At 38.9% G+C, this 57,671-nt stretch carries 52 protein-coding genes, 1 pseudogene and 2 riboswitches; of the genes and pseudogenes, 37 read left to right on the forward strand and 16 right to left on the reverse strand.

Annotation, left to right across the window (positions count from 1 at the left end):
• The first annotated feature begins 497 nt into the window (after nucleotides 1-497).
• The 3 genes from kynU to HC179_RS05440 all read left to right on the forward strand — a co-directional run bounded on the left by kynU (nucleotide 498) and on the right by HC179_RS05440 (nucleotide 3,198).
• Complete coding sequence (gene kynU, locus HC179_RS05430) at nucleotides 498-1,769, forward strand: kynureninase (RefSeq protein ID WP_168863413.1); 1,272 nt, start codon at nucleotides 498-500, stop codon at nucleotides 1,767-1,769.
• A 12-nt stretch (nucleotides 1,770-1,781) separates the two neighbouring features.
• Complete coding sequence (kynB, locus tag HC179_RS05435) at nucleotides 1,782-2,411, forward strand: arylformamidase (RefSeq protein ID WP_168863414.1); 630 nt, start codon at nucleotides 1,782-1,784, stop codon at nucleotides 2,409-2,411.
• A 64-nt stretch (nucleotides 2,412-2,475) separates the two neighbouring features.
• Nucleotides 2,476-3,198: an alpha/beta fold hydrolase gene (locus HC179_RS05440; protein ID WP_168863415.1), complete on the forward strand. Its 723-nt coding sequence runs from the start codon at nucleotides 2,476-2,478 to the stop codon at nucleotides 3,196-3,198.
• A 19-nt stretch (nucleotides 3,199-3,217) separates the two neighbouring features.
• Here the strand turns inward: HC179_RS05440 and HC179_RS05445 are convergent, their stop codons facing one another.
• From HC179_RS05445 to HC179_RS05455, 3 genes are read right to left on the reverse strand one after another with little or no spacing between them, the layout of a single operon-like run.
• A complete protein-coding gene (locus HC179_RS05445; RefSeq protein WP_168863416.1) occupies nucleotides 3,218-4,354 on the reverse strand; it encodes a Ger(x)C family spore germination protein in 1,137 nt (378 codons plus the stop codon).
• The gene (locus tag HC179_RS05450; protein WP_168863417.1) at nucleotides 4,341-5,447 is read right to left on the reverse strand and encodes a GerAB/ArcD/ProY family transporter; all 1,107 of its coding nucleotides are present in this window, start codon (nucleotides 5,445-5,447) and stop codon (nucleotides 4,341-4,343) included. The genes HC179_RS05445 and HC179_RS05450 overlap by 14 nt, the downstream gene beginning before the upstream one ends.
• Nucleotides 5,448-5,461: 14 nt before the next feature.
• Nucleotides 5,462-6,901, reverse strand: a complete 1,440-nt coding sequence (locus tag HC179_RS05455; RefSeq protein WP_168863418.1) for a spore germination protein — start codon at nucleotides 6,899-6,901, stop codon at nucleotides 5,462-5,464.
• 131 nt (nucleotides 6,902-7,032) lie between these two features.
• Here HC179_RS05455 and HC179_RS05460 point away from each other — a divergent pair, with 131 nt between their 5' ends.
• Both HC179_RS05460 and HC179_RS05465 read left to right on the forward strand, forming a co-directional pair.
• On the forward strand, nucleotides 7,033-9,321 hold the full coding sequence (locus HC179_RS05460; protein ID WP_168863419.1) for an ATP-dependent DNA helicase: 2,289 nt from the start codon (nucleotides 7,033-7,035) through the stop codon (nucleotides 9,319-9,321).
• A 127-nt stretch (nucleotides 9,322-9,448) separates the two neighbouring features.
• A complete protein-coding gene (locus HC179_RS05465) occupies nucleotides 9,449-9,634 on the forward strand; it encodes a stress protein (RefSeq protein ID WP_148986905.1) in 186 nt (61 codons plus the stop codon).
• 459 nt (nucleotides 9,635-10,093) lie between these two features.
• On the opposite strand, the gene HC179_RS05470 is transcribed toward HC179_RS05465, so the two are convergent.
• Nucleotides 10,094-11,233 (reverse strand): mechanosensitive ion channel family protein, encoded by a 1,140-nt coding sequence (locus HC179_RS05470; RefSeq protein WP_346775122.1) that lies wholly within the window; start codon nucleotides 11,231-11,233, stop codon nucleotides 10,094-10,096.
• Between the two features lie 233 nt (nucleotides 11,234-11,466).
• Here HC179_RS05470 and HC179_RS05475 point away from each other — a divergent pair, with 233 nt between their 5' ends.
• The 3 genes from HC179_RS05475 to HC179_RS05485 all read left to right on the forward strand — a co-directional run bounded on the left by HC179_RS05475 (nucleotide 11,467) and on the right by HC179_RS05485 (nucleotide 14,757).
• Complete coding sequence (locus HC179_RS05475; protein WP_168863420.1) at nucleotides 11,467-12,384, forward strand: ABC transporter permease subunit; 918 nt, start codon at nucleotides 11,467-11,469, stop codon at nucleotides 12,382-12,384.
• A 13-nt stretch (nucleotides 12,385-12,397) separates the two neighbouring features.
• Nucleotides 12,398-13,288, forward strand: a complete 891-nt coding sequence (locus HC179_RS05480) for an ABC transporter permease (protein WP_168863421.1) — start codon at nucleotides 12,398-12,400, stop codon at nucleotides 13,286-13,288.
• Nucleotides 13,289-13,773: 485 nt separating this feature from the next.
• Nucleotides 13,774-14,757, forward strand: a complete 984-nt coding sequence (locus HC179_RS05485; protein WP_168863422.1) for a YeiH family protein — start codon at nucleotides 13,774-13,776, stop codon at nucleotides 14,755-14,757.
• Nucleotides 14,758-14,763: 6 nt separating this feature from the next.
• On the opposite strand, the gene HC179_RS05490 is transcribed toward HC179_RS05485, so the two are convergent.
• From HC179_RS05490 to ku, 3 genes are all read right to left on the reverse strand, one after another.
• Nucleotides 14,764-15,048, reverse strand: coding sequence for a hypothetical protein (locus HC179_RS05490; RefSeq protein WP_168863423.1), 285 nt, complete (start codon nucleotides 15,046-15,048; stop codon nucleotides 14,764-14,766).
• Nucleotides 15,049-15,124: 76 nt separating this feature from the next.
• Nucleotides 15,125-16,963 carry a DNA ligase D gene (locus HC179_RS05495; RefSeq protein ID WP_205825239.1) on the reverse strand — a complete coding sequence of 613 codons (1,839 nt, stop codon included), beginning with the start codon at nucleotides 16,961-16,963 and terminating at the stop codon, nucleotides 15,125-15,127.
• Nucleotides 16,964-17,021: 58 nt separating this feature from the next.
• Nucleotides 17,022-17,912: a non-homologous end joining protein Ku gene (gene ku, locus HC179_RS05500; RefSeq protein WP_168863424.1), complete on the reverse strand. Its 891-nt coding sequence runs from the start codon at nucleotides 17,910-17,912 to the stop codon at nucleotides 17,022-17,024.
• A gap of 116 nt (nucleotides 17,913-18,028) precedes the next feature.
• On the opposite strand from ku, the gene HC179_RS05505 reads away from it, so the two are divergent.
• The 3 genes from HC179_RS05505 (at nucleotide 18,029) to HC179_RS05515 (ending at nucleotide 21,606) form a co-directional block, all read left to right on the forward strand.
• Nucleotides 18,029-19,117: an SDR family oxidoreductase gene (locus tag HC179_RS05505; protein ID WP_168863425.1), complete on the forward strand. Its 1,089-nt coding sequence runs from the start codon at nucleotides 18,029-18,031 to the stop codon at nucleotides 19,115-19,117.
• Between the two features lie 601 nt (nucleotides 19,118-19,718).
• Nucleotides 19,719-20,501: an RNA polymerase sigma factor SigI gene (gene sigI / locus HC179_RS05510; protein WP_168863426.1), complete on the forward strand. Its 783-nt coding sequence runs from the start codon at nucleotides 19,719-19,721 to the stop codon at nucleotides 20,499-20,501.
• On the forward strand, nucleotides 20,470-21,606 hold the full coding sequence (locus HC179_RS05515; RefSeq protein ID WP_168863427.1) for an anti-sigma-I factor RsgI family protein: 1,137 nt from the start codon (nucleotides 20,470-20,472) through the stop codon (nucleotides 21,604-21,606). The genes sigI and HC179_RS05515 overlap by 32 nt, the downstream gene beginning before the upstream one ends.
• Before the next feature lie 88 nt (nucleotides 21,607-21,694).
• Here the strand turns inward: HC179_RS05515 and HC179_RS05520 are convergent, their stop codons facing one another.
• The gene (locus tag HC179_RS05520) at nucleotides 21,695-21,883 is read right to left on the reverse strand and encodes an alpha/beta-type small acid-soluble spore protein (protein ID WP_148986895.1); all 189 of its coding nucleotides are present in this window, start codon (nucleotides 21,881-21,883) and stop codon (nucleotides 21,695-21,697) included.
• Between the two features lie 160 nt (nucleotides 21,884-22,043).
• Between HC179_RS05520 and HC179_RS05525 the strand changes: the two genes are divergently transcribed.
• Nucleotides 22,044-23,402 carry a TrkH family potassium uptake protein gene (locus tag HC179_RS05525; protein WP_168863428.1) on the forward strand — a complete coding sequence of 453 codons (1,359 nt, stop codon included), beginning with the start codon at nucleotides 22,044-22,046 and terminating at the stop codon, nucleotides 23,400-23,402.
• Nucleotides 23,403-23,454: 52 nt separating this feature from the next.
• Here the strand turns inward: HC179_RS05525 and HC179_RS05530 are convergent, their stop codons facing one another.
• Nucleotides 23,455-23,808 (reverse strand): DUF3905 domain-containing protein, encoded by a 354-nt coding sequence (locus HC179_RS05530; protein ID WP_168863429.1) that lies wholly within the window; start codon nucleotides 23,806-23,808, stop codon nucleotides 23,455-23,457.
• Nucleotides 23,809-23,889: 81 nt separating this feature from the next.
• On the opposite strand from HC179_RS05530, the gene HC179_RS21150 reads away from it, so the two are divergent.
• Genes HC179_RS21150 through HC179_RS05540 form a run of 3 tightly spaced genes read left to right on the forward strand, consistent with a single transcriptional unit; the run spans nucleotide 23,890 to nucleotide 24,397 of the window.
• Entirely contained in the window at nucleotides 23,890-24,021 is a 132-nt protein-coding gene (locus tag HC179_RS21150) for a hypothetical protein (RefSeq protein ID WP_277351303.1), read from the forward strand.
• A 35-nt stretch (nucleotides 24,022-24,056) separates the two neighbouring features.
• On the forward strand, nucleotides 24,057-24,212 hold the full coding sequence (locus HC179_RS05535) for a hypothetical protein (RefSeq protein ID WP_168863430.1): 156 nt from the start codon (nucleotides 24,057-24,059) through the stop codon (nucleotides 24,210-24,212).
• A 14-nt stretch (nucleotides 24,213-24,226) separates the two neighbouring features.
• On the forward strand, nucleotides 24,227-24,397 hold the full coding sequence (locus HC179_RS05540; RefSeq protein WP_168863431.1) for a hypothetical protein: 171 nt from the start codon (nucleotides 24,227-24,229) through the stop codon (nucleotides 24,395-24,397).
• Between the two features lie 6 nt (nucleotides 24,398-24,403).
• Here HC179_RS05540 and HC179_RS05545 read toward each other — a convergent pair whose 3' ends face one another.
• Nucleotides 24,404-26,167 (reverse strand): B12-binding domain-containing radical SAM protein, encoded by a 1,764-nt coding sequence (locus HC179_RS05545; protein ID WP_168863432.1) that lies wholly within the window; start codon nucleotides 26,165-26,167, stop codon nucleotides 24,404-24,406.
• Between the two features lie 333 nt (nucleotides 26,168-26,500).
• Between HC179_RS05545 and HC179_RS05550 the strand changes: the two genes are divergently transcribed.
• The 3 genes from HC179_RS05550 to HC179_RS05560 all read left to right on the forward strand — a co-directional run bounded on the left by HC179_RS05550 (nucleotide 26,501) and on the right by HC179_RS05560 (nucleotide 30,146).
• Nucleotides 26,501-28,711: a PAS domain S-box protein gene (locus tag HC179_RS05550; protein ID WP_240948476.1), complete on the forward strand. Its 2,211-nt coding sequence runs from the start codon at nucleotides 26,501-26,503 to the stop codon at nucleotides 28,709-28,711.
• Nucleotides 28,712-28,744: 33 nt separating this feature from the next.
• Nucleotides 28,745-29,230 (forward strand): methylated-DNA--[protein]-cysteine S-methyltransferase, encoded by a 486-nt coding sequence (locus tag HC179_RS05555; protein ID WP_168863433.1) that lies wholly within the window; start codon nucleotides 28,745-28,747, stop codon nucleotides 29,228-29,230.
• A gap of 337 nt (nucleotides 29,231-29,567) precedes the next feature.
• A complete protein-coding gene (locus tag HC179_RS05560; RefSeq protein ID WP_168863465.1) occupies nucleotides 29,568-30,146 on the forward strand; it encodes a DUF2087 domain-containing protein in 579 nt (192 codons plus the stop codon).
• A gap of 42 nt (nucleotides 30,147-30,188) precedes the next feature.
• Here HC179_RS05560 and mtnA read toward each other — a convergent pair whose 3' ends face one another.
• Nucleotides 30,189-31,238 carry an S-methyl-5-thioribose-1-phosphate isomerase gene (gene mtnA / locus HC179_RS05565; RefSeq protein ID WP_168863434.1) on the reverse strand — a complete coding sequence of 350 codons (1,050 nt, stop codon included), beginning with the start codon at nucleotides 31,236-31,238 and terminating at the stop codon, nucleotides 30,189-30,191.
• A 3-nt stretch (nucleotides 31,239-31,241) separates the two neighbouring features.
• A complete protein-coding gene (mtnK, locus tag HC179_RS05570) occupies nucleotides 31,242-32,438 on the reverse strand; it encodes an S-methyl-5-thioribose kinase (protein ID WP_168863435.1) in 1,197 nt (398 codons plus the stop codon).
• Between the two features lie 105 nt (nucleotides 32,439-32,543).
• Nucleotides 32,544-32,703: riboswitch (SAM riboswitch) on the reverse strand.
• 319 nt (nucleotides 32,704-33,022) lie between these two features.
• Between mtnK and cspD the strand changes: the two genes are divergently transcribed.
• Complete coding sequence (cspD, locus tag HC179_RS05575) at nucleotides 33,023-33,220, forward strand: cold-shock protein CspD (RefSeq protein WP_010192350.1); 198 nt, start codon at nucleotides 33,023-33,025, stop codon at nucleotides 33,218-33,220.
• 227 nt (nucleotides 33,221-33,447) lie between these two features.
• Here the strand turns inward: cspD and HC179_RS05580 are convergent, their stop codons facing one another.
• Nucleotides 33,448-34,230: a carbon-nitrogen family hydrolase gene (locus HC179_RS05580; RefSeq protein WP_168863436.1), complete on the reverse strand. Its 783-nt coding sequence runs from the start codon at nucleotides 34,228-34,230 to the stop codon at nucleotides 33,448-33,450.
• A gap of 98 nt (nucleotides 34,231-34,328) precedes the next feature.
• On the opposite strand from HC179_RS05580, the gene HC179_RS05585 reads away from it, so the two are divergent.
• From HC179_RS05585 to cbpA, 7 genes are all read left to right on the forward strand, one after another.
• The gene (locus HC179_RS05585; protein WP_168863437.1) at nucleotides 34,329-35,501 is read left to right on the forward strand and encodes an aminotransferase class I/II-fold pyridoxal phosphate-dependent enzyme; all 1,173 of its coding nucleotides are present in this window, start codon (nucleotides 34,329-34,331) and stop codon (nucleotides 35,499-35,501) included.
• Nucleotides 35,502-35,791: 290 nt separating this feature from the next.
• A riboswitch (SAM riboswitch) is annotated at nucleotides 35,792-35,897 on the forward strand.
• Nucleotides 35,898-35,971: 74 nt separating this feature from the next.
• Nucleotides 35,972-37,216, forward strand: coding sequence for a 2,3-diketo-5-methylthiopentyl-1-phosphate enolase (gene mtnW / locus HC179_RS05590; RefSeq protein WP_168863438.1), 1,245 nt, complete (start codon nucleotides 35,972-35,974; stop codon nucleotides 37,214-37,216).
• Entirely contained in the window at nucleotides 37,213-37,878 is a 666-nt protein-coding gene (locus HC179_RS05595) for a 2-hydroxy-3-keto-5-methylthiopentenyl-1-phosphate phosphatase (protein ID WP_168863439.1), read from the forward strand. Before mtnW ends, HC179_RS05595 begins: the two co-directional genes overlap by 4 nt.
• A complete protein-coding gene (locus tag HC179_RS05600) occupies nucleotides 37,875-38,513 on the forward strand; it encodes a methylthioribulose 1-phosphate dehydratase (RefSeq protein ID WP_168863440.1) in 639 nt (212 codons plus the stop codon). The genes HC179_RS05595 and HC179_RS05600 overlap by 4 nt, the downstream gene beginning before the upstream one ends.
• A gap of 18 nt (nucleotides 38,514-38,531) precedes the next feature.
• The gene (locus tag HC179_RS05605) at nucleotides 38,532-39,065 is read left to right on the forward strand and encodes a cupin domain-containing protein (RefSeq protein WP_168863441.1); all 534 of its coding nucleotides are present in this window, start codon (nucleotides 38,532-38,534) and stop codon (nucleotides 39,063-39,065) included.
• A 579-nt stretch (nucleotides 39,066-39,644) separates the two neighbouring features.
• The gene (locus tag HC179_RS05610) at nucleotides 39,645-40,982 is read left to right on the forward strand and encodes a CoA-disulfide reductase (RefSeq protein WP_168863442.1); all 1,338 of its coding nucleotides are present in this window, start codon (nucleotides 39,645-39,647) and stop codon (nucleotides 40,980-40,982) included.
• 129 nt (nucleotides 40,983-41,111) lie between these two features.
• Nucleotides 41,112-41,750: a cyclic di-AMP binding protein CbpA gene (gene cbpA, locus HC179_RS05615; RefSeq protein WP_168863443.1), complete on the forward strand. Its 639-nt coding sequence runs from the start codon at nucleotides 41,112-41,114 to the stop codon at nucleotides 41,748-41,750.
• Nucleotides 41,751-41,802: 52 nt separating this feature from the next.
• Here cbpA and HC179_RS05620 read toward each other — a convergent pair whose 3' ends face one another.
• The gene (locus HC179_RS05620; protein WP_168863444.1) at nucleotides 41,803-42,576 is read right to left on the reverse strand and encodes a divergent polysaccharide deacetylase family protein; all 774 of its coding nucleotides are present in this window, start codon (nucleotides 42,574-42,576) and stop codon (nucleotides 41,803-41,805) included.
• A gap of 136 nt (nucleotides 42,577-42,712) precedes the next feature.
• On the opposite strand from HC179_RS05620, the gene HC179_RS05625 reads away from it, so the two are divergent.
• The gene (locus HC179_RS05625) at nucleotides 42,713-42,982 is read left to right on the forward strand and encodes an aspartyl-phosphate phosphatase Spo0E family protein (protein WP_168863445.1); all 270 of its coding nucleotides are present in this window, start codon (nucleotides 42,713-42,715) and stop codon (nucleotides 42,980-42,982) included.
• Between the two features lie 35 nt (nucleotides 42,983-43,017).
• On the opposite strand, the gene HC179_RS05630 is transcribed toward HC179_RS05625, so the two are convergent.
• Nucleotides 43,018-43,749, reverse strand: coding sequence for a ZIP family metal transporter (locus HC179_RS05630; protein WP_168863466.1), 732 nt, complete (start codon nucleotides 43,747-43,749; stop codon nucleotides 43,018-43,020).
• A gap of 394 nt (nucleotides 43,750-44,143) precedes the next feature.
• On the opposite strand from HC179_RS05630, the gene HC179_RS05635 reads away from it, so the two are divergent.
• The 10 genes and pseudogenes from HC179_RS05635 to HC179_RS05680 all read left to right on the forward strand — a co-directional run bounded on the left by HC179_RS05635 (nucleotide 44,144) and on the right by HC179_RS05680 (nucleotide 54,724).
• On the forward strand, nucleotides 44,144-45,088 hold the full coding sequence (locus HC179_RS05635; RefSeq protein WP_168863446.1) for a phosphate/phosphite/phosphonate ABC transporter substrate-binding protein: 945 nt from the start codon (nucleotides 44,144-44,146) through the stop codon (nucleotides 45,086-45,088).
• Nucleotides 45,089-45,166: 78 nt separating this feature from the next.
• Entirely contained in the window at nucleotides 45,167-45,940 is a 774-nt protein-coding gene (phnC, locus tag HC179_RS05640; protein WP_168863447.1) for a phosphonate ABC transporter ATP-binding protein, read from the forward strand.
• The gene (gene phnE / locus HC179_RS05645; RefSeq protein WP_346775123.1) at nucleotides 45,937-46,755 is read left to right on the forward strand and encodes a phosphonate ABC transporter, permease protein PhnE; all 819 of its coding nucleotides are present in this window, start codon (nucleotides 45,937-45,939) and stop codon (nucleotides 46,753-46,755) included. The genes phnC and phnE (HC179_RS05645) overlap by 4 nt, the downstream gene beginning before the upstream one ends.
• Entirely contained in the window at nucleotides 46,755-47,552 is a 798-nt protein-coding gene (gene phnE / locus HC179_RS05650; protein WP_168863448.1) for a phosphonate ABC transporter, permease protein PhnE, read from the forward strand. Before phnE (HC179_RS05645) ends, phnE (HC179_RS05650) begins: the two co-directional genes overlap by 1 nt.
• Nucleotides 47,553-47,682: 130 nt before the next feature.
• Nucleotides 47,683-49,222: pseudogene (locus HC179_RS05655) on the forward strand (bifunctional metallophosphatase/5'-nucleotidase).
• Between the two features lie 111 nt (nucleotides 49,223-49,333).
• On the forward strand, nucleotides 49,334-49,780 hold the full coding sequence (locus HC179_RS05660; RefSeq protein WP_168863449.1) for a MarR family winged helix-turn-helix transcriptional regulator: 447 nt from the start codon (nucleotides 49,334-49,336) through the stop codon (nucleotides 49,778-49,780).
• 125 nt (nucleotides 49,781-49,905) lie between these two features.
• Nucleotides 49,906-51,600, forward strand: a complete 1,695-nt coding sequence (locus tag HC179_RS05665) for a M3 family oligoendopeptidase (protein ID WP_168863450.1) — start codon at nucleotides 49,906-49,908, stop codon at nucleotides 51,598-51,600.
• A 188-nt stretch (nucleotides 51,601-51,788) separates the two neighbouring features.
• Nucleotides 51,789-53,279, forward strand: a complete 1,491-nt coding sequence (locus tag HC179_RS05670) for a UDP-N-acetylmuramoyl-L-alanyl-D-glutamate--2,6-diaminopimelate ligase (protein WP_168863451.1) — start codon at nucleotides 51,789-51,791, stop codon at nucleotides 53,277-53,279.
• A 127-nt stretch (nucleotides 53,280-53,406) separates the two neighbouring features.
• Complete coding sequence (locus HC179_RS05675; protein WP_168863452.1) at nucleotides 53,407-54,312, forward strand: polysaccharide deacetylase family protein; 906 nt, start codon at nucleotides 53,407-53,409, stop codon at nucleotides 54,310-54,312.
• Nucleotides 54,313-54,391: 79 nt separating this feature from the next.
• Nucleotides 54,392-54,724, forward strand: coding sequence for a hypothetical protein (locus HC179_RS05680; protein ID WP_168863453.1), 333 nt, complete (start codon nucleotides 54,392-54,394; stop codon nucleotides 54,722-54,724).
• A gap of 536 nt (nucleotides 54,725-55,260) precedes the next feature.
• Here the strand turns inward: HC179_RS05680 and HC179_RS05685 are convergent.
• A complete protein-coding gene (locus HC179_RS05685) occupies nucleotides 55,261-57,393 on the reverse strand; it encodes an ATP-dependent Clp protease ATP-binding subunit (protein WP_168863454.1) in 2,133 nt (710 codons plus the stop codon).
• Between the last annotated feature and the right edge of the window lie 278 nt (nucleotides 57,394-57,671).

Genomic DNA, 57,671 nt, shown 5'->3' on the forward strand with positions numbered 1-57,671 from the left:
ATCTCCACAAATGGCTTCGCTTTCCTAGGGGCGGTGCTTGAGCCTCCTCGCTCCGCTGCGGGGTCTCAAGCTACCGCTATCTCCCTCAGGAGTCTTCGCCTTTTGCTCCAATCAACAGCTGGTGCAATCCAAAAAATAAATGTATCTTTTAAACGAAAAAAGACCCGAACTAATTTAAGATTTTAAATTAGTTCGGGTTTTATTTAGACTAAAACACTTTTGTCCCAGCCTCTCTTTTTTTGTTATGATTCTTGTCAAACACCGCTGTTGATTTCCGCAAACGGCTTCGCTATCCTAGGGGCACTGGTGGAGCCTCCTCGTCTTCGCCTGCGGGGTCTCCACCTAGCGCGAACTCCCTCAGGAGTCTTTGCCTTTTGCTCCATTCAACAGCTGTGAATCCATAGGAACTTCATTTTCTTTATAACCTAATTATTTTTCATTGTTCCACTTAACAGAATAATGAGATAATGTAGTTGAGATGCAAAGGGGGATGACAGATGAGTATTACAATGGAAATGATTCATAGATGGGATGAAGAGGATTGTTTAAAGAAGTATCGTGAAGAATTTTACATAAAAGAAGGTTCTATTTATATGGATGGGAATTCGCTTGGGCTTCTTTCAAAAAGGGCAGAATCAGCACTTCTGAGCCTCTTGGATTCATGGAAACATCACGGGATAGATGGTTGGACGAGCGGGGAGGAGCCTTGGTTCTATTTTGCTGAAAAGCTAGGTGAATTGAGCGCGCCGCTTGTAGGTGCAAAAAAAGAAGAAGTGATGGTTACAGGTTCTACCACAAGTAATTTACATCAATTGCTTGCAACTTTCTATCAGCCAAAAGGGAAGCGGACAAAAATTGTTGCAGATGAGTTAAACTTTCCTTCCGATATTTATGCGATTCAAAGTATTTTAAAACTGAAAGGATTAAATCCAGAAGAGCACTTAATTAAAGTGAAGAGCAGGGATGGACATACCATATGTGAAGAGGATATCATCCGACAGCTTAATGAAGAAGTGGCCATTCTTATTTTGCCAACAGTTTTATATCGTAGTGGGCAGCTGTTTGATATACAGAAAATCACAAAAGCTGCTCATGAAAAGGGTGTTATTGTCGGTTGGGATGGATGCCATTCAGTTGGTGCCATTCCGCATGAATTTCACCTTTGGGATGTTGATTTTGCATATTGGTGCAATTATAAGTATTTAAACTCCGGTCCAGGAGGAGTTGGGGCATTGTTTGTCCATGAACAACACTTTGATAAAACACCTGGGTTAACAGGCTGGTTTGGATCGGATAAGCAAAAGCAATTTGATATGGAGCATTCGTTTACACCTGCTGCTACAAGTGGTGCCTATCAAATCGGGACACCTCATATCTTCAGCATGGCTCCGTTGCTTGGATCTTTAAAGATGTTTGAAGAAATTGGGATAATGAATATCAGGGACAAATCACTCCATCAAACTAGAGTGATGATGGAACTAATTGATCAAGAGCTTTCGGAATATGGATTCCATGTGACCAATCCAGTGGATGATGTTTGTCGTGGAGGACATGTTAGTCTAGAACATCCAGAAGCTGCACGCATATGTAAAGCATTGAAGGAGCTAGGAGTGGTGCCAGATTTCCGTAAGCCCAATATCATTCGACTTGCCCCAATCGCACTATACTCCACTTATAAAGATGTTTATCAGACAGTGCAGATTCTGCGAACTATTATGGAAGAAAAACATTATGAAAAATACTCCAACGAAAGAGAAGTAGTTGCTTAAGGAGGCAAGATTATGAGAATGTATGACATATCAAGGCCACTTAGTGAGGACACTCCAACATGGCCAGGTGATACTCCGTTTCACTATCATGTAAACTGGTCCAAGCAGCATACAGGATCGGTTAATGTGGGCAGTATAAAAATGAGTGTGCATACTGCAACCCATGTGGATGCACCATTTCATTTCGATGACAAGGGAAAGCGGATGGATGAATTGGACCCTTCTATCTTCAAAGGACCTGCCGTGGTTGTGGATGTGAGAGGGCATCATATAATAGAACGAAAGTATGTAGAAGAAGCTATTAACCAGCACCATGCAAAACGAATTCTTTTTAGAACGGATGCATGGAAGAGCGAAGGAGAGTTTCCGGAACAAATCCCAACACTTTCTTTAGAAGTGGTGGAAATGTTAAAGGAAATGGAAGTGCCTTTAATTGGTGTAGACCTTCCAAGTGTAGATGTGTTGGATAGTAAAGATCTACCCATCCATCATAGCTTGCATCAAGCCAACATTTGTATACTTGAAGGAATTGATTTACGTGAAATAAATGAAGGAGAGTACGAGTTGATTGCCCTGCCATTGAAAATAAAGGGTGCTGATGGAAGCCCGGTGAGAGCGGTACTCATAGAAAATATGTGGTAGAAATTTGCTTTCCCTTCTTTGTTTTCATAAAATAGACAGTAATCTATTATGGTGAGGTACAAGGATGAAAAAATGGCTAAAAATCAGTTTAGTTACCTTAGGAATTATTTTCGGTGTAGTAGCTGTAGCATGTCTATTTCTAGTTGCAACACCTTATAAATTAGTAAATGAAGAGAGCTTGGATTCGACAAAAGAGGTCACAGTAAAAGAAAACAGGAGTTGGATATCTTTCTTTCCAACCGAAGAAAATGATGAAGCTGGCATCATCTTCTATCCTGGAGGAAGAGTAGAAGCTGCTGCTTATGCTCCATTGGCTAGGATGGTGGCGGAGCAAGGGGTTCCTTTTATTATAGCAAAAATGCCTTTGCACCTTGCTGTATTCAATTCAGATAAAGCGGATAAGATCATTGACGAGTATGATGATCGGGAGTGGGTGATGGCTGGTCATTCCCTCGGCGGTGCAATGGCCGCAAGATATGTGGCCAACAATCCAGATAAGGTTACAGGTTTGATCTTAATGGCGGCATATCCTCCAGAAGATGACGATTTATCGTCATTTAAGGGGGAAGTACTCACATTCGAAGCCCAACTTGATGGTGTTATTGATGAGAAAAGGTTAACAGCGGCCGATTCCCTTCTACCATCACAGACTTATACGCTTATTATCCAAGGTGGCAATCATTCTCAGTTTGGAGATTATGGCCTACAAAAAGGGGATAATGAGGCAAGCATCTCAAAAGAAGAACAATGGAAACGAATCGTACAAGGAATCGTGAGGAGCTTTTAAGGCTCCTCTTTTTTATGCTCTAATTAATAATTCCCGTTCCTGTAATTTCCACTGTCACATTCGGTACGATCTCAATGGTGGGATACACTTCCCTCCATTTAATATCGTTCCAGATTTTATTATGATGAACCTTAATATGTTCTCCGATTCTTAATACATCACTTTTGGCATCTTGAATGATGTTAATCACTTCTTCGGACTGTGCCGTTAAATGCTGCGTTGCTTTTTCTTCGAGCTCCTTTACCTTTTCTTTATCCACCAAATGATTTTTTGGATACTCGGCAATAGCACCAGTTACTTTTAAATCTATTGTTACTTTAATAGCAGATGGAGAATGGACGCTTGTTTTTATATGACTTTTGGCTTTCGAGATACTTAATGTCATGTAACGATTTTGTAGATTTTCCTCTTCTGGATGAACAAGCATATTCACTTGTGCCACTTTGGCTTTTTCATTAGCAAGCAGTAGTAAGATTGTAGATTGTTTGTCGTCAAGAGTTATGCCGGTATAGGATCTATCGCTTATCAACCCCATACCAATTACTTCAATATCATTCATCTCAATTTTTTTTATTACAGGAAGGGAAAAGTCTGCGCTAGGATTAAACATCGTGGGACAGACAGTCTGAACGGTTTCATTATGAATAATGGTATTTTTCTCTGAATTCACCAAAAGATCCGAAATAGCTTCCGTTAAAAGGGTTTCTTTAATAGATTTCATATGGAGGATATCTTCTGCTTTTCCTTCCACTATGGCGAGCTTTGCACCGAGAGGAGCCTTTGGGTCACGATATAAAATATCAAGTATGGAATAGATATCCTTTTTTGCGAGTTCTTCCCCCATTAAATACACCCTCATTTTACTTGGTGAAAATTCTCCAGGTATTCGCTTATCCAGGCTTAATCGCGTATCTCTTAAAGTAATTCCCTGCCCCTCCACCACTGCAACCGTAGCTTGTCCAGGTTGTCCACCGACGCTTAATTTTTCTGTTTCTCGAATAGCAATATGAGAAACGATTTCATCACTTTCTCCCAGATCGAATGCAACGGTAAACACTAATTTCAAATCTTTTAAAAGCCGCTGATCCCAGCAGCCTGTCATAAGAAACATCGCCAATATCAAGCAAACCATAATGTGAAGCTTACGACGACTCATAGGTTTTCCTCCTGTTCGTTTTCTTTTTCAATAAGGCGATCAGCAAGAAAAGAAAGGGTAATATAAAGGCAAAAACGAAAATAATATATTGAAAAACTTTATTTATATCCTCAATAATAAATTTGTTTTGTAGAAAGAAGCCTGATATGAATATTGGTAAGACAATAATAGGTACAAAAGGTGCATGGGATTGTGTATGAAATAATTCCTTTAAGCCTTTGCTTGCTTGATATAAGTAAATAATGAAAGAGTTTGTCATGGGAATTACCCATATGGACAAGAATATAAGGTCAAGCCTTTCAATTACTTCAAAGGATATAGCCTTTAACATATACAAGACAGGCTCTGGAACTAGTGTGATTTCTTCTGGGCTGAAGATAATTAAACTTGTAAACACAAGAAAACCATAAATGAGCACAGTTGTTATATTGGCAAAAGTGAGCGTTTTTGCTGTCTTTTGTTTGTTTTTTATCATAGGGTAAATCAATAGGATGAGTTCAAAGCCTGTCAAAGCAATTAATACATCCTTGATTGCCAGAATAATATTTTTTATTCCACTCTGACCCACAGGTAAAATGTATGCTATATTTGCATCCCGATAAACTGTTGCAATAAGGAGGATGAAAAACACAATGACGCCTGTAGTTAATCCGAAAAATCTTGCGATGATTAAAATATTGTCCGTCGCTAAATAAACAGCAATGATAATAATCAGTAAATAAAGTACCCAAAATGGCGTCAGGGGAAGTATCCATTTGTTGATTAGTCCGGTTTGTAAAACAGCTACAAGGCCAGCGACGGCTGTAAAATAAAAGATATAGGAAACGATGAGAAAACTTCCGAATATCCTGCCAAAGAGATGACGTAAAATCTGAAAGAAATTTTTTTCGGGAAAACATCTGGAAAGGGTTAAAGAAATCATCATCCAAAGTTGAATCACAAAACCCGCCAAAAGTGTGGATATCCATCCATCCCCTTTAGCGGTACTATGTACAGCGAATGGTAAGGAAAGGATACCAACGCCTATTTGGGCCTGAATAATAAGGAAAAACAACTGCCCTTGACTGATGTTTACTTTACTGCCCTTTTGCATAGAAAAACTCCTTATTATACCTTCTTATTTTTCTTTTGTGGCATCGTATCACTAGGTCTCTTTTTAAAAAGGGGCAATGGGACTCTGACTAAAGTGTCTTTCATCTCTGTCCATCTTAATGTGGAAAATGGTGCGAAATAAGGTGTCCCAAAGGACTCGAGTTTACATAAGTGGATAAGTAGAAACATAAAAAAGAAGCTCATTCCAATTAAGCCGAACATAGCTGCCATGAGCATAAACGGGAAGCCTAACAATCTTATGGAGGAGCCCATCTCTGTAATCGGTACAATAAAAGAAGAAATTGCTGTAATGGCAACCACGATAATCATTGTATTAGATACAAGGTTGGCCTCTACCACTGCAGTCCCGATAACCAATCCCCCTACAACCCCGATCGTTTGCGCGATTCTGCTCGGCAGCCTAATAGAAGCTTCTCTCAAAATCTCTAAAGTAATCTGCATGCCTAAAGCCTCAATCAGAGGAGGATACGGTACGTTCTCTAAGGAGGATTTAATAGAGAACACAATTTCTGTCGGTAAAACTTCAAAATGAAACGACACGATGGCTATATATAATGCAGGAAGAGCAATAGAAATCAGGAATCCCATTATCCTTAAAAAACGAATAAAAGAACCAAAATACCACCTGCTGTTGTAATCATCAGGTGATTGATAAAAAGTGAAGAAGGTGGTTGGAGCTATTAAGGCACCAGGGCTGCTTTCGGACATGATGGCAATTCTTCCATCCATTAAATTGGCAACAGTACGGTCTGGCCTTTCGGTGCTGAGCATGGTAGGGAAAATGGAAGAGTTTTCGCTTACAAATTCTTCGATATATCCTGGTGCCAACACAAAATCAATATTTATTTCTGATAATTTTTGCTCAATAAGGGATACCGTTTTTTTATTTGCTATATGATCAAGGTAGATTAATCCAACCTTTGTATGAGAATCATTGCCAATGGAAAAGTACTTTACCTTAAGGTTTGGATTTTGTATACGTTTCCTAATTAAAGAAATATTGGTAGAAAGAGATTCAACAAACCCATCATGTGCACCGCGTATAATTCCTTCTGTCTCAGGTTCTTTTATATCTCGATTGTTGGAAAAGGGCACTTCAAAAATATAAGCAAGGTCTGAATTTTTGCTAAGAACTATACAGCCTCCTTCAAGTAAGTACTGTGTAATTTCTTTCATACTATTTGTTTCTTTAACTAATGAGAGAGGTTGTTTTAAGTCGTTATAACTGATTTTATTACTCTTAAGTGGTTCTATAATTCTTTCTTGAACAAGCTTTTTGTCAATTATGGTTTCTATATAAACTAAATAGGCTTCCTCATCTTGTAGGTGGAGATATTCCATGATGAAATCCTCTGAATGAACAAACCTTTCTCTTAAGTGAAGAAGGTTTTCTTCGAGTTTTGTCGTCAATATGAGCGGATCATTATTCGTCATGGTCTTCTTCACCACCTTCAAAGCAAAATCTTTCCACTTACTTTATTTTCCTATGACAAGGTGGTAATTATGCATAGTAGAAGAAGTTCTTTTGTTATACTTAAAGAAAATGAGATCTCAGGGGTTATTTGATGAAGAAATTGTCCGTATCAGTTAGAAAACTTGTTGAATTCGTTATGATGGGTGGAAGCATTGACACAAGATTTGCAGGCTCCAATGTTATGCAAGAGGGCACGCGGACCCACCAAAGACTGCAAGCTGAGAGAGGAGATAATTATGAAAAGGAAGTTTATCTTTCCATTGAAATGCAAATAGAAGAATATGAACTGCATGTAGAAGGAAGATGTGATGGTATCTATCGCAATGAAAACCAAGTCATAATAGAGGAAATTAAAACAACTGCAAGGGATTTGAACACTGTAACAGAAGAAGATTTTAAAGCATATTGGGCTCAGCTGAAAATGTATGCGTATATATATTGCTTAAAAAATGAACTAGATAAAATAACAGTCCACATGGTATATGCCAAAAGGGAAAACAAGGACGAAAAGACTTTTGAAAAACAGTTTGAGATGAAGGAACTACAAGTATTTGTCGAGGAACTAACAAAAGAGTACCTTAGCTTTCATAAACAATTATGGAAATTTAGACAAGCTAGAACGGAGAGTATTTCAACACTTACGTTTCCGTATGAATCCTATCGAAGGGGACAAAGAAATCTGGCAAAAGCAGTTTATAAAACCATTCGGGAAGAAAAAAGGTTGTTTGCAAAAGCTGCTACTGGAATCGGGAAAACTATTGCCACCATTTTTCCGGCGGTTATCTCCTTGCAGGAGGGGAAGCAAGAAAAAATAATGTATCTTACTGCCAAAACAGTCACAAAAATGGTGGCAGAAGAGGCATTTAGGCTACTTATTGAAAATGGATTGGACATGAAAATTGTCACAATCACTGCGAAAGAAAAAATTTGCTTTCAAGAAGAAACCATTTGCCAAAAAGAATTTTGTCCTTTTGCAGATGGTTATTATGACCGTCTGAAGGAGGGTATTAAAGATATTCTAGAGAATGAGCGTTTGATGGATAGGAGAACAATTGAGATATATGCAAGAAAGCATCAGCTCTGTCCATTTGAGTTTTCGCTTGACCTTGCGATGTTTGCTGATGTGGTAATTTGTGATTATAATTACTTTTTTGATCCTAAGGTGCGGCTGCAACGGTGGGGAGATTTCCATAAGGAGACGATCCTGTTAATTGACGAGGCACATAATCTAGTGGACAGATCACGTGAGATGCTCTCCGCTTCTTTGTCAAAATCAGTTTTTTTACAAGCCGCAAGGCAAGTAAAGGGGACAGATGAAGAATTGTATATGAAGATCAAAGCAGTCAATGACTCTTTGCTGAAGTGGAAAAAGCAAATCCTCGTCACCAACGAGTTTGTATTTGATGATAAGCCTTCATTATTAATTGAAATATTGGTTGCAGCATTGGAAGCTTGTGAACAATGGTTGATTCGAAATCCTTCTGGGATGGCTCATCAAGAAATATTGGAAGCCTACTTTGAAGGTCTGGATTTCCTAAGAATAACAAAAGTCTATAACGAGCGATATAAAACCATTGTGACGATTTATAAGAGTGAAGTGTTGGTCAAGCTTGCTTGTATGGACTCTTCGGCCGCTATCAAAGAGTCTACAAGTAAGGCAGTTGCAACGGTATTCTTCTCAGCTACCCTTCATCCGCTTGGTTACTTTCAAACCGTTTTGGGCGGGGAGGATCAGGATTATCATCTAATTGTTGATTCACCTTTTCTCCCTGAACAAATGAAGATTTATGCCAAAAACATTTCAACCAAATACCAAGATAGAGAAAAATCCATCTTACCTATTGCGGAGACGATCAGGGAAGTGTTCCATCCAGAAAAAGGAAACTATCTCATCTTCTTTCCTTCGTATGAATATTTATCTTTGGTATTTGAAGCATATGAGAAGCTCGCGTTGGAAGATTCCATTGAAACACTGGTGCAACAGCCTGTCATGACAGAAAAGGAAAGAGAAATGTTTCTAGAGTGCTTCAACCCTGCAAGGGAAGGAACCTTTATAGCGTTTGCGGTGCTGGGAGGGATTTTTTCTGAAGGAATCGACCTAAAAGGGGACCGGTTAAAGGGTGTTGGAATTGTGGGTGTGGGTTTACCCAGAATTTCTCTTGAAAGGAATGTCATGAAGGAGCATTTTCAAAAACAAGGTCAGAACGGTTTTGATTTTGCCTATGTTTATCCTGGTATGAATAAGGTGCAGCAAGCAGGGGGAAGGTTGATTCGAAGTGAAGAAGACACTGGATTCATTCTGCTTATAGATGATCGTTACTTCCACTCAAAATATAGGAGTCTTCTTCCGCCAGAGTGGCAAAATTTCATTCGGAAATAAAATTTAAGAATAATTTACAATAGCTTTATCCTGTATCAATATTTTTTGGGTATATTCTAAGTAATTAGGATCGTAGACCGAAACCTTACCTTTTTAAATGTAGCCTATGAAAGGGAAGTGAATGATAATGAGCAGGAAACTCCAACAGGCGTTAGAGCAGCAACGTGAGTATTATATAAATAAACTTCTGTTAATCGGGGTGTATGACTCGCTGGTGTTGGATGGGATGACAACGTCTGAGTTGAAGACGGAGTACAATTATTTCTTTTATGATGTACCTAGTAAGAAAGTCAGTCCAATAAAGAAGGCATAACCCTAATTGCTAGGGTTATGCCTTCTTGTACATTTATAGTACCTCATTAACTGTTTCACTCCGTTGCGGGCGCTTCGCTTTCCGCGGGCGGTCCGGGAGCCTGCTCGGCAAGCCTGCTGGTCATTGAAAAAAGTCATTGATTTTAGATGTTGTTCAGACACCGCTGTTGATTTCCGCAAACGGCTTCGCTTTCCTAGGGGCGGTGCTTGAGCCTCCTCGCCTCGCTGCGGGGTCTCAAGCTACCGCTATCTCCCTCAGGAGTCTTCGCCTTTTGCTCCAATCACCAGCTAGAAATCATAAAAAACTTTACAGTGGCCATAGCATGCCTTCGTTGTCTCCCTTGTCCCTTCCTCCCGCAGGACAAGGAAGGCTACGGCAGCGATTCATCGCACGAAGAAAATGCGCTAGCATTTTCAAGGAGTCTACGCGCCTTCCACTTCGTTCAACTATGTTACATGATTATGCCTTTTCGCCTCTTAGGCTGTATTGTTTTGGTTTTTCTTTTTCTTCTTGTGGGCTTTCGATATGGAGTGTTCTGGTTGGGAAGGCAACGACTACGTCTTCTTCCTCAAGAATCTCCATGATTCTAAAGTTGATATCCTCTTTTACTTCTAGATATTCGCCCCACATGACAGATTTGGTAAAGAAATAGAGGAAGATATCTAAGCTGCTAGCTCCAAAACTATCAAAGCGGACAAGAATCGTTTCTTGATCGATCGCCTCATGGTTACGAAGCATATTCTCAATTCTTCTCACTACTCTTTCTAAACTAGTGCGGGTTGTATCATACTGCACGCCAAGCTTAAAGGTTATTTGTCGTTTGCCCATTTTTGACCAGTTTGTAATCGGTTCATTTGATAATGTTGCATTGGGAACGGTAACCACAGCTTGAGCAAAAGTCCTTACTTGTGTACTGCGGAAAGAGATATCCTCTACTACACCTTCTACACTTGGAGTCTTAATCCAATCCCCCATCGTAAAAGGCTTTTCCGTTACGATGATAAAGCCACCTAATAAGTTTTTCAGGGATTCCTGTGCGGCTAGGGCAAAGGCAAGTCCACCTAGTCCTAATCCTGCTACGATTGCACCGACATCATATTCCCACACTTCCAATACAATGCTAAACGCAAGAGCTATTAGGATAAATCGCAATACTTTTGTTACAAACGGCATGACTATTTTGTCTACTTCAAATTCTAATCTAGTGGAAAGGTTGGTAAATAGATTAGAAGAATAAGGGATGAAATTGAATATACCCCAAGCAAACAGTGCAATGATGGAAGATCGCATCAGTTTAGATAATGTTTGTGCCTCCATTAAAGAAAAAGGCGCTGTTTTTAATGCGAAAAATATCCCGAGTATCACAAAGAACATTCTTACGGGCTTATTAAAGGCAAGCACGATATAAGTAAATAGATCAGTGGGTGTCTTTTGGGAAATGGCTAAAAGTCCTTTAAAGAAGTACTTTGTAAACAATTTTCTCCATAAAAGGAATAGCAGGAGTATGAGTAAGGAAACCCCCATATCAATCCAGAAATTCATATCCGTCCAATAGTCGGCAGTCCAGATACTGGTGAACCAATCAATTGTTTTATTCACAGGCACAAGCCTCCTTAGGGTGAGTGCATTTATTAAAGTTTTTTGGCAAGAAATTTTTTTGCGAATCTATCATAAATCACTATATTACTACGAAGTGTTAAAGAATTCAACGGTAAGCAAAGGGGTAAAATGGTCAGAATAATTAATAATTTCATAGAATTATATAGCCATTAGTGGTAGAATTTTACTATATTGAAAGTGTTTCGGATTTCGTGGGATTATGGGGGGAAGTCATGGGGGTTCTATGGAAAATAACAAAGTCCTTTCTGTTCTTTTTGTTTATCGCTGTGTTACTTATATTGGCAGTCTTGTTTCCAAGGCAGCCTGACATAGCTGTTCATGGAAGGGCTCAAACGCTGGAATATGGGTATGAATTTTCGTGGGCAGCATACCAACACAATATTTCTATCTTTATTAATGATGTAAAAGAAAATAATACACTGGGTATGACGAGGTATAATAAACCGGCTGAAGAGGAACTCTGGCCTCATTTAGGAAGAAGTCTGAAAGTAATAGGGGCAGCATGTGCTATCACCATTATCTTTGGAATACTAAAAGGGATTTTCGACTTTTATGACCGTAATAATGGATGGAATTTGTTTGGAAAAGGGTTGACATGGCTCATCCAATCAATACCGGATTTCTTTTTAATTCTCTGCCTGCAATGGGTGATAATTTTTCATTTCCCATTTATTAAATTGTTTGGCCATACCCATTGGTTTAGTTTCTTGATAGCAGGATTGTTGGTGTCATTGTATCCAATGCTTTATGTTGCTAGGATCACCTCTGCAACGCTTGGAAACGAAAAAGGGAAACCGTATATTCAAGTTGCCCGTTCCAAAGGGTTGTCAAAAGAAAAAGTGTTGTGGAAGCATATGCTAAAAAACAGCCTTTATCCAATCATGTCCAATCTTCCAGCTGTCATGCTCTATTTATTATCCAATCTTCTCATAGTGGAATGGTTTTTGGATTACAGGGGAGCAGCCTATAGAATGTTTCAAGCACTCGATGTAAAAAGCTCTTTATCAGGGAGTATGCGTTATGTGAATGAGTCGGGGCTTATTATCGGGTTCGGTTTAAGTTTTATGGTAATTGTATTTATCGCGCAAGTCCTTTCCATCCTATTTATGAAGAAACTTGAACCAAGGTAGGTGAGCGGATACGATGAAACGTAATTGGACGTTAATGTTAGGAAGTGGCTTTTTTCTTTTTTTAGTACTAATAACCTTAATAGGACCCTACCTGCCTTTTATAGACAATGTATTAGAGTCCAAACGCATTATTTTCACGGACTCTGGAGTGGAAACGGCACCTTTTAAGCCTTCAGCTGATTTTCTATTAGGGTCTGATAAAGAGGGAAGGGATCTATTAAGCATCATAGTGGTCGGGGCAAGAGAAACTCTTGGTTTAATTTTGACCGTTGCCGCCTTACGCTATGGAATAGCCATTATACTGGCAGTCCTATCAGTAAATAAAAAGGGTCCATTTCATTGGATTCTTCAAGGATGGAATCAAGTGTTTTCTGCTTTGCCGGTCATTTTTTCAGCAATCATTCTTTTGAGCTTACCTATAATCTTTTTCCATGAACACCGCTTCTTCTGGGCAATCGTAATATTGGCAGCGATCGAAGTGGGAAGGGTCGGTACAGTCTTGCAAAGTCAGTTCCATATGATAAAAAAGACACCTTATGTAGAAGCGGGTATCACTGTCGGAGTATCTCCGCTCACTCTTTTTACAACATATTATTTGCCAAATGCCTTGCCGGATTTGGTGGTTCAGTTTTTCCTTGATATGGGCAGGATTGCATTGCTGATTGGACAGCTTGGTATTTTTAGTATTTTTATTACTCAGCAGTTTGTTCAGTTAAGCTATGGATCAGGTATTATTGAGAATACAAGTTTAAATTGGGCGACGATGCTTGGTCAAGCGAGAGGGGATTTGTTACGAGCGTTTTGGATCCCATTTTTTCCAGCGCTAGCACTAGCTTTTACAGTTCTAACCTTTAATGTCTTGGGAGAAGGCCTACGTAAACACTTCCACCGGTTAGAAGCGTAGTAATTAGATTTCAAGCTGTTGATTGGAGCAAAAATGCGAAGACTCCTGAGGGAGATAGCGCGAGGTGGAGACCCCGCAGGCGTAGCAAGGCCACTGAAAAACTGATAACGAAAATTTTTTATAATTCATAGCTGTTGATTGGAGCAAAAGGCGGAGACTCCTGAGGGAGATAGTGCTAGGTGGAGACCCCGCAGGCGTAGCCGAGGAGGCTCCAGCAGCGCCCCTAGGAAAGCGAAGCCATTTGCGGAAATCAACAGCGGAGTCTAAAAAACTTAAAAAAATAAAAGAATTTTTCAGTGGCCTCGGCGTAGCCGGGGAGGCTCTCGTTAGCCTAGGAAAGCGAAGCCATTTGCGAAAATCAACTGCGGGTGTTTTTCAAACAATAATTTTATAATAATGTTTTGCTTGTCGAAAGTTCTCGACAGGCTTTTTTATATTCTTTAAAATAGGAGAAGTGTGCATTTACAATTGTTAGGGGTTAGGATATGAATAAATCAAGCATCAACAAAACGATTCCAGGAATATTACTCATCCTAGTTATTTCTATAATGGCCAAATTACTAGGTGAATTTTTCCCGTCAATCGGTGGAGTACTATTCGCCCTATTAATGGGAATCATCATCCGTAACAGTTTTCAGCTTAATGAAAAATATAATATAGGAATATCGCTTGTTGTGAAAAAATGGCTCAAGGTAGCGATTGTCCTTTTAGGTGCGACTTTAAGCTTTGGTAGTATCCTTGATATTGGGGCTCAATCCATTCTGGTAATAATAATCGTTGTTTCCGGAGGGATAGCAATAACATTATTAGTAGGTAAACTGATGAAAATAGACAAAATGCTAGCCTTGTTGATTGGAGTTGGAACCAGCATTTGTGGTGCAACAGCCATATCCGTCGTCAAAGGGGTGGTACAGGCAAAGGAAGCCATCGTTGCTTATGCAATTTCTACCATCTTTTTCTTTAACATTTTGGCAACATTTCTATACCCTGTCCTTGGACAATGGCTTCAGTTATCTATTATTCAAATGGGGATTTGGGCAGGTACATCCATTCATGATACTTCATCTGTAGTGGCGGTAGGATATTTGCTTGGAGATGAGGTAGGGGAAGTTGCTACAACCGTTAAACTTGTCCGTACCCTATTCATCCTTCCTCTCGTCCTCGCCATTTCATTTATTATGATTCGCAAAAATGACAGTACACAAAGCTTGAAAGGGGCCTTTCCGGTTTTTATTTTCGGCTTTTTATTCATGAGCGGAATGTATTCAACCGGTATCATCACGGAAGCAATCAGCGGATATATGGGAGAAATTGCGAAATTTTTAATTGTAATGGTCATGGCTGGGGTCGGTCTTCAGGTAAGATGGAAGAACATTCGCAGTCTAGGACTGAAACCTTTTGTAGCTGGTTTCATTGCTTCTGTTTTTGTTGGTGTCACAAGCTTACTGTTCGTCCTATATTTTTTGTAATCTCTATTAAGAAATTGCATCCTTTTTATCTATATAATCTGTGGTCTGTTCCAACAGTTTAGTTCTTAAAGAAGCCAAGTAAAAGGGAGAAATCATGGATGTAATGTCCTGCCACGATTCCAGTGTCGGACGAAAAACAATCAGCTTAGATACTTGCATGGTTCGTTTACCTAAAAACAGTCGGTACTTGCGGCTATCCTTAGGCTCGGTTTCGTCTAAAAACTCAATAATGATACTGTCATCTAATTCAATAATGGGATGGACAACGGCAAAGGCTTGCACGACAATCACCTTTTCCTTTTTTAGTGTCCATCCTTTCCAATATTACTTCCTGCTATACATAGTGCATTCACTGCTACGACTTATACTACTGACGCAATTCTTTTAGAGAGGATAGCACGTCTTGGAATGGTTGTTTCGTTTTACTTGTGGCGAAATCTTGAAAAGGGTCACCAATTTTCTTCAACCTTTCTTGTACAGTGAATAACGTGAATTCTTCTGGTCTCAAGCTTTCTTTTACTTCCCTCCAATACAAGGGTGTCGCAACTGTTGGCAAGTCATTTCCTCTAAGCGAATAAGGGGCAATGATTGTTTTACCCTCAGCGTGCTGCACATAATCCACATATACTCTATTTCCTCTATGTTTTTTTAGACGTTCCACAGTAAAGAGAGCAGGTTCTTTGGAAACTAAGTAATTTGCAATGAACTCAGTGAATTGTCTGGTATCTTGATAGGTGAATTGTCCATCCTGTAAGGGGATGTATACTTGGAGCCCTTTTCTTCCTGATGTTTTGATAAAAGAGTACAAACCGAGTTGGTCGAAAATTTCCTTCATCATCAGTGCTCCCGTTACTGCGATGGGAAAGTGCTCTTTAGAGGGTGGATCCAAATCAAAGACAATTTCACCCGGCTCTATTGTAAAAGCGGTTTGAAAGGGCACATGAAATTCAAGTGCAAGCTGATTGCCAAGCCAAATCAAGGTTTCCATATTGTTGCATAAAATAAAGTTAATATCTTGATCCACATGAGTCTCTACAAATGAAGGGGCATAATCAGGGCAATTCTTCTGATAAAAACTTTCTCCAGACATGCCATGCGGAAAACGAATCACTGTCATAGCTCTATCTTTTAGGAATGGAAGCATATAAGGAGAGCAATGATATAGAAACTCGACAAATGACTGTTTAGTCACTAGAGGCTCTTCCCAAAGCGGCTTATCTGGGTTCGTGATGGGAACAGAAGCAGGAAGTGTTGGTTTAAATAATCCATCAGCTGAACACTCCTTCACCTCGACATCAAAGCGAAAACGACTAAATTCAGGGTGTCTTAATTGATTCTGATAAACTTCGAGATAAAATATCTCTACACAAATACCTGGCTTTACATAAATAAACTTATCATCTTCTTTGTAACTGTTTTGCTTGATGACCCCAATCAGAGCAGTTCTCTCCTCGGATGTTAGTCCATGTGAAAAAAGACCAATGCCTTCTACTGAATCCCCTTTAAAAACACCTACATGAAAATAACCATTCTCCTTTTGATAAGCAGTGATAAAACATGTTACCGTTTTGTAGTTTTTTACTTTAATCCAATCCGTTGTTCGTTTTCCTAAGGTGTATGTACTGTTAATTCTTTTGGCAATTAGTCCTTCACCATGCTCGAGTTTAATTTGCTCCCATAACTCCTCTGAGTTGTAGGAATAAGGAACATACTGAAGTCTTGAAGCGTTATTCACAATTGGAGAAAGGGGTAACCGAGTCTGTTCAAAAAGGTGTATAAGTGTTTCCTTTCGTTCTGAAAATTTTTTCAGGATTAGAGTATTTCCTTTTATTTCAAGTAAATCAAAAGCTAAAAGCGTGGCTGGATGTTCGTTGGATAGCTTACTGATATTTTCATTTGTTTTCGTTCTTCCTCGTTTTTGTATGATTTGAAAATTCGCCTTTCGTGGGGAAGTTAACACAACAAGCTCACAGTCTAAGGTGATGGGGAGCATTTTTTTACAGGCATTAATATGAGTTAAGTCTTTTAGAAATTGGACGATTTCTGGAAATGAAGGGGAGAGTTCCGTTCCGCCTCTGCTTTGGAGGCTAACGTTATTGGTTTCTAGGGAAGCGATACATCGATATCCATCATATTTGACCTCATAGACCCAGTCCTTCCCTTGCGGAGGATTCTGATGAAGTGTCGGAAGCATCGGTTTGATCATGATAATAACTCCTTTCCTTTCAAGAAAGTGCACGGTTCAGAAGAAAACATCTAACTTATCAGCTAGATGCTTTCTTTTTTCTGGTTGTCCGCTTTTTGGGTTGGGAACTGGCTGTTTTCTTTTCTATAGCTTCAGCCTTTGTCTCCATCTTTTTCTTTACGGGTTTCTCGCCCTGATCTTTGGTTCTTTCAATGCTTGCTTGTAATGCACTCATTAGGTCTACAACATTGGATTTGTCTGAATCAATAGGAGTCGTCGTTCCTTCTTCTTTATTTATTTTTTCTTGAACCAGACTAAGTACTGCTTCTCTGTAATCATCATGGTACTTTTCAGGGTCAAATTCAGTGGTTAACTGATCAATTAATGTAATGGCCGTATCGAGCTCTTTTTTATCCACATCTTTTCTTTCAGGTACACTAGGGACATCTGCCACATTCCGAACCTCATCAGGGTAATGGACCGTTTCCATTACAAGACAATCCTTATAGACACGGACAATAGCAAGTTGTTGCTTGGAACGAATGGTAATTTCGGCAACTCCAATTTTCTTGGATTCCTCCAACGCTTCTCTTAATAATGAATAGGCCTTACTGCCGTTCTCCCCAGGTCCTAAGAAGTATGAGCGGTTGAAGTAAATAGGGTCAATGTCTTCAAGCTTAACAAAATCTATGATCTTTACACTTTTGTCTTCGTGTTCTTCTTTTAATTGTTTCAGCTCTTCATCAGATAAAATGACATATTTCCCTTTCACATACTCATAGCCTTTAACTAAGTCGTCTTGTTCCACTTCTTTTTCGCAATTTGGACAGACTTTTTCGTATTTAATGGGGCTATGGCATTCCTTATGCAATGTTCTTAGTTTTATGTCTTTGTCTTCGGTGGCAGAATACATTTTTATCGGTATGTTGACCAATCCGAAGCTAATGGAACCTTTCCACATTGTGTGCATGCTATATCACCTAAGTTATCTTAATATTTTGACAAAAGCACTATTCAGGTGCTCCGTTGTAGTTTATCCTAAATGTAAATGATGAGTATGATAATTTATGGAAAGGGTGTTTGAATGTGAGTGGATACTTCTTTACTGGATTTCCGGGATTCATTTGTCAAGAACTGGTTCGTGAATTGTTATCAACGAAACAAAGTGTCACCAATATTTTTTTATTAGTACTGCCAACCCAAAAAAGCATGTCTGTTCCTATCATCCAAACCTTTCAGCAACAATTTCCTGAGACAACGTTCCACCTTATCGAAGGGGATATTACACAAACAAATTTAAATATGACTATGGAAGATCAACAGCTTGTGAAAGGACAAACAAACTATGTTTATCATTTAGCTGCGATTTATGACTTAGCAGTTAAAAAAGATATTGCTTATCAAGTGAATGTCACCGGAACAAAGCAAGTGCTTGAATGGGTAAAGAAACTGACGAATCTTGAGAGGTTTATCTATTTCAGTACCGCCTATGTGGCTGGAGACAGAGTAGGAAAGATTCGGGAAACGGAATTAATACACGAGGCTTCTTTTAGGAATCACTATGAGGAAACAAAATATTTGGCGGAAATATTAGTGGATATGGAGAAAGAACATCTACCACTCACGATAATTCGTCCAGGAATAGTAAAAGGGCATAGTCAAACCGGAGAAACAACCAAGTTTGATGGTCCTTATCTTATGTTAAATTTCCTTCATTCTCTTCGATTTTTACCATTTATTCCCCATTTGGGTAAAGGAGAAGCGGAGTTTAACGTTGTCCCAATTGATTATATTGTAAAAAGTACATGCTATCTTACCCATTCAGGGCGTGCTCAAGGTAAGACCCTACACTTGACCAATCCCGAGCCTATTTCAATAAGAGAAGCCTATACCGTTCTTGTGGAGAAGTTCTTAAAGAAGGCACCAACTGGATCTATACCTCTCCCATTGGCAAAAACATTCCTGCGCGTTCCAACAGCAAGGAAATGGCTGAAAGTGGAACGCGAGGCCCTGGATTATTTCACCTGGAGAGGAAGCTTTGATTGTAGTGAAGCAAGAAGGATACTTGGTGACGCTGATATTAACTGCCCATCATTCCAAGAAACGGCTGATATGATGGTAAAGTACTATAACGAACATAAATATGACCAAATGAAACACATCCATATATCATAATTGAATTTTAACCGATTTTGACCCAAAAAAGCAGTAACGGTACGTTCTTCTAATTTCCAGCTGTGGATTGGAGCAAATGGCGGAGACTCCACCAGCGCCCCTGGGAAGGCGAAGCCATTTGCGGAAAGGAACGGCGGGTTTAAACCATTCATCTAAAGTTTTTAGCATCCGAATCGAAAGAACTAATGGAAGTAAAATAGTAGGTATTTCGAAGTATTCTAAAATTATTTTTTGTCTCTCCCCCGAAAAGATTGAAACATTCACGTAACATTTAAGTGACTAGTCAATGATAATTGGCCAAGGCGATAAAGGAGGACTAGGAATAACGCTAAAAAACGACTGAATGGACAAGGAAAACGCTTAGTTTTTTGGAAGAAAATAACCTCTGAATATTTTGATAATGGAATAATGTTACTTATATTAACTTATTATTACAACCGGTTCTGGCTTAACAGGTTTTTACATTGACATTTTATAGATAAAAGTACACCTTATATATAGGACAGGTGACTTTTTCTATAGATGAAAAAGCCTCCTTCTTAATACATGCTTATGAAATCATCTATTTATATAATATGTTATAAGATAAGCAGGAGGAGAGGTGAAGCCGGTGCTGAGCCTACTTTTTAAATTTGGCAAACGACGCACAAAGACTCTTGAAGATGAAGTGCTGGAGATACAAGCTGGCAATATTCAACTACAAAACATTCTGATTGATAAATATAAACCTTTTATCGCTAAAGCAGTGTCATCCGTGTGTAAAAGGTATATTAGTGAAACGGATGATGAATTCAGTATCGGATTGATAGCCTTTAATGAAGCGATAGAGAAATACTCCAAAGATAAAGGCAGCTCCTTGATTTCTTTTGCAGACCTGATCATTAAACGGAGGGTAATTGACTATATAAGAAAAGAGAGCAAAAACTATACCGTTACAATGTCCGACCAGGAAGTAGATCAAGATGATTATGCCTCTAACAAAATAGAAGCTACATTATCTGTAGAAGAATTCAATAAACAGATCGATCAAGAGCATCGAAAAGAAGAGATAAAGTATTATCAGAGTGTGTTAAATGATTTTGGGCTTAGTTTTGCAGACCTTTTGGAATGCTCACCTAAGCATTCGGATGCAAGACAGAATGCCATTGAGGTTGCATATACACTCGTACAAAACCAAGACTTGAAAAAACATTTGTTTGAAAAGAAAATGCTGCCAATGAAGCAGTTGGAAGGATTGGTGGATGTGAGTAGGAAAACAATAGAACGCAACCGAAAATACATCATTGCCGTTTCCATTATATTATCGGGGGATTATATATATTTGAAAGATTATTTAAAAGGGGCGATTACGAGTGAAAAAAGGGATTGTGCTCGAAGTTCATGATGAACATGTCACCATTCTGACCCCTGAGGGTGAGTTTTTGAAGTCAAGAAAACAAAAGGGGCAAGTAGATTTAGGAGAGGAAATCGCTTTTTTTCCTTTGCATAGGGCAGAGACCGCCAAAAAAGGGAAATTAGCCTTGGGCATACGAGGAAAATGGGCCTTAATCAGTGTCATGACTGCCATTATTTTAGCTTTTTCACTGTATCCTAAATATGCAAGTAACCAAGTGTATGCGTACGTCTCCGTTGACGTTAATCCAAGTATTGAACTTGGTATAAACAAAGATATGAAGGTTATCTCTATGGAGGCTTATAATAAAGAGGGCGAGAATATTATCAACCAATTGAAAGATTGGGAGAAACAGGACATCACAAGCGTGTCCTCACAAATTTTTGATGTTTTTCGCCAAAAGGGCTATTTAACTGAAAATAGTGAAGTACTTATAGCATCTGTTTTATCTAATGAAACTAATTCTGATTGGAAAACGATGATGCAGAATAAGATAACCACTATTTCGGAAAATGTTCAAGAAGATATGGTCAGTATTACGACATTGGAAACTACGATTGAAAATCGTTCGGATGCACTAAAAGAAGGTATTTCTCCTGGGAAATACATTCAAAAAGAACAAGAAAAAGAATTAGTTGATAACGAAGATACGTCCAAGTCAGAATCTGTACCCACTTTGCCACTCAACCAACAACCACTTGAAATCAAGCATGCCAATGCAAAAGAAGAGAAAAGTGGTCCACCAAGCTTTGTAGAAGTAAAGAAGAGTGAAAAAGAAGCGGACAAAAAAGAGCATAAGGAATTGCAGGAACAGAAAAAAATAGAGAAAAATGAACGACAAGAAGATCGGAAGAAGGAACAAGAGGAACGGAAAATAGAGAGAGAACAAAAGCAAGAAGATAGGAAAGAAAAAAGGGAAGAAGAGCGAGAAGATAAGAATCAGCTAAAAGAAGAAGGAAAAACAGAATGGAACCAAAGCATTAAGGAAAACGATAGAGCTGATAAAGAAAGAATGGGACCTGCTTCTCTACCAGAACCAAGTGATTTTAAGAGTTTTAAAAAAATTCAAGATGATAAAAGAGGGAGCAGCAGGTAACTTTTGTCACCCATACTAAAAAAAATCTAGCGTCTACATAAGTGGAACCCAGAGTAACTTACTCTGGGTTCTATCCATTCTTATTAAATTATTTTCCGTTAATTTGAGATTGTGCTTGTGCTACAAGGCGTTTAGTGATTTCTCCACCAACAGATCCATTGGAGCGTGCAGCAGTGTCAGAACCAAGAGATACACCAAATTCTTGAGCAATTTCATATTTGATTTGGTCAAGAGCTTGCTCGATTCCAGGTACGAGTAATTTATTGCTACGTGCCATTCTTATCACTCCTTTTTATGTTCAGCTTCCTATATGGAAGCTGTAAAATTAGTATGAGATATTCTTTCTAATCAATACTGGAAAGTATTAGACAAATACTGTAATATAAGTGGGGATTAGTTAACACGATCAAGATTTATTGTTATGTGAAAGGGCAATTATGACTACATTAAAAAATTCAGTAAGCAAGAAAGTAAATAATTTATCTCCTGCACAGCTCATTGTTAGCTTTTACTTTATTGCTGTCGTTATTGCAGTAAGTCTTCTTAGTCTTCCTGTTGCAAGGTACGAGGGAGTCGATTGGAGCTTTATCAATGCGCTCTTTACTGCAGTCAGCGCGGTGAGCGTAACTGGCTTGACAGTATTAAATACAGTAGAGACTTTTACAGTGCCGGGCATCTTTATTTTGGCGTTTGTTCTACAGTTCGGCGGCGTGGGGGTTATGGCAGTTGGTACCTTTATCTGGCTTATCTTAGGACGTAAAATTGGTCTAAAAGAGAGAAGGCTGATGATGATTGACCAAAACCAGTCGAATCTGTCAGGAATCGTAAAGCTGATAAAGCAGATTCTTTTTTTGATTCTCACAATTGAATTGCTGGGAGCACTTATCTTAGGTACCTATTTCTTATCCCATTTTGATACATGGCAGGAGGCGTATTTTCATGGCTTCTTTGCGTCCGTGAGTGCAACGACTAATGGAGGATTTGACATTACCGGCCAATCACTCATTCCATTTGCAAATGATTATTTCGTCCAATTCATTGTCATGATCTTAATCACTGCCGGTGCTATCGGTTTCCCGGTATTGGTGGAAGTAAAAGAATTTATTATGCATAAAAATGGAAGATTTCGCTTTTCTTTATTCACGAAAATTACATGTATAACGTTTGCTTGTTTAATTACTTTGGGTGCTCTTGCTATCATTATTCTGGAATCAAACGCCTATTTTCGGGGGATGAGTTGGCATGAATCCTTATTTTATGCGTTATTCCAGTCTGTTACTACAAGAAGCGGTGGCCTGGCGACAATGGATGTCAGTGAATTTGGCCTTTCTACCCTTTTAGTAATGTGTGGGTTAATGTTCATTGGTGCATCTCCAAGTTCCGTTGGAGGAGGTATTAGAACCACCACATTTGCGTTAAATATCTTATTTTTATTTCATTTTGCAAGAGGGAATAAAAATATTAAAATTTTTGGAAGAGAAATACATGAGGAAGATATTATTAAGTCGCTAGTTGTACTTTTGCTAGCCATTTTAATATGTTCGTCCGCTATTATCGTCCTTAGCGTCACCGAGGAATTTGCGTTGATTCAAATCATATTTGAAGTCTGTTCAGCTTTCGGAACAACTGGACTTTCAATGGGGATCACCCCGGATTTATCAACAATCGGCAAATTTATCATTATTTGTTTGATGTTTATTGGTAGAGTGGGATTGCTAACATTCCTGTTCATTCTTGAAAGCAAGCAAAAACCGCCGAACTATCATTACCCAGTAGAGAGAGTTATTATCGGATGACATAAGACCAATAAAAAGAAGAGACCTAAGTGGGTCTCTTTTTTTTCGCGATTTAATCCCTATCATAACTAACGTCTTTATCTGGGTGTGTAAATGGGAAGCCTTGTGGCTTTTTTGATTTTTCCACAAGCTCGCGGTTTTCTGCAGAGTTCCACCCGATATCATTTGTTGGATGCACCCATTGATCACCGGCCATAATGGCAGGGTCCACTTCGTCGCTCCAGTTATTTAAAGGGGATTCTTCAGAATTATATTTGCTGTCACCGATGACTACACCGTGTTCGTTAACAAAGGGCGGTTGCATTTTTATATTGGAGCCTTTGAAGGAAGGGGAGTTAATCTGATGCGGCATCGTTTCTTCCATGTATGGGACATCCACTTCCAATGACTTTTCTTGATCAGACATTGATTTCACCTCCGAATGTATAGTTTTAGCATTTCATTAAAATAAATAAGTATGTACGAAGAAAAGTAGGAGGGAAGGAACATGACTAAAAAATTTGAAATTGCCAACCTATCACAGGATAAACTGGATCGCATTGCAGAATATGAACAAAAGTTGCAGGAAGAAATGGGCGAGGAAATAGTTTTGATTGCATATGAAGAATGTGAAAAATAACAAAGGGGCAATCTATAAGCACGGGGGTGATTGTATTGGTAAAGAGGAAAGTTGCTCATGATGCAGCGAAAAACAATAATAAAACTCCAAAGGAAAGCTTACCTGATACGGAATTCTCTGCTGCATATGATAAAGAGGACATGATACGTGGAGCAAACCGTAATTCTAAACACGGCAGACAAGGTAAATAAGGGGGCTGTAAGGTATGAATGCAAAAAAGAAAAAGCAAAAGCAGGCACATAGTTCGGAGCATGCTATCTCTCAAGACAGTTTAAACGAAGAATTTGGTCCGGAATTTGGCGATCCAAATGCTGCAAAAGCATTTGAGAATGCAATAGAGTCTAATAATAAAAAGAAAAACAAGAAAAACTGCTAGCTGAATTCAGCTAGCAGTTTTTCTTGTTTTAGATGATATAGGATAAATTTCTGCTTTGTTCGTGTTTTGATTAAAATAAACTAAAGCATAGCTTTGATCTTCAACGATTTCACCATGTTTTAGGTAGTGGTCGAGATCAAACTGCAGGCTTTCAACCATGGTGTGTTTATATAGTTCTTTTTCGTTCAAGTTGTGTGCTGCAAATTGGTCACCTAATACCGCAGGGTTTTCAATGACTTGTTTATAAATACTGGTTCTATCTTCTTTTTCGAGACGATCCTTCCACCAAGGTTTACGGGGCTTGAATTTTTGATGACGTAAATAGTCGTACTTCATCAACGTTTCCATTACGGATAAAGCATTTGGTCTTTCTTCATGTAAAAAGGAATACAAACGCTTGTAAAGATCTTCTAGTTGATGCCCAATTCTTGCCCAACCTTGTTTATCCCAGTAGGCTCCGAAATCTTGGAAGAAGTCGAAAGGTGTTTCGAACACATTGGTAACCAAATGTTCCACAGTCGCGTCCATTCTGTGGTCGTTCCAGAACTTTTCGAGTACGTCTTCCACTTGCTTGATTCGAATAATGTCATCGAAGCTTAGAATGTTATTCCCAAGAATTTCATAAGGAGCGTGATCCATATAAATGTATCCATGATCGTTTGAGCGAATCCTTAACCCTGTTCCACGCAACATTTTCAAGAAACCAAGTTGCAGCTCTTCAGGACGAAGGGCAAAAACATCATTGAACGTCTTCTTGAATGAGTGGTAATCTTCTTCCGGCAAACCGGCAATTAAATCTAAGTGTTGATCTATCTTTCCGCCTTCTTTAACCATCGTCACAGTACGAGATAATTTGGCGAAATTCTGTTTGCGCATCACAAGCTCATTTGTGGCATCATTGGTCGACTGTACACCGATTTCAAATCGGAACAATCCAGCAGGTGCTTCTTGGTTCAAGAATTCAATAACTTCCGGTCGCATGATGTCGGCTGTTATTTCAAATTGGAAAACGGTACCCGGAAGATGCTCGTCAATTAAAAAGCGAAACATTTCCATTGCATAGCTTCTACTAATATTAAAAGTGCGGTCCACAAATTTAATCGTTTTTGCGCCATTATTCATCAGGAAACGAATATCTTCTTTTACTTTTTCCCGGTCAAAATAGCGGACTCCCACTTCAATGGAAGATAAACAGAACTGACAGCTAAAAGGGCAGCCTCTGCTTGTCTCAAAGTATGTCACTCTTTTACCAAGTTGTGATAGGTCCTCCTCAAATCTGTATGGCGATGGAAGTTCTTTTAAATCTACTTTATTTCGTTGAGGAGATATTTTTTTGTCCTCTCCATCCCGATAAGCCAAGCCACTGATGGACTCGAAGTTTCTTTCACCTTGTATTTCATGAAGCAATTGTTTAAAAGTGATTTCACCTTCACCTAGAACGATGAAATCAACGTCGGTTAACCGGTCAAGCCATTCCGACACATCATAGGTTACTTCAGGCCCACCGAGAACGAGGATAAGCTCTGGATTAATTTTCTTCAACATGCTCATGACTTTGATTGTTTCTTCTATATTCCATATATAACAGCTAAAGCCGATAACATCCGGTTTTCTTTGGATAAGGTCCGACACAATATTCATCACTGGATCTTTAATCGTGTATTCAACTAAATCTACTGTATATTCCGGCTCTGCATAGGCTTTTAAATAGCGAATGGCAAGATTGGTATGGATATATTTCGCGTTTAATGTAGTGGCAATTATCTTCATTATAAATCCATCAAACTCCTATTGAAAAATTCTATAACTAATACAGTTTATCACAATTAAATATGGTGAGTAATAAATTCATACCTTTTTTCTAGGGCTAGTAAATCTTTCCTCTCTTCCATTATCAACAGGAAATCTGTAAATATTACAAAATGATTTCTGAAATGACTTTTTTATTGCTTTAATTGTTGAACAAAGGAATTTAGATAAGGTATGTAGAAGAATAAAGAGTGGTTGAATAATAAAGTTTTTTACTAGTAAGTCAATTGTCTGTGGTCAATAATGATAATCTTTGAGAAAAGAATGTAAATATATGATAAGTGGGGGAAGGTCATGATCCAACACATGGTGAAGGAAGAAACCAGGAAGTTGGAGGAAGAAATAGAAACTCTAACTGCCAAGCTTCAAAAGCTGGAAAAGGAAAACAGGTTTCTGCAACTTACATTTGAACATGCCAATGATGCCATAATCTTATTCAATGAAAATGTCGAATTCTTTCAAGTGAACTCCAAAGCTTGCGAACTTTTTGAAATGCCAAGAGAGGAATTACTAGGGCGAAAATTACATGATTTTCTGGAGCTAATGCCAAAAGAGGAAGTGGAGTACCAGGAAGCACAATTAACAGAATTGGGAGAGTTGAAAAATGAACTGATCGTCCGTTTAGATAACGGATCAATTAAATTTGTGGAATATTCAGCTGTTCGTAACCCAGATGAAAGTGGCCTCGATATATGTATCATCCGTGACATAACGGCCAAGAAACAATTAGAAAAGGAATCAAGCAAAAGTAAACAAATGTATCATGATGTGATAAATAGAGCGGTGGACGGGATTGTCGTATTTGATAGAGATGGCTTATTTATCGATGTTAACCCTGCATTCTGTTCTAATTTTGCTATGACTAAATTAGATCTTCTGCAATCGAAGTTAGATGACTTTTTGGAAGAAGGTTTCCAATATAAGATGACAAAAATTTGGAATCTTTTAGATAGTCATGGCAGGGTTAGGGGAGAATTGCCGGTAGTTCTTCATACAGGTGAGCGTAAAACATTTGAAGTAACCATCACGGCCAATATTTATGACGATTACTATTTAGCAATAATGAGAGATGTAACAGAAAAACGCAATATGGAGCTGCAGCTGAAAAAAAGCGAAGAGCGTTTTAGAGAGATGTTTCAACATGCTTTAGATGCAATCGTGTTGGTGGATAATAACGGGAATATAAAACGAGCTAACCCTGCAGCAAGCAGAGCCTTTGAATTGCCACTTGATGATTTGGTATGCTCAAAGCTCCATGAATTTGTTCCAAAGAAAGATAAAAGAGTGTTCTCCATTGTAAAACAGTTTGGAGCAAAGGGAGAAATTCGAGAAGAGCTAGAGTTCCATATGCCGAATGGACAGAAAAAACTTCTTGAATTCACAGCAAACAAAGGAATTATTGATGGATATAACATGATAATATTCCGAAATGTGAGCGAAAGAAGGAAGATGGAGAAAGACTTAAGAGAAAGCGAACAAAAATTTAGAAAGATATTCAATAATGTCATGGACGGTATTCTTCTATGGGATGATAGATGCGATGTAATAGATGCCAATCCTAATGCAAGCAAGATATTGGGCCTCTCTAAAGAAGAATTGATGAATAATCAGCTTCACTGGTATATTCCAAAAAAACAGCTCAAGGAACTCCAAGCACAGTGGAGAAAATGTCCAGAAAGCGAAGAGTTAAGTGGAGAATTATGTTTAGAAGGGGATGGTGGAGTACGGATCATTGAATACTCTGCCAAGAAGCATGTTATTGAAGGATTGCACATGACGATTTTTAGAAATATAACAGAAAAAAGGGAAATGGAAGATCAGCTAAGAAAGTCAGATACACTGACGGTTGTGGGAGAATTGGCTGCTGGGATCGCACATGAAATAAGAAATCCAATGACAGCTCTAAAAGGATTTATCCAACTTTTACAAAACAGCATGAATGAAGACCAATATGGCATGTATTTTGATGTCATCACCTCTGAATTAAAGAGAATTGAATCCATCATAACCGAATTTCTCGTATTAGCTAAGCCACAAGCCATTTCTTATCAAAGAAAAAATATATCAGTTATTATGAAGGAAACCCTTGATCTGTTAAGCGCACAAGCATCCCTTGAGAATGTTCAGTTTATTAGTTCCATTGAAGAAGGATTACCGGATATTTATTGCGAACCAAATCAACTAAAACAGGTTTTTATCAATATCTTAAAAAATGCGATAGAAGTAATGCCTAGCGGTGGTACTGTATCTGTTGATATAAAAACGATAGCAGATGAACAGGTTCTGATTTCGTTTAGGGATGAAGGGATAGGTATCCCAGAAGATAAATTAAAAAAACTCGGAGAACCTTTTTATACGACAAAGGAACGTGGAACAGGCTTAGGGCTTATGGTAAGCTATAAAATTGTAGAGGAACATAATGGTACCATTGAAGTCAGCAGTGAAGTTGGCAAAGGTACTACCTTCCATATAAAATTACCAATAGGGTCTCCGACTGAGCATTAAATCGGATGAAAGAAAGAGGGAGGGTATCTAGACATGTATCAGTACAGTAGCACACCAACTCCAATAGGTACAATTTACGTAATATGTAGTAAAGATCATTTAGTTAGAATAGAGTTTGATACAGAATTCCTTCAGGATAATATGGATGGTCTTTACTTGTATGCACCTGAAGATTCACTATGTCAGATGGTCATAACTCAACTTCAAGAATATTTTGCAGGCAACCGTTCCTCATTTGAAGTGCCTTATAATTTGGATGGTACCCCTTTTCAGGAGGAAGTTTGGAATGCGTTGTGTAACATTCCTTATGGTGAAGTGAAATGTTATCAGGATATTGCCAAAGAAATCAACAGGCCTCTAGCAGTTAGGGCGATCGGACAAGCGAATCGAAGAAATCCGCTGCCGATTGTCATACCTTGCCACCGTGTCATTGGGAAGAATAAAGAGCTGGTAGGTTACGCAGGAGATAAGATTGGAATGAAAGAAGAGCTGTTAAAATTAGAAGGTGCACTGGCATAGTGGTGAAAAAAATAAAGCTATAACAAGGTACGATAGTATTTATGCTATCGTACTTTTTTTATCTAAGAGTTGCATGCGTGTATCATTTTTTTTTTTTCTTCATATAATTTACTAAGACTAAAAAAGTTGCTCAAGGGCAAAAGTGGAGATGATAAAAATGGGGAAAAATAACAAACTCATTTTTTATACGGAAGTATTAGCCAAACTTAATATCATTAGTGTGCAAGAAAAAGGGTGGATATTAAAGAAAAATGAGAAAAAAGGTTGATTTTACCTTGTCGTTAGATTATCATCTAATTAGATGAATATCTAATATAAGGTAAAGGAGTGAACTATTCTGCAACTGGAGAAAATAGTTAACTTTTATAAAATAATGGGAGATACGACTAGAATAAAATTGCTTGTCTTGTTATCCACTGAAGAACCATTAAGTGGACAAGAATTAGCAGAAAGATTAGGGGTAAAGCCCCCGACGATTTCCCATCATATTTCTAAGCTTAAAGAAGTAAGTTCTGTGTATGAAAGAAGAGAAAAAAATACGGTCTATTATTACTTAAATTCAAAGGCTTTAAGACAACATAGTGAAGGTCTTTTTATCGTGTTAGAAAGAAGCGGAAAAGGGGAGAGGACGATGGAAGAGCAAAAAGAGAGAGAGCAGATCTTGCAAAATTTCCTTGCCAAGGATGGAAAATTAAAAACCATTCCGGCACAAAGGAAGAAGAAATTGATTATTTTTGAACATATCCTCAAAGGTTTAGAGATGGGGAAAAAGTACAGTGAAAAGGAAATCAATGAACACATTAAACAATTCCACGAAGACTATGCAACGATCCGCAGGGAATTCATTATCAATCATTACATGTACCGAGAAGCAGGAATATATGAACTAAACCCAACAGAAATGTGGGCGAGATAATACTGAGAACCCTAAGCTGATAGAACTTAGGGTTCTTAATTATCAATCTTCAAAAAGTAAAGGAATCACTTTGGGATAGTCGCCTTTGATGATACCTTTTTCAGTAATGATGGCGGTAATCAAATCATTGGGAGTTACATCAAATGCAGGATTAAATACGGAAATGCCATCTGGCGCTATCTGTTTTCCTCCCAGATGGGTGATTTCCTCAGAACTCCTTTCTTCAATTTCTATTTCCTCCCCAGTTTCCTTAGATAAGTCAAACGTCGATAAAGGTGCAGCTACATAAAATGGAATACCAAAAGCTTTAGCAAGAATAGCAAGTCCGTAAGTGCCAATTTTATTTGCAGTGTCCCCGTTGGCCGTAATCCTGTCAGCTCCGACAATAACAGCAGAAATCTCTTTGGTTTTAATGGTGTGTGCAGCCATGTTATCAGTGATTAACGTTACATCCACACCTGATTGTTGCAGCTCCCAGGCAGTTAGTCGGGCCCCTTGTAGAACTGGTCTTGTTTCGCAGGCGAAAACACTTAAGGGGAATTCTTTTTCTTTTGCCAAATGAAATGGAGCTAATGCGGTACCGTATCGGGCCGTTGCAATAGAACCTGCATTACATATAGTCAAGAGCTTATCATTCTTTTGAAACAAGGAAAGGGCATGTTCTCCAATAAGCCTGCATGTCGCTTCATCTTCTAATTGAATTTGTATTGCTTCATGAACAAGATTTGTTTTTGCTTCGTTCACAGAAGAAGCCTGCAAGGACACTTGTATCAAACGGTCTATTGCCCAAAAAAGGTTTACAGCCGTTGGCCGAGAAGTTGTCAAGTAGTCCCGGTCTTTTTTTAACTGATTCTGAAAATCAGGTAAACTAGTCAAGGTATATGAATTTGCAGCAAGGACAAGGCCATATGCAGCTGTTATGCCAATTGCAGGCGCACCCCTTACTTTAAGGGTGACTATGGCATCATAGACATCATAAATGGTATGCAAATCAAGGAATACAGTTTCTAGAGGCAATTTTTGTTGATCTAATAAACGAATATATGTGTCTTTCCATTCAACTGATAGCGGTAGATTAGTAGTGATTGTCATAATTTAAACATTCCCTTTTATTTCAATTTCAAGTAGTGCTTCTACATCTTGGATATTTCGGATAGTTGCAGCATTTTTAACCAGTGCTTGCCCTAGTATCAAAGCTTGTTGCTTTACTGAAAGTCTACGTTCATAAGGCTTGAGAGTATCAAGGTCGGCTACATGGGCGAGCCCAATCGTTCGACGGATAACCTCACATCCGGCAAAGCCAATAGCATCCGTAAAGACTTTTTTCAGGAAGAAATCCAAATAGCCTGGTGTTTGAGAGTAATATTCCACACTTTTTGTCTTCCATAAATCTGAGAAAGTGGAAGTGAATCCTTCCCATACTTGATTCAGGTGGGAAGTAATACTAGCCCTTTGACTGACATCCCTAGTGATTGCTTGTAATAGGATATTGGCAAAGAACTGCCCAACATCAAAGCCGATCGGTCCGAAAAATGCAAATTCTGGGTCAATTACTTTTGTATCAATTTCATTAGCAAAGATACTTCCTGTGTGGAGGTCTCCGTGTAGAAGTGCTTCTCCATTTGTTAAAAATGTGTATTTCAGCTTTGCCACTTCAAGCTTTAGATCCTCATCCTTCCAGATTTCCTCAATCGAACCAAGCAATTCAGGCTCATAGTCATTAGTCTCACTATCAAAAAATGGATCCGTAAAAACAAGATCTTCCGTAATCTTGCAAAGCTCTGGATTTGCGAATGACTGCTGTACCTTTTTCTTTTCTTGCTGATTCAAACCAAAATCAGAAGTGTAAAATAATGTTTTTGCCAAATATTCCCCTATATGCTTTGACAAAAGAGGGAAGTCTTTGCCATTAAGAAAACCATTTCGAACGATTTCCAAATGGGAGAGGTCCTCCATGATAGTTATCGCTAAATCTTCGTTCGTATAATAGACTTTTGGAACTAGGTTAGGAACCAATGTAGCGGCATTCTTCAGGTAATTACCTTCTATTGTTGCCCTGTGCAAGGTCAGCGGCCAGCTTTCCCCGACAACTTTGGCATAAGGCAAAGCCTGCTTAATGATAATCCCTGTATTATTTTCGTCTCTTATGTGAAAGACAAGATTTAAATTTCCATCACCAATTTCGCGGCAGTGTAAGAGCGCACCTTCTTTAAAAAATTTAAGGTCTTTGGCTAAAGTGATAGCGGTGGAATCTGTTAACGGCTCATATTCAGTAGTTGCTGTAATCGTCATATTTACTACCCCCGTGTATGTGATTAATTAATAACGGGGCGTTTATTTATTCAAAAATAAAAGCCCCTTTCCATAAGAAAGAGGCTTGAAGAGTAGACTTCTCCCCTCTTATCTGCCAGAAATAATTTCTGCTGGAATTAGCACCGTGCCTTATGAACGATTACGTTCGGCGTCCACAAATGTGTAACGCCCTGTTTCACAACAGTATTACGGTCGGTTGCTGGGTTTCATCGGGCCAAATCCCTCCACCTGCTCTTGATAAGAGATCGCAATCATATAATTGCGAATGTATTAAATTGTTTGAAAATTATTGCTTGATGAAAATAATACCAAGGTGTTGGGAAATTTGTCAATAAGTTTTTGGGAAATCTTTTTTCAAGCTAATATCTGATTTTTTTGAAGAATTAAATGGAATTGTATGAATTGTTTGGTTAAAACCTTGAAAAAATGATAGGCACCTGTTATTATTAAACTATTATTTTTGTTCGTGAATATGGAAAGTCAGAAACACGTTTTCGTCTTGAAATGTTTGAAAGAGCAAGAATAGTAATATTTACGTGGGTTAACCACAAGGAGGAACAAACATGTTACAAGGTAAAGTAAAATGGTTCAATGCAGAAAAAGGTTTTGGATTCATCGAAGTTGAAGGTCAAGACGACGTATTCGTACACTTCTCCGCAATCCAAGGCGAAGGTTTCAAAACTTTAGAAGAAGGTCAAGAAGTATCTTTCGAAATCGTTGAAGGTGCTCGTGGACCTCAAGCTGCTAACGTTACAAAATAATGCTAGCCAAATAGAAAAGGACTCCATTTAGGAGTCCTTTTTGTTTGTGAAAAAATAAGAAAATATATAATACAGTTGATTTCCGTTCCAGGCGCTTCGCTTGCCTGAGGCGGTCCGTGAGCCTCCTCGGCTAGCCCCTGCGGCCTCTCACCTGTCCCTTCCTCCCGCGGAAAGCGACGCCATTTGCGGAAAGGAACAGCGGCGACTAACCAATCAACTAAAATAAATTAATAGTATTGTGGTCTTCTATCTTCAAAGATAGGAATTCTTTTTCTAACTTCCTCCACCTTCGCCAAATCTATCTCTGCTGTAATGATTTCCTCCGCTTCTCCAGCTTCAGCCACAATTTCTCCCCAAGGATCAATAATCATCGAGTGTCCAGCAAAAGCATTCTTCGGATCTGCACCAGAACGGTTACATGCAATTACATAACATTGGTTTTCAATCGCACGCGCGATAAGAAGGGTACGCCAATGGTCAACTCTTGCCAAAGGCCACTCCGCAACAACAAAGATGGCTTTTGCATCCTTGGTGGTATGCGCACGAATCCATTCCGGAAAACGGATATCATAGCAAATGAAACCTGCACAAGTTTGACCGTCAAGCTCAAACATTCCATCTGTCTTCCCGGGCTGAAGGAAATGATGCTCGTCCATTAACCGAAAAAGGTGCAATTTGCTGTATTCTCCTGCAACTTCTCCGTCTTTATTGACAGTAATCATCGTGTTATAAATACCTTTGTTGGTCTTTTTCGCTACAGAGCCGCCAACAATATGCGTTTTTAATTCTTTTGCAGCCGATTTAAGGAATTTGGTTGTAACAAAACCGCCGGAATCGGCTATTTTATCCAGACGACCTAAATCATAACCTGTAGACCAAAGCTCAGGAAGAACGATGATATCTGGGCGATCTTTGCCTGCCACAGTCAACAATTCACATACCTTTTCTATATTTGCTTCGGGATCTCCGAAGGCCACATCAAATTGAATACAAGCAATTTTCCATTTCATTAGTTTATCCCCCCGTTGAAAAAATACTTTACAAGTTGAATCTAACAATATATGATTTGTGACTAGGATTTCAAGAATTTTTTAAGTAGGTGAAAAAGGTGAAAAATTTTCAACAATCTGAATTATTAAATACACTGCCTAAACAGTTCTTTGCTTCGTTGGTTGAAAAAGTGGGTAAAGTTGTGGAACAAGGACACGATGTTATTAATCTAGGCCAAGGAAACCCGGACCAGCCAACTCCTGAACATATTGTAAAATCGTTACAGGAAGCGGTAGAAAAACCGAATCATCATAAATATTCCCCATTTAAGGGGCACCAATTTTTTAAAGAAGCTATAGCAACTTTTTATAAACGAGAATACGATGTTGACATAAATCCAGATACAGAAGTAGCCATTCTCTTTGGTGGGAAGGCAGGACTAGTGGAGATTCCCCAATGCTTATTAAATGAAGGGGATACCGTACTTGTCCCAGACCCGGGCTATCCGGATTATTGGTCTGGTGTAGCATTGGCTAAAGCTAGAATGGAATATATGCCTTTAAAAGAAGTATATCATTTTTTACCAAACTATGAAGATATCAATCCAGAAGTCTTAAAAGCTGCTAAGCTCATGTTCCTTAATTATCCCAATAATCCGACAGGAGCTGTGGCGAATTCTGTATTTTTCAAAGAAACAGTAGAACTTGCAACGGAACACGATATATGTGTGGTGCATGATTTTGCCTATGGTGCTATTGGGTTTGATGGTAAAAAACCACTAAGTTTTCTGCAGACCCCTGGTGCAAAAGATGTCGGTATTGAAATCTATACTTTGTCGAAAACTTTTAATATGGCAGGATGGCGTGTGGGTTTTGCAGTAGGTAATGAAAGTGTAATCAAAGCTATTAATCTTTTGCAGGACCATATGTATGTAAGTATTTTTGGAGCAATACAAGAGGCGGCTGCCACTGCATTATTAGATAGACAAACTTGTGTAGAAGAACTGGTAGATTTGTATGAGGAACGACGAAATGTCCTTATTCAGGGGTTGCAGGAAATTGGTTGGGAAGTGCAAGCACCAAAAGGCTCCTTCTTTGCATGGTTAAAAGTTCCCGAAAGATATACTTCTGAGGAGTTTGCAGACAAGCTGCTTGAAGAAGCACATGTGGTTGTAGCTCCTGGTATTGGCTTTGGTTCCTTTGGAGAAGGCTATGTACGCGTCGGCTTATTAACCAGTACAGAAAGGTTACAAGAAGCTGTTCGACGAATTAGAGAGTTAAAGATTTTCTGAATAGTCTGTTGACAGAAGGTCAGAATGATGTCATAATCTCAACTAGAATTCAGTATAATTTCCAGCTGTTTATTGGAGCAAAAGGCGAAGACTCCTCGAAAATGCTACGCATTTTCTTCGTGCGATGTTTTTGCTGTCGAAGCCTTCCTTGTCCTGCGGGGGAGGAGCGACATTGTTGAGACCCCTGAAGCGTTGTGAGGAGGCTCAAGGTCGCCCCGCGGAAAGCGAAGCCATTTGCGTAAATCAACAGCGGTGATTAATAGAATTAAAAAATTTATTTATATTATCCAATCTTATCAAGAGCAGGTGGAGGGACTGGCCCGATGAAACCCGGCAACCGACTTATTCAATTAAGCACGGTGCTAAATCTTGCAGCATAAAGCTGATAGATAAGAGGACGTTAGATAGACTAACCTCTTCTTATGGAAGGGGTTTTTTGTTTTTTATCATCGAAAGAAAGGGTGTACATAATGTCAGAAATTCTAGCAAGCTATCTAGTTCACGATTCTAAAGGCAATCTCGAAAAAAAAGCGGAAGGGATCGCACTCGGACTTACAATCGGGTCCTGGACTGACCTGCCACAGCTTGAACAAGAGCAGCTAAAAAAGCATAAAGGCAGAGTAGTTAGAGTGAAAAAACTCTCATCAAGCGAAAGGGTGGATACTTACCTTGGAAAAGCGGTAACACGCGGCATCATCCAGATAGCTTATCCCAGTTTTAATTTTAGCAATGACCTCCCAGCCATATTAACCACGGTATTTGGCAAGCTATCACTGGACGGGGAGATAAAACTAATTGATCTTGAGTTCAGTGAAGACTTGAGGCTAGCTTATCCTGGACCGAAATTCGGAATAGAAGGACTTCGCTCCATTACTGGCGTTCAACATAGACCATTTGTCATGAGCATATTTAAAGGGGTCATTGGCAGGGACCTTGCTTTTCACACTGAACAGTTGAAGGAGCAGGCACTCGGGGGAGTGGATTTCATCAAGGATGACGAAATATTATTTGAAAATGAACTAACTCCTTTTGAAAAAAGGGTAACTGAAGGCAGAAGGATCTTAGAGGAAGTGAAGGAAGAAACAGGTCATCGTGCAAGATATGCGGTAAACCTGACAGGTCGTACGTTGGATCTTAAAGATAAGGCAAAAAGGGCTGTAGAATTAGGTGCTGATATTCTATTATTCAATGTATTTGCTTATGGTCTTGATACACTCCAAAGTTTGGCTGAAGACAAGGAAGTATCCATTCCAATCATGGCGCATCCTGCGGTTAGTGGAGCCATCACACCATCAGAATTTTATGGCATATCCAATGAATTGTTGTTAGGAAAACTTTTACGCTTTGCAGGAGCCGACTTTTCTTTATTCCCTTCACCTTACGGAAGTGTTGCGTTGCCAAAGGAACAAGCGCTTGGAATCCGTGATGCATTAACGGTATCAGACAATCAGTTAAAAGCGACCCTGCCTGTCCCATCAGCTGGCATACACCCTGGACTTGTACCGCTACTTTATCAAGATTTCGGAAATGACGCGGTCATCAATGCAGGAGGAGGGGTCCACGGTCATGAGCTTGGAGGAGCAGCAGGGGCAAAAGCTTTCCGTCAAGCGGTAGATGCGGTAAAAGCAGGGGAATCACTGGCAAATTACGCACATAAGCATCCTGAGCTAGAGGTTGCCCTTAAGCAGTGGGGGAGTGTGGAGGTTACAACATGACAGGTAAAAAACCGATGATATTTTGTGACTTTGATGGAACTATCACCAATAGTGACAATATTATTGCCATCATGAAGAAATTCGCTCCTGAAGAATGGGACGACATAAAAAATAAAGTACTATCCCAGGAGATCTCCATCAAGGAAGGTGTAGGAAAAATGTTTGCCCTTCTTCCTACTAAACAGAGGGAAGTTATAACGGAATATATAGTCTCCCATGCTGAAATACGTGATGGCTTCAAGGAGTTTGTCGCTTTCACAAAAGAAGAAGGAATTCCACTTTATATTGTATCTGGCGGTATTGATTTCTTTGTGGAACCACTTTTAGCAGGCGTGATAGAGGAAACAAACATCTATTGCAATAAGTCTGATTTTTCCGGTGAAACAATAAATATCCTTTGGCCGCATGCCTGTGATGACAACTGTAACAATGGTTGTGGCTGTTGCAAGCCATCCATTATCAGAAAGCTGGCCGAACCTGACACCCATAAAATTGTGATTGGAGATTCCATTACAGATTTAGAGGCGGCAAAGCTTGCTGATCAAGTAATTGCGAGAGACTTTCTTATTCAAAAGTGCGAGGAGCATTCCATCGGCTTTTCTCCATTCGAAACCTTTTATGATGTGATGGATATTTTGAAAAAACGGGAGGTGACTGCATGAGCCAATTTTTAAAGAAATGGACAGAACTTTCTGAGGTTAAGGAAGAGTTGGCTTTACGTGATTGGTTCTTTGGTACAAGTGGAAACCTTTCTATTAAAGTAGCAGACTCCCCACTGCAATTCTTGGTTTCCTCAAGTGGCAAGGATAAAAGGAAGATAACCTCGGAGGATTTCCTACTTGTGGATGAATCAGGAAAAGCCGTTGAGAATACTGACTTGAAGCCTTCAGCCGAAACATTACTGCATCTTGAAGTATACCGGAAAACCAAAGCCGGTTGCTCCTTGCATGTCCATACGATAGACAATAATGTCATATCTGAGCTATACGGCGAACAAGGGGAAATTAGATTCAAAGGGCAGGAAATCATTAAAGCATTTGGTATTTGGGAGCAAGATGCGGAGGTAAGCATCCCAATTATTAAAAATCATGCCGATATTCCAGCACTAGCAGATGAATTTTCTTCATTTATTGAAGCAGACGCTGGCGCAGTCCTCATTAGAAATCATGGAATCACCGTCTGGGGCAGAACTGCCTTTGAAGCAAAAAAATACCTAGAAGCCTGGGAGTTCCTATTCTCCTATCATTTAAAATTACTAAGTGTGAAAAACCTGGTTCAACCAAAAGTATCTATTTAACCTAAGGAGGAATATAACATGGCAGAAATCAGATTGCATGAAACAAATGAAAGAATCGTAGGAAAAGAACAAGTAGAAAGCTTCCTAATTGATAATGAGGTAATCTACGAAAACTGGGACATTGCAAAACTCCCTCAACACTTACAGGAAAACTTTACTTTATCTGATGAAAACAAAGAAGAAATCCTGACAGTTTTCAAAGATGAAATTGCTGCGATCTCCTTAAAAAGAGGATACAAGGCACAAGACGTTATCTCATTATCTGAGACAACCCCTAACCTGGAGCAACTTCTTCAAAACTTCAATAAAGAGCATCATCATACAGATGATGAAGTCCGTTTCATTGTCAGTGGTCATGGTATTTTTGTCATTCAAGGAAAGGACGGTTCTTTCTTTGATGTTGAATTGGAACCTGGTGATTTAATCTCTGTCCCTCCTAATGTCCGACACTATTTCACCCTAATGGAGGATCGTAAAGTAGTCGCTGTTCGAATCTTCGTTACAACAGAAGGTTGGGTACCCATTTATGAAAAAGAGGAAGTAAATAACTAATATAAAACAGATGACCTTGCCTTGGCAGGGTCATTTGTTTTTCATTAATCTAAGAAATTGAAAATCCGGTTGATTTCCGTTCAAGGCGCTTCGCTTGCCTGCGGGCGGTCCGTGAGCCTCCTCAGGCTTCGCCTTCCGTTCCGGGTTCTCACCTGTCCCTTCCTCCCGCGGGCGTCTACGCACCTTCCCCTTCAATCAACTAGATGGCTTCATTCATGAGGGACTATGAAAATGCATCTAACCGAGTTAACTGAAAAAGCATTAAGGTTCCGTTTTCGGAACTTTTAGCTGTGGATTGGAGCAAATGGCGAAGACTCCTCGAAAATGCTACGCATTTTCTTCGTGCGAAGAAGCGCTGCCGAAGCCTTCCTTGTCCTGAGGGAAATAGCGGTAGGTGGAGACCCCGCAGGCGAAGCCGAGGAGGCTCACGTCAGCCCCTAGGAAAGCGAAGCCATTGCGGAAAGGAACACCGCTGAATAAGCAAACCACTAAAATTCTTTCTTTTGTATATGACTACTTTATCAATCAAGAGGGAATATAATGGTAAGAAAACAGAGATAGGTTTAGGAGGAAGGCTAAATGGAGCATGTGGTAATTATTGGGGGCATTGCAGGGGGCATGAGTGCTGCTTCCAAGCTAAGAAGATTAGATAAAACAGTAAAAATTAGCGTTTTTGAAAAAGATGAATATGTTTCATACGGGGCGTGTGGATTGCCATATTACATATCAGGTGTGACAGAATCTCATGAAGATCTGCTGGCAAGAACGGTAGAAGAATTTGAAGAACGTGATGTACAGGTTCATATCCATCATGAAGTAACAAAAGTAGACTCCCAAAACAAAAGGGTGCATGTGAAAAACCTTGAATCTGGAGAGGAAACCTACGTTCACTATGATAAACTATTAATTTCAACCGGTGCAAAACCAATTGTTCCACCTTTTATTCCAAAAGAAGCAAGCAATGTTCATACATTGAAGACACTGAATGATGGAATAGAAATGCGTAAGTTTTATCAAGATGAAAGTATAAAGAAAGTCGGCATCATTGGTGGGGGTTATATCGGAATGGAGCTTGTTGAAACCATGGTAGAGCTTGGCAAAGAGGTGTTTGTCATAGAACTTCAAAATCAGATCCTACCAAATTACGATGAGGAAATGGCAAAAATCATTTCTGAATCCCTCCAAGATAGGGTTGGAATCCGAACGGGAGAAGAAGTAAAGGAACTAAAAAAGTCAGAGGGAAAAGTTACAAGCATCGTGACAGACAAAAATTCTTACGAAGTCGATGCGGTTATTGTAAATATAGGTATAAAACCAAACACGGATTTTATTAAAGAACTCGGCTTAGATATGCTTGAAAATGGCGCAATCATTGTTAATTCCCATCAGGAAACGAGCATCAAGTCTATATATGCTGCGGGAGATTGTGCAACAAGCAATCACCTTTTATTAAATAAACCAGTAAACATAGCACTCGGTACGACGGCCAATAAACATGGAAGGGTGGCCGCCGACAACCTTGCAGGTATACCTTCTACATTTGATGGGATTCTCGGAACAAATGTGGTGAAAATTCTAGAATGGACGGCAGCCATGACCGGAATTACTGAAAAACAAGCAAAGCAGGAAAACTTAGATGTTGAAATAATAGTTATTAAAACAAATAACCATGCCTCTTATTATCCTGGGGCAGAAAACATCCATATCAAGCTGGTGTATGAAAAAGAATCACTAAAACTTTTGGGAGCACAACTTATTGGTAAGGATGAATCCATCGCTAAGAGACTGGATGTTTATGCGACAGCCATTACATGCGGTTTAACCACCAAGCAAATTGGCATGTTGGATTTGTGTTATGCGCCTCCATATGCTACCGTATGGGATGCTGTACAAGTTGCAGCTAATGCAGCTAAATAATTTAACAAAGTGTAAATAAGTTGAGTTAATATTATGAATTTTCTTTACCTTAGAAGACGATTATGCTACTGTTATAATAGTTTTATAACATACATATTCTAGAGAGAATTTGCCTAAGGAGTGAGAGGTATGAAGGTCCGTTACAATTTTGTGCCGAAGCATGATGTAGAGTTCTGTGAACCAACTTACACTATTAAACAAGCTTATGAGAAAATCAAGGATACAGGCTACAGATGTATACCTATTCTTTCTAATGATGGGAATACATTCTTAGGCCTAGTCTACAAAGTGCACTTATTGGATTATCTATACGAACAAAAAGGGAGCCCCGATGATTCAGTAGAAGTACTGATCAAAAACCAAGATGCTTTTATTTTTGAGGAAGATTCATTCTTTAAAGCATTTTTCACGATTAAACGACTGCCTTTTATCGCAGTGCTAAATGAGGAAAATGAGTTTCTCGGGATACTGACGCATGCGAATGTGATGGATGTCTTAGCTGATTCATTTGGTATGAAAACAGGTGGCTACACCCTTACTATCGCTACGATTGAGCATAAAGGGGCAATCAAGGACCTTGTTTCCATGTTAAAGGACGTTAATATTGATGGAATGCTTACCCTTGACAATGGAGAAAAGTATTTGCGTAGGATAATTGTAAATTTACCAGCTGAATTACCGCAAGAGAAGGTAAACAAATTAGTGAAAAAACTCGGAGAAAAAGAATTCCGAGTCACACATGTCGATCAAATTGATGTGCAAAAATAAAGAAGAGAGCAGCCCCGAAATTTGGAGGCTGCTCTATGTGCGTTTAATCCTTTTAGTGCAGTAAGATTTCTCTATCAATTAGGATGTTTGATAATGTCACAATTTCCGCTTTTTCTTGCAGTTTAGGGATATACTGTTTTAAGACACTTGCTGTCTTTTCCCCTACAATACCAACATGGCCAATGGCTATGATGGAATCATCCACTTCTGTTTTTTTAATGAGCTGATTCGTTTGTTTTACAATATGGTTAGTGGTGTAGACTTCGTCAAAGAATAATTCATTCTCTAAAAATGGAACTCCCAATTCTGTTGCTAATTCTGCCACCACACTCTTTTTTGTTGTTTTACTATCTAAATAATAAAGATTTCGCTCTTTACAGATCCCTAGAATAATTTTCATGATCCGCTTATCGGCAGTAATCTTAGATCCCATATGGTTATTAATTCCTACCGCGTAAGGAACAGAATCAATGGCGTCATTTACTCTTTTATATATTTCTTCATTAGATAGATTGGAGGTAATGGCACCTGGTCCTAGCCAGCTTCTTTTTCCTTTCAATGGTTCCATGGGAAGGTGAAGGATCACTTCGTGGCCTAATTGGTGAGCCAGTTCAGCGTCTTGTTTGGTGGTAGAAAGAAATGGCATGACTGCTACAGTCAAGGGCACGGGTAAATGGAGGATTTCCTCGGTACCCTTCATGTTATTGCCGAAATCATCAATAACAATGGCTACTTTATTGCTAGGGAGTTCTTCGGCAGAAGGGTTAAAAGAAGGGAGACCAAAGATAAACATGCTACTCAGGATGATAACTACAATCATTTTCATTTTTGCACCTACTTGTCTAAATATGTATTTTTTTGATTCGACAAAATTTGCATGCGGAGATGGAAAGATGGGAACCTAACTCTACTGCCTCTAGATACTTTGTCCTATTTTTTACATATAATTAAAAATAAATTCTATGAAAAAAATGTCTAACTTTGCGATTCTATTTACAATTATAGAAATTATTGTAATAATTTCTATTGTGGAATTTGATGCAGAAGGGGCGAGTCGCATGTCTTATGAAGGGTATGTAGATCAACTGTTAATATTAATAAAAGAGAAAAGAGATACGATGATAGCAGTCGCCAACAAGACTGGTTATATAAGTGAACAAACGGTAAAATGTAGCCAGGATCTAGATAAGTTGATTTATAAATACCAAGAAATAATATATGAGAAAAAATAATATTACATATAAAAAAAACCGCCCTAAATAGACGGTTAGAATATCTGTGTGAGAAAAATCATGAAAAGCAATCCGATGATGAAAGAATAGGTGGAGGTCGTTTCATTTCCATCACCATGACTTTCAGGAATCAATTCTTTATAGATGATATAAAGCATCGCTCCTGCTGCAAAAGCAAGTCCATATGGGACAAGGGATGATACAACTGAAGTGAGATAGAATCCCAATAAAGCCATTGGTATCTCGACAGCCCCGGTTAGAGTCGCAACGATAAAAGCTTTCAGTTTTGTAATCCTCTGATTAATTAAGAATAAAGCCACCAAAAAACCTTCTGGTGCATTTTGCAACCCAATCGCAAAGGCAATCAAATTTCCGGTGTCTGCTGCGTCTGATGCATAGCTTACCCCAACAGAAAGTCCTTCTGGTATATTATGCAATGTTATCGCTGCAACAATCAGCATTGCTTTTTGATCAAAAGCGATTCCTTTTCGATTATGCTCCAAATCTATATGAGGAATGGACCTTTCTAAAAGGGTTAAAGTAATGACACCTAGAAGCAACCCAATTCCCAATGGAACAAAACCTCCGTATGAAAGAGCCTCCGGTATTAAACTCATAGTAGCTGCAGCCATCATGATACCGGCTGTAAATGCAAGGAGTGTATCTCTCCATTTGTGAGTCAAAGTGTTATTCAAAAATAAAATTGGCAAGGCTCCTAAACCTGTGGACATGGCAGCCAATACACTTCCTATTATTACTTCTGACATCATATATTTCCTTTCTAGTCTTATAAGAAAGTTCTCTAATTGGGAACTTTCATTTTTTATGTACTAAGCATATTGTACCAATAATTTTTTTATATACAAAGTAAGGCGATTTAAACCAATCAAACTAAATATCTGACAGGACGTCTCTCATCTATCATCAGACAACCTTAAGCTATTTTCTATGAGAAAAGTGAAAGATTTATCGTTAATGATAGTATTTTGTAAATTTTATGTGAAGAAAAAGTTGTTAGAACACAAATATTGCAATAAAAAGTAAATATTTTTAACATTTTGTAAAAAAACTGAAAAAATTGTAGCCGTATCCAACTGGAGTTCGTTATACTTTTATATGTGAGAGAAACACCATCATAATTTCTTAGGGGGAAAAAGAAACATGAAGAAGTTTTTATCAATCTTTTTGGTTGCTATTCTTGCAATCAGCCTGGCTGCATGTGGCAGTAACAATTCTAGTGGAGAAAACACAAACTCTAACTCAGACTCTGCAACTGGTGGAGAGCAAATTACACCTGAAAAAATTGTTATGGGATTTGTTCCATCACAAGAATCAGACACCATTGCTGACACGGTAGCGCCATTGGCAGATCGTTTAGGAGAAGAGCTTGGTATTGAAGTGGAAGGTCGAGTTATGACTGACTATACTGCTCTAATTGAAGCAATGGGATCAAATGAAGTACATGTTGGATTTATACCTGCGTTCGGTTATGTATTGGCCAATGAGCAATATGGTGCAGAAGTAATCTTAAAGTCTATCAGATATGGTAGTGGTACATACAAAGCTCAGTACATCGTTAGAGCCGATTCCGGAATTGAATCACTTGCTGACCTTGAGGGCAAAATTTGGGCATATCCTGATGCAGCATCTACATCTGGATTCTTATTCCCTGCATCTCAATTAATGGACGAGTTTGATATTGCAAGTGCACAAGATTTACAGACTACTTTCTTCAGTGACACTGTACAATCAGGTGCACATGACACGGCTGCAATCGCTGTGTACGAAGGTGATGCTGATGTTGCAACAACTTTCGAAGATGTTCGAACTGGATTAGAAGAAGAATACCCAGACATTATGGAAAAAACAAAGGTTATTGGTTACACAGAGGAAATTCCTAACGATACCATTTCTGTTACTAAAGAATTAGATGATGAATTAGTACAAAAGATTAAAGATACATTCCTATCTTTCAATGAAGACGAAGATATGATAAAAATCATGAACGAAGTATACAGTTGGGATGAAATCAGTGAAGCAACTGATGAAGAATACAAAGTTGTAAAGGAAACTTATGAGAAATTTAAGGATTCCATTTCTTTCTAATTTTATATGATTTGCAATCTAGGGGGAGGTTGCTTCCCCTATTTTGTTGTGTATGTTATGAATTGAGGGGGTTTCAACATGATACAGTTCAAAGGTGTTTCCTTGGTTTACCCAAATGGAACACAAGGGTTGAAGAATGTAAATGTTACCATTAATGAGGGCGAATTTGTCGTCATTGTAGGTTTGTCTGGTGCAGGTAAATCTACTTTTATAAGAAGTATTAACAGACTGGTTACTCCTACAGATGGAGAGCTAAATGTAGACAATGAAAATATTTTAACTTACCGCAACAATGACTTGAGAAAATTACGAACTAAGGTGGGGATGATTTTTCAAAACTACAATCTCGTAAAAAGATCGAATGTTTTGAAAAATGTACTTGCCGGTCGCTTAGGATATACAGGAACACTTCGTTCCACCTTTAATTTATTCAAAAAAGAAGATCTCGCACTAGCGTATGAGAGCCTAAAGCGAGTAAACATAGAAGAAAAACTATATAACCGTGCCGATGAATTAAGTGGAGGTCAACAGCAACGTGTAAGCATTGCCCGCGTGTTGACACAAAAGCCTAGATATATTTTAGCTGATGAGCCCGTTGCTTCCTTAGACCCACCAACTTCCCATCAGGTTATGACGTATTTAAAGAAAATTAATAAAGAAGATAAGATCACCACTATTGTGAACCTTCACTTTATTGATATGGCGATGGAGTATGCAGATCGCATAATTGGAATGAGAGCAGGCGAGGTAGTATTCGACGGTCCGGTATCGGAAGTGTCCGAGAAAACATTCGAACAAATCTATGGGCGTGCAATTCGTGAGGACGATTTGCGCGGAGGTGTCGAACAGTGAAGTTAGAGGAACAAGTGAAGTTAGAGGACAAAAAATATGCACCATCCCTTCTACCTGCCAAAACGAAAGCCCGGATTTCCATTATTTTTTCCGCTGTAATAGGATTCTATATTCTTAGCACTGTTAAAACAGGAGCAACAATAGGGGACTTGCTGGACGGAATACCTAATATGGGTCGAGTAGTCGTAAAGTTTTTTCCGCCAAATTTCAATGTTTTTATCCATATAATCGAGCCATTGGCAGTAACCATTCAAATGGCCATTATTGCAACAACAGTTGCAGCCATTCTTTGTATACCTTTGAGTCTATTAGCCGCACAAAATGTAACATCCAATAAATTTGTTTATACGTTTGTTCGTTCCATATTAAATATTTTGCGTACAATTCCAGACTTGGTTCTAGCTGTTATTTTCGTTGGTTTATTTGGAATCGGTGTTCTACCTGGTATTTTAGCACTTATCATTTTCTCATTAGGAATTTTAGCAAAGTTAATCAGTGAAACAATCGAATCCGTTGATATGAATCCAATGGAAGCAATGAGTGCATCGGGAGCGAACACTTTGCAAAAAATCTCTTTTGCACTTATCCCGCAAGTGTTGCCTCAATTTGTTTCATTTGTCCTGTATGTTTTTGAAATCAATATTCGTGCCTCCGTTGTTCTAGGTTTAGTTGGAGCTGGAGGAATCGGTATCGTGCTTAGTCAACAATTGAAATTTTACAATTATCCGAATGCGATGTTGATTATTCTTGTGATATTTGTGCTGGTCGTAGTCATTGAATACATCTCCACTAAAATTAGGGAGGCGATCGTATAATGGAACTTGTTTTACCTCCCAAAAAGAAAAAAACTGGATGGAAGACGATAAGAAATTGGGGAATATTCCTTTTCCTTACCGTTATGTACATTTGGACTTTTACAGGAATTGATATTGACTGGGGACGGGCTTTTGATAGGATGGTTAATAACTTCCAGCGTGTTATTCCTAAATTGTTCAATCCAGAGTGGGCTTCCATAGGGAAAGTTTGGACAGCGATGGTAGAGACATTATACATTGCCTTTGCTGGCTCTTTAATGGCAGCTATCATTGCTATTCCATTAGGATTTTTGGCTGCTCAGAATATGACAAAAAGTAAAATTTTGACCACATTCGGAAAATGGATCCTTAGTGGAATTCGAGCATTTCCAGATCTAATATTGGCCATTTTATTTGTGGTAGCAGTAGGGCCGAATCCTTTTGCTGGGGTATTAGCGATTGCGATTGGGTCTACAGGAATGCTAGGAAAATTGTATTCGGAAGTATTGGAATCCATTGATATGAACATTGTGGAAGCAATGGAAGCAAGCGGGGCAAATAAAGTTCAAATTTTGTTCCATGGTGTGATACCGCAAATCATTCCGGAATTCTTATCCTATGCCATTTACCGATTTGAGATTGATGTTCGTGCTTCTACAATCCTTGGTATTGTAGGAGCTGGGGGAATCGGGACACTTATTCAGTTTGCACAAATGAATCGGAATTGGGAAGAGATGGGACTGATTCTATTGGTAATTATCGTGGTGGTTACCATCATTGACTTTCTTTCTGCATCCATCCGTAAAAGAATCGTATAATCTCAATTACTTAGGGTTGATCATATATTGATCGACCCTATCTTTCATTCTAAAAAATGAGGTAAAGGAGGCATCTTTTTTGAAACTTAATTTGACCATATTAGAGACAAGTGATATCCATGGCTCCATCATGCCTATAGGCTATGGAAATAATAAATATGCACCACTTGGTTTGGCAAAGGTGTCTACCTTTATAAAAGAAGAACGCACTAAGAAAAAACATGTATTAGTTATAGACAATGGAGACCTGATTCAAGGAACGCCATTAACATATCATTTTGTAAAAAAACAATCCTATGAAGAAAATCCAATGATTAAAGTGTTAAACCACCTTAATTATGACGCTGCGGTAGTTGGGAATCATGAGTTTAATTATGGTATGGATGTGCTTAAACAAGCTGTCAAACATTCAAGATTTCCATGGTTAAGTGCCAATATTTTAGAAAAGCAAAGTGGGAAGCCCTTTTTAGGAAAGCCTTATATTATTAAACAATACGATTCTGTAAAAGTGGCTGTCTTGGGCGTGACCACGCATTACATTCCTAATTGGGAAAATCCTGCCCATATAGAAGGCTTAACGTTTGAAGATGTATTGCAATCTACTCAGAAGTGGGTTTCCTTTATTCAGGAAAAAGAAAAGCCTGATCTGCTCATTGTCAGTTACCACGGTGGCTTTGAAAAAGATCCTACCACTGGTGAAATAACCGAAAACCTGACAGGAGAAAACCAAGGCTATGAAATTTGCGAAAACATAGTCGGTATTGATATCCTCCTCACGGGTCACCAGCACCGGACCATCGCGACTAATATTAATAATGTCCTTGTCCTTCAACCTGGGGTCAATGGCCAGATGGTTGGTAAAGCTACTATTGTGTTTGAAAAAGAAGCAGGAATGTGGAAGATTGTTGAAAAGAAAGCAGAGCTAAGATCTGTAGAACAAGTGGAAGCGGATCAGGATGTTATCGAATTAATACGAGATTATGAAACAGCCACACAAAAATGGCTTGATACACCGATGGGAAAAAATCAAGGGTGATATGTTGGTCGAAGATGCACATCAAATACGCTTAGGAGATAACGCACTGATTGAATTCATCAATAAGGTACAAATGAAGGTATCGGGTGCAGAGATTTCTAATACGGCTCTTTTTCATAATAATTCCCCGGGATTTCCTGCCAATGTAACTATGAGAGATATTGTTTCTAATTATATCTATCCAAACACTTTGAAGGTAATTATAATTACAGGTCGAGATATAAAGGATGCGCTAGAACGATCGGCCTCCTATTTTATGATTGGAGAAGGTGGAGAGGTTGAGGTGAACCCTTCCTTTACCACCCCAAAACCACAGCACTATAATTACGACATGTGGGAAGGTATTGAATATATTTTGGACATAAGGAGGCCGATTGGGGAGAGAGTTGTGAAGTTAGCAAGAAATGGGCAGGAAATTGACGTAGATCAAGAATTTGAAGTGGTGATGAACAACTACCGTGCTGGTGGTGGCGGTGACTATGCTATGTATCGGGACAAGCCAGTAGTAAAAGATATACCTATGGATATGTCCGAGCTGATTGCTAACTATATTCTTGAAGAAAAGGCGATTGAAGCAACAATCAATCGTAACTGGAAGGTTATTTGGAAAGAAGAAGACAAAGTTGACAGATGATGCTTGAATGGTGTAAGATTTTACATTTTCTTGAATTGTAATTGACGAATCACGTCAATTACTATACCATTAGTTTTAATTCAAGATATTTTATAAAAAGGAATGACTTTTATGGCAGAAAGACACGAGCTCGATACTTCATTAAAATTATTTATCGTTCTATCCAGAGCGTTTCGTGCACTGAATGACAAAGCGAATCAATCTATCCAAAGCTTTAATTTGAATCCAACCGAATTTGCAGTGCTAGAACTACTCTACCACAAAGGAGAACAACCCTTACAGCAAATCGGCGGAAAGATATTATTGGCAAGTGGCAGCATCACGTATGTGGTGGATAAACTGGAAAACAAAGGACTCTTAGCGCGAAAAGCATGTCCAAAAGACAGAAGGGTAACCTATGCCCAAATAACGGATGAGGGAAAACAACTTCTGAATGAAATATTCCCAAAACACGAACAACACATCCACACCCTAGTCGACGGCCTTACCCAACAAGAAAAAGAACAAGCCATCCAACTCATCAAAAAACTCGGCCTAAACGCCCAACAAAAAGACTGACCATTAAAGGTTGGTTTTTTTTTGTTAAAAAAAACTCCCTTGTGGGGTCAGACCCCACAAGGAATTTCTTGATTCATGTCGAATATTAAGTAAGGTGAAGTCTGTTTGTAAAGGGGATAGTACATATGAGATTTGAAGAGTTTGGTTATTCTCGTCCTAATTTGGATGAGGTGGAGAAGAGGTTTATGGCTGCTGTTGAGAGGTTTGAGGCGGCAGAATCTGTTGCTATGCAGGAGGAAGCGATTCGCGAAATCAATGATGTTCGAAATCAATTAAGTACAGATTTCAACCTAGTTTATATTCGTCATTCCATTGACACGAACGACGAGTTTTACAAAGAAGAACAGGATTTCCTTGATGAGATCGAACCGCTGACGAAATCTTTGGAAACAAAATTTTATAAAGCGCTGGTCAAGTCACCATTCAGAAACGAGCTTGAAGAAAAATGGGGAACGCAGCTATTCGCTTTGGCAGAATGTGAATTGAAAACATTTGATGATGCGATTATCGAAGACCTCCAGCTTGAAAATAAACTTACCACTAAATACTCCAAGTTGGTTGCTTCCGCAAAGATTAACTTTAACGGCGAAGAACTTACGCTTGCTCAATTAGATCCTTATACAGAGTCCGAGGATCGCGACGTTCGTAAGCAAGCAAGTGAAGCCAAGTTTGGTTTCTTCCAAGAAAACAAAGAAGAGTTTGATGAGATCTTTGATCAACTTGTCAAAGTTCGTACTAAAATGGCAAAGAAGCTGGGCTATGATAGTTTTGTGGAGCTAGGATATGCGCGTATGACCCGTACCGATTATAATGCGGAGATGGTTGCTACATTCCGAGATCAAGTAAAAGACTCTATCGTTCCATTAGTAGAAACACTTTCTAAAAGGCAGCAGGAGCGTATCGGTGTAGACTCCATGAAGTATTATGACGAAGGATTTAAATTCAAAACGGGTAACGCAAAGCCAAAAGGAACACCTGAGTGGATTATTGAAAATGGGAAACAAATGTATGAAGAGTTATCGGAAGAGACAAAAGAGTTCTTCCAATTTATGATTGATAAGAACTTGATGGACCTTGTTGCAAAAAAAGGGAAAGAAGCTGGAGGATATTGCACATATATCCCGACTTATAAGGCACCATATATCTTCTCGAATTTTAACGGAACGAGCGGAGATATTGATGTGTTAACACATGAAGCGGGACATGCATTCCAAGTATATATGAGCCGTGATTTTGATGTGCCTGAGTACAACTGGCCAACATATGAGGCTTGTGAAATCCATTCTATGAGCATGGAATTTTTCACTTGGCCGTGGATGAACCTGTTCTTCAAAGAGGATACAGAAAAGTATAAGTTCTCTCATTTAAGTGGAGCGATTTCTTTCTTACCATATGGTGTAGCGGTTGATGAATTTCAACATTATGTTTACCAAAATCCAGATGCTTCGCCAGCAGAAAGAAATCAAGCCTGGAGAGAAATTGAAAAGAAATACTTGCCGGGCCGTGATTACGATGGGAATTCCTATTTAGAAGCAGGTGGGTTCTGGCAACGCCAAGGCCACATTTATCGTACACCTTTCTATTATATTGATTACACTTTGGCACAAATTTGTGCGCTACAATACTGGAAACTTTCACAAGAAAATCCTGAATCTGCATGGAACTCTTATTTGGAGCTCTGCAAACAAGGTGGAAGTAAATCGTTTGTCGACCTTGTGAAATTCGCTGGACTTCGCTCTCCGTTTGAAGATGGTTGCGTAGAGTCGGTTGTCGGTGAGATTGAAAGCTATTTAAATGAAGTGAATGATAAAGCGTTATAAGAGAAAAAAGCTGTCGTTTTCCTTCGACAGCTTTTTCTTTCACTTTTGCCGCAAATTTTGTAGAATAAAGGGTATACTTTAACCAAAATAGATTTGAAATCCGATAAAAAAATCGGTAAGATACATAAGATTTTTTAGGAAGATACTATCATTATTCATTTTTAGTATCAGAAAAGGAAGTGACTGCTATGAAAACAAATGTATTATTTTCCAATGTTTCAACCCTAAAAGTATACGGTGATTTCCCTTTGTCCGTTTCTAATATTTTTTCTGATTCTAGACAAGTTACGACAGATTCAGTATTTGTTTGTATAAAAGGCTATACGGTGGATGGGCACCGCTACATACCATCAGCAATAGAGAAAGGCGCTAGTGTGATTGTGGTCCAGGACCTGCCGGAACAATTGGATGAGAGAATTTGCTATGTGCACGTAAGAGACACAGAGCGCGCATTGGGTCAGTTAGCCAATGTATTCTTTGACTATCCATCCACCAAACTTCGAATTGTTGGGGTTACAGGAACCAATGGTAAAACGACCGTATCAAGTGTCATAAATAATGTTATGAGAAAAGAAGGATATAAAACTGGGCTAAGCGGTACCATTGAAATTGATATAGACGGAGAAAAGTTCGAAAGTAAAAATACGACAAGTGACGTATTAACCATGCAGCGAATGCTAAAAGATATGGTGGAAGCCGGTGTAACGGATGTGGTAATGGAAGTATCTTCACATGGCCTAGTTCTCGGCCGTCTTGCCGGGGTTGAATTCCAAAACGGTGTATTCACTAACCTAACACAAGACCACCTCGACTTTCATGGGACGATGGAAAATTATAAAAACGCCAAAGGTCTACTTTTTGCTCAATTAGGCCAGGACCTCCGTAAAGACAAAGCAGCAATCTTGAACGTGGATGATGCAGCAACCGAGGATTATATACAAATGACAGGTGCTAGAATTATCACTTACGGAATTAAAAACGATGCAGATTTCAAAGCGCGTGACATTAAGTTTTTCGAAAATAAAACAAGCTTCATCCTAGAAACTAATTTTGGCGAATATGAATTGGAAATTCCATTCGTTGGGGAGTTTAACGTCTACAATATTTTATCCGTCATTTGTGTTCTTTGGGATAAGGGGATGCCGTTTGAGCGTATCTTGAATCACCTAAGAGAGACTACTCCTCCGAGTGGACGCATGCAAACTCTTAAGACTGGTGACAAGCGTAATGTTATTATCGATTATGCTCATACAGAAGATGCCATCGGTAAAGCGTTGGACAGCATACGCATGTTCTCTAAGCAAAAAATTATCTCCATTATCGGCACAGGTGGAGGAAGAGACAAAGATAAGCGCCCTAAAATGGGGAGGATTGCAACCGAAAAATCAGAATATGTCATCTTTACTACGGATAATCCACTAGATGAGCCTGGAGAAGAAATTGTCCAGGGGATGGCTGCTGGAGCCACTCATGAAAACTTTGAGTGTATACCTGATCGCGAACAAGCGATCATCAGAGCTGTTGAAATTGCTGGAGAAGGAGATGTTATCCTCATTGCCGGCAAGGGGCATGAAAACTATCAATTGATTGGGAAAGAATCCGTTCCCTTTGATGAAAAAGAAATTACGCTAAAAGCAATACAGGCCTTTCCACTTACAGAAACAATTCCTACAACATAGAGAAAAGGATGTAGGCTGACTAGTTGAGTGACTCACTTGTTTTAAAGTGAGTCAGTTACCTAGTCATCTTTTTTTTGGATTTTATATTTGGAAGAAAAAGTACAAATGTATAGGGGATGAAAGAAAAATGGGGAAAATGTCTGTGGTTTTTATATTGATGCTGATAATAACAATGGGATGTACATCGTTCACAAGCACGAATGTAACAGAACATAAAGTTAAGGAAATTAACGGGGCTCAAGAACAAAGGAATGTTCCAAATGAGGAGGAAAATAAAAATAAAGACAGTGAAATCATAGAGAAAGTCGCAAAAAAACAAGAGCTGGAGGACCTCGCATTAGAAGTAAACGGACAAGTCTATAGTGATTCGTCGCAATTTTCAGAGTATGTTACAGGGGTCAAAACGCGCTTAAAAACAGAAGAGAAAGTGATTGCGCTTACTTTGGATGCATGTGGCGGTGAAAATGGAAGCGGATATGATGAAGAACTAATTACTTTTTTAGTAGAAAACAATATAAAGGCAGACCTCTTTGTCAATGCAAGGTGGATTGATCAACAATATAAGACATTTGTAGAGCTTGCAGCAAACCCACTTTTCACAATTCAGAACCATGGGACAGAACATAAGCCTCTTTCGGTTACTCCGAGAAGTGCTTGGGGGATTTCCAGCACCTCTTCCCAAGAAGAAATAGTGGAGGAAATAATGGAAAATCAAATGAAAATATTTGAGATAACAGGTGAAGTCCCCCAATATTTTCGCTCGGGTACGGCCTTTTATGATAATACAGCCGTTCAAATTGCGGAAGACTTAGGTGTACAAGTGGTCAACTTTGATGTCATTGGTGATGGTGGCGCAACTTTTACCAAGGATGAGGTAACACAAGAAATGTTAAAAGCAAACCCAGGTTCCATCATCATTTTGCATATGAATCAACCTCAAAGTGACACAGCAGAAGGAGTTAAAGATGCTGTAATGGCCCTATTGGAGCAAGGTTTTAGCTTTGTTCATTTAGATGAGTATGATTTAGAGTAGATTACAGTTTTGTAACAAATGATGGGAAATCACATAATGATGGAGCTTAGGGTCACGATAAGAGTGGGAGGTTAGTATCGTGGCTTGTATGTTTCATGTAGTATTTTCAATTGTGTTGCTTTTTAATGTGTCAGCGTGTCAATCGAAAACTAAAGTGGAGAACGCCAATTCCATTATGAATGATAAGATCATCCAGCAGGAGATCGTGGATGTAATTATAGATCCGGACAATGATATCAGGGAACCGCTTCGTTCATTGACCCTTCAAGGTTTCACCAGATACAATTTAACATTTATCGGCAACTTGGGTAACTCCAAGATGAAATTTTATATACCAGAATTCAAAAGCCGGGGATTCCGCTTTTACAGAAGAGGCCTAGGACTGGACCTTAATGGTGAATTGGATATTTAGGTAATGGATATATAGGTAACAAATTTTAAGATATAAAATATTTGTTAATGGCTAATCACCGCTATTGATTTCCGCAAATGGCTTCGCTTTCCTAGGGGCTGACGAGAGCCTCCTCGGCTTCGCCTGCGGGGTCTCCACCTAGCGCTATCTCCCTCAGGAGTCTTCGCCATTTGCTCCAATCACCAGCTAGGATTCAATAAAAACTTTACGTTATCAGTTTTTCAGTGGCATCCTTCGTTGCGGGGTCTCAAACTACCGCTATCTCCCTCAGGAGTCTCCGCCATTTGCTCCAATCCACAGCTAAAAATCTAAAAACAAAGGGTATGCTTTTACAGTAATTCATATAAACCGCATTTTTTATTTTTGATGAATGGGATTCCCTATTTGATTGCAGTGGAAGGCGCGCAGACGCCCGAGAGAGGAAAGGACAGGGGAGACCGCGCAGGCAAGCGAAGCGCCTGGAACAGAAATCAACAGTTTTTCATACTTTCTTATCTAAAAAAAAAGACTGCCCGATTCGGACAGTCTTTATTACATTATTTTCCGTTTACTACGATTTCATTATCCGTAACATCCACATGTATCTTCTCAGGAGTATCTCCATCTAGCAGTAAGTCTGTAATTGAATCTTCAACATGTTCTTGGATAATGCGGCGCAATGGTCTTGCACCGAAAGCAGGGTTATACCCGAGCTCAATCACTTTTTCCTTTGCAGCATCTGAAATCGTTAGTTCACATTGGCGTTCTTGACTTAACATCTCAGTTAATTCACCAAGCATAATATCGACAATGGATAATAAGTGTTCTTTTTGCAGTTGTGAAAACTCAATGATGCTATCAAAGCGGTTAAGGAATTCCGGTTTGAAATAGTTAGATAAGCTTTCGATAACGGAACTCGTTTCAGGAGAGTCCTGCTTTTCAAACCCAACGGAAATTTTCTTTTCTGTTACTCCTGCATTACTTGTCATTATGATAACCGTATCCTTGAAGCTTACCGTTCTTCCTTGACTGTCGGTTAAACGGCCATCTTCCATAACCTGCAAGAACAGGTGCAGAACGTCCGGGTGAGCTTTTTCCATTTCATCAAGCAAAATGATGCTGTAAGGATTGCGGCGGACTTTTTCTGTCAGCTGTCCTGCTTCCTCGTGACCAACATAGCCAGGAGGGGAGCCGATCAGTTTGGAAACAGCATGCTTTTCCATGTATTCACTCATATCAAAACGGATATATGCATCTTTCGTTCCGAAGAGCTCTTTGGCCAGAGATTTAGTCAATTCTGTTTTCCCTACACCTGTAGGTCCAACGAATAAGAATGCTCCAATTGGACGTTCTTTTCTTTTTAAGCCAGCACGGCTTCTGCGAATTGCTTTGGTAATCTTACTAACTGCTTGTTCTTGTCCTATTACTTTTTTGTTGAGGCTTGTTGCAAGGTTCCTTAACTTTTCTTGTTCATCAACTTGCAACTTACCTATTGGGATCCCTGACATTTCTTCCATGATGAGTTGGATATCTTCTAGGGTTACTTGACCGCACTCAGAATCTACATGATTGTTAGAATTTCTTTTTTCTTCTAACTTTTCTTCTTCATCCCGTAATTTGGCTGCAGTTTCGTAATCCTCTTTAGATAACGCAGCATTTTTTTCTTTTTCGATTTGATTCAGACGAGCATCAATTTGCTCCAAATCAATCGTATTTAGAGTCAGATTTTTTCTTGAACCTGCTTCATCTAAAAGATCTATCGCTTTGTCTGGTAAAAAACGATCTTGGATATAACGGTGTGATAACTCTACACACGCTTTAATGGCATCTTCGGTATATGAAACCTGATGGTAATCTTCATATTTTGACTGAATGCCTTTGATAATTTTTAATGTCTGATCTGTAGACGGCTCTTTCACCGTTACCGGTTGAAAGCGGCGTTCTAGTGCCGCATCTTTTTCAATTTGGCGGTATTCTTTTAAGGTCGTTGCCCCTACCAATTGGAGCTCGCCCCTTGCCAATGCAGGTTTTAAAATGTTTCCTGCATCCATAGAGCCTTCAGCAGAGCCAGCTCCTACAATTAGGTGTAGCTCATCCACGAATAATATAACGTTTTTTCTAGTTTGTAGTTCTGCAATCACTTGTTTAAGACGTTCTTCAAATTGACCTCGAATTCCCGTGTTTGCAACAAGGGAAGCTACATCCAGCAAGTAAATTTCCTTGTTTTTTAATTTTGAAGGTACATCACCCTCCACAATTTTAAGGGCTAATCCTTCTACTATGGCAGTTTTCCCTACGCCTGGTTCCCCAATTAAAACAGGGTTATTTTTATTTCTTCTATTCAGTATTTCAATAACACGTTTAATTTCTTTATCACGTCCAATGACAGGATCGATAAGACCTGTTTTGGCAATATTGGTTATATTTTTTCCGAGCTCATCAAGTATGCTTCCACTTTTACCCTTTCCAGATGGTGGATGTTGAGATGCAGTGTTCCAGCCATCCTTCTCATTGGACGATCCGTTTATAAAAGGTAAGTCAGAGAAAAAACCGTTTGGGGTTGGAGACTTCATTTGTGCTCTTACTTCTTCAAAGCAGGAAGAGCATAAGACTAGTTGTGCCTGCTCGTTATTAGAGCGAAATTTAAATTGAATGGTTGCGTTATTTACTTCACACTTTTGACATTTCATCAACATGCTACCTCCTCATATTGTTGTGAAATGCTTCCATCATCCTGAAAGTAAGCATTTCACCTTTGATAAAAGTTTGACTTATTTTGACCTTTAAAGGTTGTAAGGCTATTATACTTTGACCTTTTTTGACTTTCAAGTAGTTTGCTTTTAGGAAATTAGTGGAAGAGAAAGTTATGTTTAAAATTTCAGAATATTTTATTGACTTTAGGGCTTTATAGTTGCTATAATTGCAAAAAGTTTTAGTAATAATTATTTCTCCTTAGAATAACGTAGAT

The organism is Bacillus sp. RO1 (genome assembly GCF_012524115.1).
Lineage (GTDB): Bacteria > Bacillota > Bacilli > Bacillales > Bacillaceae_I > Sutcliffiella_A.

What these genes read in the sequence shown, in the direction of transcription:
- HC179_RS05670 (WP_168863451.1), top strand. Translation starts at nt 51,789, where the DNA reads ATGAAAACAAATGTATTATTTTCCAATGTTTCAACCCTAAAAGTATAC.
- HC179_RS05635 (WP_168863446.1), top strand. Translation starts at nt 44,144, where the DNA reads ATGAAGAAGTTTTTATCAATCTTTTTGGTTGCTATTCTTGCAATCAGC.
- HC179_RS05485 (WP_168863422.1), top strand. Translation starts at nt 13,774, where the DNA reads ATGAATAAATCAAGCATCAACAAAACGATTCCAGGAATATTACTCATC.
- kynB (WP_168863414.1), top strand. Translation starts at nt 1,782, where the DNA reads ATGAGAATGTATGACATATCAAGGCCACTTAGTGAGGACACTCCAACA.
- HC179_RS05665 (WP_168863450.1), top strand. Translation starts at nt 49,906, where the DNA reads ATGAGATTTGAAGAGTTTGGTTATTCTCGTCCTAATTTGGATGAGGTG.
- HC179_RS05525 (WP_168863428.1), top strand. Translation starts at nt 22,044, where the DNA reads ATGACTACATTAAAAAATTCAGTAAGCAAGAAAGTAAATAATTTATCT.
- HC179_RS05445 (WP_168863416.1), bottom strand. Translation starts at nt 4,354, where the DNA reads ATGAGTCGTCGTAAGCTTCACATTATGGTTTGCTTGATATTGGCGATG.
- HC179_RS05580 (WP_168863436.1), bottom strand. Translation starts at nt 34,230, where the DNA reads ATGAAATGGAAAATTGCTTGTATTCAATTTGATGTGGCCTTCGGAGAT.
- HC179_RS05605 (WP_168863441.1), top strand. Translation starts at nt 38,532, where the DNA reads ATGGCAGAAATCAGATTGCATGAAACAAATGAAAGAATCGTAGGAAAA.
- HC179_RS05675 (WP_168863452.1), top strand. Translation starts at nt 53,407, where the DNA reads ATGGGGAAAATGTCTGTGGTTTTTATATTGATGCTGATAATAACAATG.
- HC179_RS05625 (WP_168863445.1), top strand. Translation starts at nt 42,713, where the DNA reads ATGAAAAAAATGTCTAACTTTGCGATTCTATTTACAATTATAGAAATT.
- HC179_RS05555 (WP_168863433.1), top strand. Translation starts at nt 28,745, where the DNA reads ATGTATCAGTACAGTAGCACACCAACTCCAATAGGTACAATTTACGTA.
- HC179_RS05495 (WP_205825239.1), bottom strand. Translation starts at nt 16,963, where the DNA reads ATGATCAAACCGATGCTTCCGACACTTCATCAGAATCCTCCGCAAGGG.
- kynU (WP_168863413.1), top strand. Translation starts at nt 498, where the DNA reads ATGAGTATTACAATGGAAATGATTCATAGATGGGATGAAGAGGATTGT.
- HC179_RS05595 (WP_168863439.1), top strand. Translation starts at nt 37,213, where the DNA reads ATGACAGGTAAAAAACCGATGATATTTTGTGACTTTGATGGAACTATC.
- HC179_RS05440 (WP_168863415.1), top strand. Translation starts at nt 2,476, where the DNA reads ATGAAAAAATGGCTAAAAATCAGTTTAGTTACCTTAGGAATTATTTTC.
- HC179_RS05545 (WP_168863432.1), bottom strand. Translation starts at nt 26,167, where the DNA reads ATGAAGATAATTGCCACTACATTAAACGCGAAATATATCCATACCAAT.
- phnC (WP_168863447.1), top strand. Translation starts at nt 45,167, where the DNA reads ATGATACAGTTCAAAGGTGTTTCCTTGGTTTACCCAAATGGAACACAA.
- HC179_RS05520 (WP_148986895.1), bottom strand. Translation starts at nt 21,883, where the DNA reads ATGGCACGTAGCAATAAATTACTCGTACCTGGAATCGAGCAAGCTCTT.
- HC179_RS05450 (WP_168863417.1), bottom strand. Translation starts at nt 5,447, where the DNA reads ATGCAAAAGGGCAGTAAAGTAAACATCAGTCAAGGGCAGTTGTTTTTC.
- mtnW (WP_168863438.1), top strand. Translation starts at nt 35,972, where the DNA reads ATGTCAGAAATTCTAGCAAGCTATCTAGTTCACGATTCTAAAGGCAAT.
- HC179_RS05600 (WP_168863440.1), top strand. Translation starts at nt 37,875, where the DNA reads ATGAGCCAATTTTTAAAGAAATGGACAGAACTTTCTGAGGTTAAGGAA.
- HC179_RS05685 (WP_168863454.1), bottom strand. Translation starts at nt 57,393, where the DNA reads ATGAAATGTCAAAAGTGTGAAGTAAATAACGCAACCATTCAATTTAAA.
- cspD (WP_010192350.1), top strand. Translation starts at nt 33,023, where the DNA reads ATGTTACAAGGTAAAGTAAAATGGTTCAATGCAGAAAAAGGTTTTGGA.
- HC179_RS05630 (WP_168863466.1), bottom strand. Translation starts at nt 43,749, where the DNA reads ATGTCAGAAGTAATAATAGGAAGTGTATTGGCTGCCATGTCCACAGGT.
- HC179_RS05455 (WP_168863418.1), bottom strand. Translation starts at nt 6,901, where the DNA reads ATGACGAATAATGATCCGCTCATATTGACGACAAAACTCGAAGAAAAC.
- mtnK (WP_168863435.1), bottom strand. Translation starts at nt 32,438, where the DNA reads ATGACGATTACAGCAACTACTGAATATGAGCCGTTAACAGATTCCACC.
- mtnA (WP_168863434.1), bottom strand. Translation starts at nt 31,238, where the DNA reads ATGACAATCACTACTAATCTACCGCTATCAGTTGAATGGAAAGACACA.
- ku (WP_168863424.1), bottom strand. Translation starts at nt 17,912, where the DNA reads ATGCACACAATGTGGAAAGGTTCCATTAGCTTCGGATTGGTCAACATA.
- HC179_RS05460 (WP_168863419.1), top strand. Translation starts at nt 7,033, where the DNA reads ATGAAGAAATTGTCCGTATCAGTTAGAAAACTTGTTGAATTCGTTATG.
- HC179_RS05610 (WP_168863442.1), top strand. Translation starts at nt 39,645, where the DNA reads ATGGAGCATGTGGTAATTATTGGGGGCATTGCAGGGGGCATGAGTGCT.
- cbpA (WP_168863443.1), top strand. Translation starts at nt 41,112, where the DNA reads ATGAAGGTCCGTTACAATTTTGTGCCGAAGCATGATGTAGAGTTCTGT.
- HC179_RS05550 (WP_240948476.1), top strand. Translation starts at nt 26,501, where the DNA reads ATGATCCAACACATGGTGAAGGAAGAAACCAGGAAGTTGGAGGAAGAA.
- HC179_RS21150 (WP_277351303.1), top strand. Translation starts at nt 23,890, where the DNA reads ATGACTAAAAAATTTGAAATTGCCAACCTATCACAGGATAAACTGGAT.
- HC179_RS05475 (WP_168863420.1), top strand. Translation starts at nt 11,467, where the DNA reads ATGGGGGTTCTATGGAAAATAACAAAGTCCTTTCTGTTCTTTTTGTTT.
- HC179_RS05480 (WP_168863421.1), top strand. Translation starts at nt 12,398, where the DNA reads ATGAAACGTAATTGGACGTTAATGTTAGGAAGTGGCTTTTTTCTTTTT.
- phnE (WP_168863448.1), top strand. Translation starts at nt 46,755, where the DNA reads ATGGAACTTGTTTTACCTCCCAAAAAGAAAAAAACTGGATGGAAGACG.
- HC179_RS05660 (WP_168863449.1), top strand. Translation starts at nt 49,334, where the DNA reads ATGGCAGAAAGACACGAGCTCGATACTTCATTAAAATTATTTATCGTT.
- HC179_RS05620 (WP_168863444.1), bottom strand. Translation starts at nt 42,576, where the DNA reads ATGAAAATGATTGTAGTTATCATCCTGAGTAGCATGTTTATCTTTGGT.
- HC179_RS05540 (WP_168863431.1), top strand. Translation starts at nt 24,227, where the DNA reads ATGAATGCAAAAAAGAAAAAGCAAAAGCAGGCACATAGTTCGGAGCAT.
- HC179_RS05465 (WP_148986905.1), top strand. Translation starts at nt 9,449, where the DNA reads ATGAGCAGGAAACTCCAACAGGCGTTAGAGCAGCAACGTGAGTATTAT.
- HC179_RS05530 (WP_168863429.1), bottom strand. Translation starts at nt 23,808, where the DNA reads ATGTCTGATCAAGAAAAGTCATTGGAAGTGGATGTCCCATACATGGAA.